Origin of the sequence: Streptomyces sp. NBC_00252 (assembly GCF_036187565.1) — a bacterium.
Taxonomy (GTDB): domain Bacteria; phylum Actinomycetota; class Actinomycetes; order Streptomycetales; family Streptomycetaceae; genus Streptomyces.
This window is the reverse complement of sequence record NZ_CP108087.1, coordinates 8519828-8575509: the sequence shown is the minus strand read 5'-3', so window position 1 is coordinate 8575509 and position 55682 is coordinate 8519828. Positions and strand designations below refer to the sequence as shown.

At 71.5% G+C, this 55682-nt stretch carries 55 protein-coding genes, 1 pseudogene and 1 riboswitch (2 of these 57 running past the window's edge); of the genes and pseudogenes, 32 read left to right on the top strand and 24 right to left on the bottom strand.

Annotated features, from left to right (window positions below; genetic code table 11):
* Nucleotides 1–63, top strand: the 3' portion of a protein-coding gene (locus OHT77_RS38040; RefSeq protein ID WP_328832890.1) for a lysophospholipid acyltransferase family protein. Its footprint begins 657 nt before the window's first position; only the last 63 of its 720 coding nucleotides appear in the window; its start codon lies beyond the left edge, outside the window; it ends in the stop codon at nt 61–63.
* A gap of 108 nt (nt 64–171) precedes the next feature.
* On the opposite strand, the gene OHT77_RS38035 is transcribed toward OHT77_RS38040, so the two are convergent.
* The 8 genes from OHT77_RS38035 to OHT77_RS38000 form a co-directional block, all read right to left on the bottom strand.
* Complete coding sequence (locus OHT77_RS38035; protein ID WP_328834448.1) at nt 172–1749, bottom strand: alpha/beta hydrolase; 1578 nt, start codon at nt 1747–1749, stop codon at nt 172–174.
* A gap of 164 nt (nt 1750–1913) precedes the next feature.
* Nucleotides 1914–2681: an urease accessory protein UreD gene (locus tag OHT77_RS38030; RefSeq protein WP_328832889.1), complete on the bottom strand. Its 768-nt coding sequence runs from the start codon at nt 2679–2681 to the stop codon at nt 1914–1916.
* The gene (gene ureG, locus OHT77_RS38025; protein WP_266766677.1) at nt 2669–3346 is read right to left on the bottom strand and encodes an urease accessory protein UreG; all 678 of its coding nucleotides are present in this window, start codon (nt 3344–3346) and stop codon (nt 2669–2671) included. The genes OHT77_RS38030 and ureG overlap by 13 nt, the downstream gene beginning before the upstream one ends.
* A 193-nt stretch (nt 3347–3539) precedes the next feature.
* Nucleotides 3540–4214: an urease accessory protein UreF gene (locus OHT77_RS38020; RefSeq protein WP_328832888.1), complete on the bottom strand. Its 675-nt coding sequence runs from the start codon at nt 4212–4214 to the stop codon at nt 3540–3542.
* Nucleotides 4214–5935, bottom strand: coding sequence for an urease subunit alpha (locus tag OHT77_RS38015; RefSeq protein ID WP_328832887.1), 1722 nt, complete (start codon nt 5933–5935; stop codon nt 4214–4216). The genes OHT77_RS38020 and OHT77_RS38015 overlap by 1 nt, the downstream gene beginning before the upstream one ends.
* The gene (locus OHT77_RS38010) at nt 5928–6239 is read right to left on the bottom strand and encodes an urease subunit beta (RefSeq protein ID WP_328832886.1); all 312 of its coding nucleotides are present in this window, start codon (nt 6237–6239) and stop codon (nt 5928–5930) included. Before OHT77_RS38010 ends, OHT77_RS38015 begins: the two co-directional genes overlap by 8 nt.
* A 9-nt stretch (nt 6240–6248) precedes the next feature.
* A complete protein-coding gene (locus tag OHT77_RS38005) occupies nt 6249–6551 on the bottom strand; it encodes an urease subunit gamma (RefSeq protein ID WP_266766681.1) in 303 nt (100 codons plus the stop codon).
* 203 nt (nt 6552–6754) lie between these two features.
* A complete protein-coding gene (locus OHT77_RS38000; RefSeq protein ID WP_266766682.1) occupies nt 6755–7033 on the bottom strand; it encodes a type II toxin-antitoxin system Phd/YefM family antitoxin in 279 nt (92 codons plus the stop codon).
* An 82-nt stretch (nt 7034–7115) separates the two neighbouring features.
* Here OHT77_RS38000 and OHT77_RS37995 point away from each other — a divergent pair, with 82 nt between their 5' ends.
* The 3 genes from OHT77_RS37995 (at nt 7116) to OHT77_RS37985 (ending at nt 9063) form a co-directional block, all read left to right on the top strand.
* Entirely contained in the window at nt 7116–7751 is a 636-nt protein-coding gene (locus tag OHT77_RS37995; RefSeq protein ID WP_328832885.1) for an ATP-dependent Clp protease proteolytic subunit, read from the top strand.
* 7 nt (nt 7752–7758) lie between these two features.
* The gene (locus tag OHT77_RS37990) at nt 7759–8067 is read left to right on the top strand and encodes a hypothetical protein (protein ID WP_266766684.1); all 309 of its coding nucleotides are present in this window, start codon (nt 7759–7761) and stop codon (nt 8065–8067) included.
* 339 nt (nt 8068–8406) lie between these two features.
* Nucleotides 8407–8586, top strand: a riboswitch (cyclic di-AMP (ydaO/yuaA leader).
* 3 nt (nt 8587–8589) lie between these two features.
* The gene (locus OHT77_RS37985; protein WP_033278230.1) at nt 8590–9063 is read left to right on the top strand and encodes a C40 family peptidase; all 474 of its coding nucleotides are present in this window, start codon (nt 8590–8592) and stop codon (nt 9061–9063) included.
* Between the two features lie 85 nt (nt 9064–9148).
* Here OHT77_RS37985 and OHT77_RS37980 read toward each other — a convergent pair whose 3' ends face one another.
* Nucleotides 9149–9607 carry an ATP-binding protein gene (locus tag OHT77_RS37980; RefSeq protein ID WP_328832884.1) on the bottom strand — a complete coding sequence of 153 codons (459 nt, stop codon included), beginning with the start codon at nt 9605–9607 and terminating at the stop codon, nt 9149–9151.
* 212 nt (nt 9608–9819) lie between these two features.
* Between OHT77_RS37980 and OHT77_RS37975 the strand changes: the two genes are divergently transcribed.
* The gene (locus OHT77_RS37975) at nt 9820–10689 is read left to right on the top strand and encodes a helix-turn-helix domain-containing protein (protein ID WP_328832883.1); all 870 of its coding nucleotides are present in this window, start codon (nt 9820–9822) and stop codon (nt 10687–10689) included.
* 9 nt (nt 10690–10698) lie between these two features.
* Entirely contained in the window at nt 10699–10923 is a 225-nt protein-coding gene (locus OHT77_RS37970) for a DUF397 domain-containing protein (protein ID WP_328832882.1), read from the top strand.
* A 41-nt stretch (nt 10924–10964) separates the two neighbouring features.
* Here the strand turns inward: OHT77_RS37970 and OHT77_RS37965 are convergent, their stop codons facing one another.
* A complete protein-coding gene (locus tag OHT77_RS37965; RefSeq protein WP_328832881.1) occupies nt 10965–12092 on the bottom strand; it encodes an 8-amino-7-oxononanoate synthase in 1128 nt (375 codons plus the stop codon).
* Between the two features lie 147 nt (nt 12093–12239).
* Here OHT77_RS37965 and bioB point away from each other — a divergent pair, with 147 nt between their 5' ends.
* From bioB to bioD, 3 genes are read left to right on the top strand one after another with little or no spacing between them, the layout of a single operon-like run.
* A complete protein-coding gene (bioB, locus tag OHT77_RS37960; RefSeq protein WP_328832880.1) occupies nt 12240–13454 on the top strand; it encodes a biotin synthase BioB in 1215 nt (404 codons plus the stop codon).
* Complete coding sequence (locus OHT77_RS37955) at nt 13447–14739, top strand: adenosylmethionine--8-amino-7-oxononanoate transaminase (protein WP_328832879.1); 1293 nt, start codon at nt 13447–13449, stop codon at nt 14737–14739. The genes bioB and OHT77_RS37955 overlap by 8 nt, the downstream gene beginning before the upstream one ends.
* 1 nt (nt 14740) lies before the next feature.
* Nucleotides 14741–15490 carry a dethiobiotin synthase gene (gene bioD, locus OHT77_RS37950; protein WP_328832878.1) on the top strand — a complete coding sequence of 250 codons (750 nt, stop codon included), beginning with the start codon at nt 14741–14743 and terminating at the stop codon, nt 15488–15490.
* On the opposite strand, the gene OHT77_RS37945 is transcribed toward bioD, so the two are convergent.
* Nucleotides 15487–17763 (bottom strand): helix-turn-helix transcriptional regulator, encoded by a 2277-nt coding sequence (locus OHT77_RS37945; RefSeq protein ID WP_328832877.1) that lies wholly within the window; start codon nt 17761–17763, stop codon nt 15487–15489. The genes bioD and OHT77_RS37945 overlap by 4 nt on opposite strands.
* Nucleotides 17764–17878: 115 nt before the next feature.
* Here OHT77_RS37945 and OHT77_RS37940 point away from each other — a divergent pair, with 115 nt between their 5' ends.
* Entirely contained in the window at nt 17879–18565 is a 687-nt protein-coding gene (locus tag OHT77_RS37940; protein WP_328832876.1) for an esterase/lipase family protein, read from the top strand.
* A 129-nt stretch (nt 18566–18694) separates the two neighbouring features.
* Nucleotides 18695–19381, top strand: coding sequence for a class I SAM-dependent methyltransferase (locus tag OHT77_RS37935; protein WP_328832875.1), 687 nt, complete (start codon nt 18695–18697; stop codon nt 19379–19381).
* Here the strand turns inward: OHT77_RS37935 and OHT77_RS37930 are convergent, their stop codons facing one another.
* Both OHT77_RS37930 and OHT77_RS37925 read right to left on the bottom strand, forming a co-directional pair.
* Nucleotides 19382–19756 (bottom strand): fic family toxin-antitoxin system, toxin component, encoded by a 375-nt coding sequence (locus tag OHT77_RS37930; protein ID WP_328832874.1) that lies wholly within the window; start codon nt 19754–19756, stop codon nt 19382–19384.
* A gap of 4 nt (nt 19757–19760) precedes the next feature.
* Nucleotides 19761–20000 carry a toxin-antitoxin system HicB family antitoxin gene (locus OHT77_RS37925; protein ID WP_328832873.1) on the bottom strand — a complete coding sequence of 80 codons (240 nt, stop codon included), beginning with the start codon at nt 19998–20000 and terminating at the stop codon, nt 19761–19763.
* A gap of 210 nt (nt 20001–20210) precedes the next feature.
* Between OHT77_RS37925 and OHT77_RS37920 the strand changes: the two genes are divergently transcribed.
* The 7 genes from OHT77_RS37920 to OHT77_RS37890 all read left to right on the top strand — a co-directional run bounded on the left by OHT77_RS37920 (nt 20211) and on the right by OHT77_RS37890 (nt 28558).
* Nucleotides 20211–21089 (top strand): ABC transporter ATP-binding protein, encoded by an 879-nt coding sequence (locus tag OHT77_RS37920; RefSeq protein WP_328832872.1) that lies wholly within the window; start codon nt 20211–20213, stop codon nt 21087–21089.
* Between the two features lie 4 nt (nt 21090–21093).
* Nucleotides 21094–23664: an ABC transporter permease gene (locus tag OHT77_RS37915; protein WP_328832871.1), complete on the top strand. Its 2571-nt coding sequence runs from the start codon at nt 21094–21096 to the stop codon at nt 23662–23664.
* 92 nt (nt 23665–23756) lie between these two features.
* Nucleotides 23757–24668 (top strand): LLM class F420-dependent oxidoreductase, encoded by a 912-nt coding sequence (locus OHT77_RS37910; RefSeq protein ID WP_328832870.1) that lies wholly within the window; start codon nt 23757–23759, stop codon nt 24666–24668.
* Nucleotides 24661–25086 (top strand): GNAT family N-acetyltransferase, encoded by a 426-nt coding sequence (locus OHT77_RS37905; protein ID WP_328832869.1) that lies wholly within the window; start codon nt 24661–24663, stop codon nt 25084–25086. The genes OHT77_RS37910 and OHT77_RS37905 overlap by 8 nt, the downstream gene beginning before the upstream one ends.
* Before the next feature lie 156 nt (nt 25087–25242).
* Complete coding sequence (locus tag OHT77_RS37900) at nt 25243–26655, top strand: hemolysin family protein (protein ID WP_328832868.1); 1413 nt, start codon at nt 25243–25245, stop codon at nt 26653–26655.
* Nucleotides 26652–27665 (top strand): hemolysin family protein, encoded by a 1014-nt coding sequence (locus OHT77_RS37895; protein ID WP_328832867.1) that lies wholly within the window; start codon nt 26652–26654, stop codon nt 27663–27665. Before OHT77_RS37900 ends, OHT77_RS37895 begins: the two co-directional genes overlap by 4 nt.
* A gap of 110 nt (nt 27666–27775) precedes the next feature.
* Nucleotides 27776–28558, top strand: coding sequence for an SGNH/GDSL hydrolase family protein (locus OHT77_RS37890; RefSeq protein WP_328832866.1), 783 nt, complete (start codon nt 27776–27778; stop codon nt 28556–28558).
* 229 nt (nt 28559–28787) lie between these two features.
* On the opposite strand, the gene OHT77_RS37885 is transcribed toward OHT77_RS37890, so the two are convergent.
* Together OHT77_RS37885 and OHT77_RS37880 are read right to left on the bottom strand one after the other, a co-directional pair.
* Nucleotides 28788–29018, bottom strand: a complete 231-nt coding sequence (locus tag OHT77_RS37885; RefSeq protein ID WP_328832865.1) for a hypothetical protein — start codon at nt 29016–29018, stop codon at nt 28788–28790.
* A gap of 144 nt (nt 29019–29162) precedes the next feature.
* Complete coding sequence (locus tag OHT77_RS37880) at nt 29163–29444, bottom strand: hypothetical protein (RefSeq protein WP_328832864.1); 282 nt, start codon at nt 29442–29444, stop codon at nt 29163–29165.
* Between the two features lie 631 nt (nt 29445–30075).
* Between OHT77_RS37880 and purB the strand changes: the two genes are divergently transcribed.
* The gene (purB, locus tag OHT77_RS37875) at nt 30076–31518 is read left to right on the top strand and encodes an adenylosuccinate lyase (protein ID WP_328832863.1); all 1443 of its coding nucleotides are present in this window, start codon (nt 30076–30078) and stop codon (nt 31516–31518) included.
* Nucleotides 31515–32060, top strand: coding sequence for a G/U mismatch-specific DNA glycosylase (gene mug / locus OHT77_RS37870; protein WP_328834447.1), 546 nt, complete (start codon nt 31515–31517; stop codon nt 32058–32060). Before purB ends, mug begins: the two co-directional genes overlap by 4 nt.
* Nucleotides 32061–32210: 150 nt before the next feature.
* On the opposite strand, the gene OHT77_RS37865 is transcribed toward mug, so the two are convergent.
* Together OHT77_RS37865 and OHT77_RS37860 are read right to left on the bottom strand one after the other, a co-directional pair.
* Nucleotides 32211–32933: an ABC transporter permease gene (locus tag OHT77_RS37865; protein WP_328832862.1), complete on the bottom strand. Its 723-nt coding sequence runs from the start codon at nt 32931–32933 to the stop codon at nt 32211–32213.
* Nucleotides 32934–32935: 2 nt separating this feature from the next.
* Nucleotides 32936–33856, bottom strand: a complete 921-nt coding sequence (locus OHT77_RS37860; RefSeq protein ID WP_328832861.1) for an ABC transporter ATP-binding protein — start codon at nt 33854–33856, stop codon at nt 32936–32938.
* A gap of 108 nt (nt 33857–33964) precedes the next feature.
* On the opposite strand from OHT77_RS37860, the gene OHT77_RS37855 reads away from it, so the two are divergent.
* From OHT77_RS37855 to OHT77_RS37845, 3 genes are all read left to right on the top strand, one after another.
* On the top strand, nt 33965–35119 hold the full coding sequence (locus OHT77_RS37855; RefSeq protein WP_328832860.1) for a sensor histidine kinase: 1155 nt from the start codon (nt 33965–33967) through the stop codon (nt 35117–35119).
* A 14-nt stretch (nt 35120–35133) separates the two neighbouring features.
* Complete coding sequence (locus OHT77_RS37850) at nt 35134–35796, top strand: response regulator transcription factor (RefSeq protein ID WP_328832859.1); 663 nt, start codon at nt 35134–35136, stop codon at nt 35794–35796.
* Between the two features lie 99 nt (nt 35797–35895).
* Complete coding sequence (locus tag OHT77_RS37845; RefSeq protein ID WP_266766712.1) at nt 35896–37050, top strand: ROK family transcriptional regulator; 1155 nt, start codon at nt 35896–35898, stop codon at nt 37048–37050.
* Between the two features lie 241 nt (nt 37051–37291).
* Here the strand turns inward: OHT77_RS37845 and OHT77_RS37840 are convergent, their stop codons facing one another.
* Nucleotides 37292–38053: a GntR family transcriptional regulator gene (locus OHT77_RS37840; protein WP_328832858.1), complete on the bottom strand. Its 762-nt coding sequence runs from the start codon at nt 38051–38053 to the stop codon at nt 37292–37294.
* Between the two features lie 240 nt (nt 38054–38293).
* Nucleotides 38294–39178 (bottom strand): RNA polymerase sigma-70 factor, encoded by an 885-nt coding sequence (locus OHT77_RS37835; protein WP_328832857.1) that lies wholly within the window; start codon nt 39176–39178, stop codon nt 38294–38296.
* 167 nt (nt 39179–39345) lie between these two features.
* Between OHT77_RS37835 and OHT77_RS37830 the strand changes: the two genes are divergently transcribed.
* A complete protein-coding gene (locus tag OHT77_RS37830) occupies nt 39346–40176 on the top strand; it encodes an alpha/beta fold hydrolase (RefSeq protein WP_328832856.1) in 831 nt (276 codons plus the stop codon).
* 477 nt (nt 40177–40653) lie between these two features.
* On the opposite strand, the pseudogene OHT77_RS45100 reads toward OHT77_RS37830, so the two are convergent.
* Nucleotides 40654–41058 (bottom strand): annotated as a pseudogene (locus OHT77_RS45100) (EamA family transporter); the annotation flags it as partial.
* A gap of 47 nt (nt 41059–41105) precedes the next feature.
* Between OHT77_RS45100 and pdxR the strand changes: the two are divergent.
* The 5 genes from pdxR to OHT77_RS37800 all read left to right on the top strand — a co-directional run bounded on the left by pdxR (nt 41106) and on the right by OHT77_RS37800 (nt 50214).
* A complete protein-coding gene (pdxR, locus tag OHT77_RS37820; protein ID WP_328832855.1) occupies nt 41106–42626 on the top strand; it encodes a MocR-like pyridoxine biosynthesis transcription factor PdxR in 1521 nt (506 codons plus the stop codon).
* Nucleotides 42627–42763: 137 nt separating this feature from the next.
* Nucleotides 42764–44347, top strand: coding sequence for an alkaline phosphatase D family protein (locus OHT77_RS37815; protein ID WP_328832854.1), 1584 nt, complete (start codon nt 42764–42766; stop codon nt 44345–44347).
* A 141-nt stretch (nt 44348–44488) separates the two neighbouring features.
* Nucleotides 44489–45916, top strand: coding sequence for an SWIM zinc finger domain-containing protein (locus OHT77_RS37810; protein ID WP_328832853.1), 1428 nt, complete (start codon nt 44489–44491; stop codon nt 45914–45916).
* Nucleotides 45913–48576 (top strand): DUF7824 domain-containing protein, encoded by a 2664-nt coding sequence (locus tag OHT77_RS37805; protein WP_328832852.1) that lies wholly within the window; start codon nt 45913–45915, stop codon nt 48574–48576. Before OHT77_RS37810 ends, OHT77_RS37805 begins: the two co-directional genes overlap by 4 nt.
* Nucleotides 48577–48720: 144 nt before the next feature.
* Nucleotides 48721–50214 carry a GNAT family N-acetyltransferase gene (locus OHT77_RS37800; protein ID WP_328832851.1) on the top strand — a complete coding sequence of 498 codons (1494 nt, stop codon included), beginning with the start codon at nt 48721–48723 and terminating at the stop codon, nt 50212–50214.
* Here OHT77_RS37800 and OHT77_RS37795 read toward each other — a convergent pair.
* Nucleotides 50201–51439, bottom strand: a complete 1239-nt coding sequence (locus tag OHT77_RS37795) for a trans-sulfuration enzyme family protein (protein WP_328832850.1) — start codon at nt 51437–51439, stop codon at nt 50201–50203. The genes OHT77_RS37800 and OHT77_RS37795 overlap by 14 nt on opposite strands.
* Before the next feature lie 60 nt (nt 51440–51499).
* Here OHT77_RS37795 and OHT77_RS37790 point away from each other — a divergent pair, with 60 nt between their 5' ends.
* A complete protein-coding gene (locus OHT77_RS37790) occupies nt 51500–51994 on the top strand; it encodes an Lrp/AsnC family transcriptional regulator (RefSeq protein WP_266766722.1) in 495 nt (164 codons plus the stop codon).
* 33 nt (nt 51995–52027) lie between these two features.
* On the top strand, nt 52028–53719 hold the full coding sequence (locus tag OHT77_RS37785; RefSeq protein WP_328832849.1) for a DUF885 domain-containing protein: 1692 nt from the start codon (nt 52028–52030) through the stop codon (nt 53717–53719).
* A 75-nt stretch (nt 53720–53794) separates the two neighbouring features.
* Here OHT77_RS37785 and OHT77_RS37780 read toward each other — a convergent pair whose 3' ends face one another.
* Both OHT77_RS37780 and OHT77_RS37775 read right to left on the bottom strand, forming a co-directional pair.
* Nucleotides 53795–54313 (bottom strand): immunity 21 family protein, encoded by a 519-nt coding sequence (locus OHT77_RS37780; RefSeq protein ID WP_328832848.1) that lies wholly within the window; start codon nt 54311–54313, stop codon nt 53795–53797.
* A 116-nt stretch (nt 54314–54429) separates the two neighbouring features.
* Nucleotides 54430–54909, bottom strand: coding sequence for a rhodanese-like domain-containing protein (locus OHT77_RS37775; protein ID WP_328832847.1), 480 nt, complete (start codon nt 54907–54909; stop codon nt 54430–54432).
* Nucleotides 54910–55088: 179 nt separating this feature from the next.
* Between OHT77_RS37775 and OHT77_RS37770 the strand changes: the two genes are divergently transcribed.
* Nucleotides 55089–55544 carry an Lrp/AsnC family transcriptional regulator gene (locus OHT77_RS37770; protein WP_266766726.1) on the top strand — a complete coding sequence of 152 codons (456 nt, stop codon included), beginning with the start codon at nt 55089–55091 and terminating at the stop codon, nt 55542–55544.
* Nucleotides 55545–55573: 29 nt separating this feature from the next.
* Here the strand turns inward: OHT77_RS37770 and OHT77_RS37765 are convergent, their stop codons facing one another.
* On the bottom strand, nt 55574–55682 hold the final stretch of the coding sequence (locus OHT77_RS37765; protein WP_328832846.1) for an SMC family ATPase. The gene runs 2882 nt beyond the window's last position; the window shows 109 of its 2991 coding nt (coding positions 2883–2991); its start codon lies off the right edge, out of view; it ends in the stop codon at nt 55574–55576.

Sequence of the window (55682 nt, the reverse complement as noted above, 5' to 3'; positions counted from 1 at the left end):
GCCAAGGCGGAGGAGGCGGCAGCGGCGAAGGAGCGCAAGTTCCCGCGCCTGCCGCTGAGTTGAGGCCACGTCAGTCCTGAGCGGACAGGAACGAGGGGCGGCCGGTTCAGAACCGGCCGCCCCTCGTCACGTACAACTACCGCCTACGACTGACTACTTACGACGTGCTGCTCACGGCTGCGGCGTCGCGTGCGGGGTGCACGTGAAGTCGGCCGAGTCGAGCTTGCCGGTCAACAGGTAGGCGTCGACACGGGAGTTGATGCACGGGTTGACCAGACCGGTCACACCGTGCGAACCCGCGTCCTTCTCGGTGATGAGACGGGAGCCCTTGAAACGCTTGTGCAGGTCGACGGCGCCGGCGTACGGGGTGGCGGCGTCACGCTGCGACTGGACGATGAGGACGGGCGGCAGACCCTTGCCGGTCTTCACCTCGACCGGGGACTGCTGCTTGACCGGCCACGTCGCGCACGGCAGGTTCATCCACGCGTTGGACCAGGTCAGGAACGGGTACTTCTTGTTGAGCGCCGTGTTGTCCTTGTCCCACTTCGCCCAGCTGGTGGGCCACTTGGCGTCGGTGCACTCGACGGCCGTGTAGACGGCGTTGCCGTTCTCCGAGGAGATGTTGCCCGCGGTGTCCGACAGGTCCGGCGAGGCCGCGTCGATGAGCGGCTGGGGGTCACCGGCGAAGTACTTGCTGAACGCGGTGGCGACCGGCACCCACGAGGAGTCGTAGTACGGAGCGCCCTGGAAGAAGCCGAGCAGCTCGGCCGGACCGACGACCCCGCCGAGCGGGTTCTTCTTGGCGGTGGCGCGCAGTTCGAGCCACTTGGCCTGGACGGCGGCGCGGGTGGTGCCGACGTGGAAGGCCGCGTCGTTCTTGGCGACCCAGTCCTCCCAGTCCTTCCAGCGGCCCTCGAAGGCGATGTCCTGGCCCAGGTTGGCCTCGTACCAGATGTTGTCGCGCGCCGGGTTGACGACGCTGTCGACGATCATGCGGCGGAGGTGGGACGGGAACAGCGTGCCGTAGACCGCGCCGAGGTAGGTGCCGTAGGAGACGCCCAGGTAGTTGAGCTTCTTCTCACCGAGGGCGGCCCGGATGACGTCGAGGTCGCGCGCGGTGTTCGGCGTGGTCATCTGCGCGAGCATGGTGCGGCCGGTGCGCTTGGCGCAGCCGTCCGCGTACTCACGGGCGAGCTTGCGCTGCGCGTTCTTGTCGGCGGTGCTGTCCGGTACCGGGTCCGCCTTGGGCGCCTTCACGAACTCCTGCGGGTCGATGCAGGAGATGGGCGCCGAGTGGCCGACACCGCGCGGGTCGAAGCCCACGAAGTCGTACGCCTTGGAGGTGTTGACCCACAGCGGGTTCTTGGTGGTGACCCGGAGCGGGAAGCGCAGCCCCGAGCCGCCGGGACCGCCGGGGTTGTAGACGAGCGCGCCCTGGCGCTCCGCCTTCGTCCCGGTGCTGACGGCGCGGTCGACGGCGAGCTTGATCTTCTTGCCGTTGGGCTTGGTGTAGTCGACCGGCACGGTGACCCACCCGCACTGGACCGGCTTCGCCAGCGCCCAATCGGCGGGGCAGTCCTGCCAGTTGATCCCGGCCTTGGCGGCGCGGGCGGCGGCGAGCTCGGCGCCCCGGGCCGCGCTGTCCTGCCGGTGCGCTGCCGCCTGGTTGGTCTGCGCGGTCGCCGTGGGTGCCACCACGGCGCCGGCTATGAGCGCCGCCGCCGCGAATCCGGCCGAACCGAACGCCATCACCCGGCTCTTCGGTCTGTTGTGCCTCAAGTGGGCCCCTCCCCGTACATTGTTGCGACAAGGTCTCGGTGGATCCTCGCGGCTGTGAGCCACCTGAGAACAGAGTCCGTTGACCTTCTTTACCAATCCGATAAGCGGAAACAGACGTACCGCTCAGCGGATAGTCAGGCCAGCGACGCCAACGCCTCGTCCAGCACCCGTCGCAACCGCAGCCCGTCCGCCGCGACGGCCGTCACCAGCGCGGCGGGCCCGGCGAGCGGCACCAGGGCCGCGGACTCCCCCAGCATGCGCGCCACGACCGGCTCCCGGCCGAACTCCGGCCGTACAACAAGGAGTTGACCCACCGCACGATGCCCCGCGAGAACGGCGGGCCCGTCCCAGCCCCCCGGCGCCCCGGGCCCACAGGCCAACGCCTGATCCAGCACGACCCGCCCGCCAACCCGCAGCGCAAGCCGACTGGTGAGCCGCCCGGGCTCCTCCCCCACCCTCCCCAGCACCTGCTCCTCACGCAGCACGAGCCGGCCGGAGGCGGCGACCTCGACCCGGGTCACCACACGCAGATCACTACCGCACACGGAGATCAACTGCTCGGGCAACCACTGCAGTTCACCGTCTTCCGCCACATTGATCCGCACGTCGTACCGCGACTCGCCCTTGGCCTGCCCCGGCAGCGCGATGGTGGCGGCGGCGGACCCGACCCGCAACCGCGCCCCCCGCTCGACATCCGCCTCCACGGCGAAGTGATCCCCTCCGAGGGGCCCACTCATCGCCCCGACGAGCATGACCCGCGCCTCGGCACCACTGGCCCGCGTCCGCCGCAGCGCGAGCGGCCCCTCCCCCTCCAGCACGGGCAGCGCGGTACCGCCCCGCCCGTCCTCCCGGGCCACGATCCGCGCGGTGGCCCGGACCCCGGTGGCGATCACACCGTCCACGCGGCGAGCCGCTCCCGTACCCAGGCGGCGACGTCGGTGACCCCGGCCTCGGTCCGCAACGACTGGAAGACGACCGGCAGTTCGGCTCGCTGCGCCTTCGCGTCGGCGGCCATCCGCCCCAGATCCGACCCGACATACGGCGCGAGGTCGGTCTTGTTGACGACCAGCAGATCGGCGGTGGTGACACCGGGCCCGCCCTTGCGCGGAATGTCGTCCCCGCCCGCCACATCGATCACGAAGATCTGCGCGTCGACGAGCCCCTTGGAGAAGGTGGCGGTCAAATTATCCCCACCGGACTCCACCAGGATCAGATCCAACGGCCCGACCGCGTCCTCAAGATCCTCCACCGCTTCGAGGTTGGCGGAGATGTCGTCCCGGATAGCGGTGTGCGGACAGGCCCCGGTCTCGACGGCAGCGATCCGCTCGGGCGGCAACACGGCCTCCCTGAGCAGGAATTCGGCGTCCTCGCGGGTGTAGATGTCGTTGGTGACGACAGCGAGGGACAACTCGTCGCGCAACGCCCGGCAGAGCGCGGCGACGGTGGCGGTCTTACCCGAACCGACGGGCCCGCCGAGCCCGATCCGCAGGGCACGGTGGGTCCCGTCGGGACGGTGAGCGTCCGCGCTGACGGCGGCGGGGCCGTCGTGGGTGTGGTCGAGATGCATGAGAGCGGCTCCTTCTTTTTCTACGACGCCTTTTCTGATCCTTCTGGTCTCTACGGCGCCTTGCTGCTGCGGGGCCTCGTCAGCCCAGGCCGACACAGATCAGCCCGTCCGGCGTTTGAGGACGAGGCCCCTTCAGGGCCGATCGGGGGTCTGGGGGCGGAGCTCCCGGCAACGGCGAGCACCACCCTCCACGTCATGAGGCGAACAGCCGGACAGCCCAAGCCGCATGCGCCTCCGCCCCGATCTCCAACAACGGCGCCGACGCACAAGGCAGTTCGTCAACTCCCCCGGCGACAACCCCCCGCCCCGCCTCCACCGCCCGATCGGCAACAAGGTCCAACTCCGGCGCCAACCGAGCCAGCACAGCCGTAGCTTCAAACGGGTCAAGACTCAGCAACCGCACCGTCGCCGACGCAGCCCCACTCACACTCTCGTAGGCCGCGCAGTACGCCGCGTCCTCCGCACCGAGCCCGGCCGCCCGAGCCACCACCCCCAACACCACAGGCTGATGCGCCCCCTTGGGGAACTCCCCCGCGAGGGCGTTGAGTTCGCCGGAAGGCCACGCGGCCCGAGCAGCCCGCATCAGTTGCCGCCCCAGCTTCCGCGAGGCGAGCCGCAACGCGGGCGACGGCGTCCGCGCGTCGACGGCACGGTCCAACTCCCCCGGATCCGCCCCGAGTACGGCGGCCGCGGCCACCGCGGCGGACACCAGCCCGGCCGTGTGCAACCGCCCCCGGCAGAACGCACCGAGACTCGAAGCCCCGGTGATCCGCCCGGCCTTGACGGCGGCCTCCGCCCCGCCGGAGTGCGCATGCCCCCCGGCGGGAAACCGCCCGTCGGCCAGAACCAGCAACGCTCCCCTGGACATCAGAAGAGGAAGTACCGCTGGGCCATGGGCAGTTCGGCCGCGGGAGTGGCCTCGACCAGCTCGCCGTCGATGTGCACGGCGAAGCTGTCGGGATCGACCTGAACACGGGGCCGCGCGTCGTTCTCCCGCATGTCCGCCTTCGTGACCCCCCGCGTGGACTCGATGGCGACGAACTTCTTCCCGAGGTCGAGCCGCTCGGGCAGCCCGTCCTCGATCGCCAACGGGGCGACGAAGGTGAAGGAGTTGGCGGCCGGCGCCCGTCCGATCGCCCCGAACATCGGCCGCGGCAGGATGGGTTGAGGCGTCGGGATGGACGCGTTGGCGTCGCCCATCTGCGCGTAGGCGATCTGGCCGCCCTTGATGACGAGGTGCGGCTTGACGCCGAAGAACGGCGGTTCCCACAGCACGAGGTCGGCGAGCTTGCCGGTCTCGACGGACCCGATCTCGCGGGCGAGCCCCTGCGCGAGGGCGGGGTTGATCGTGTACTTGGCGACATAGCGCCGTACCCGGTGGTTGTCCGCGCGCCCGTCCCCGGGCAGCGCCCCCCGTCGCCGCTTCATCACGTGCGCCGTCTGCCAGGTCCGCAGGATCACCTCGCCCACGCGCCCCATCGCCTGCGAGTCGGAGGAGATGATCGAGATCGCGCCGAGGTCGTGGAGGATGTCCTCCGCGCCGATCGTCGAGGGGCGGATGCGGGACTCGGCGAAGGCCAGGTCCTCGGGGACCGCCGCGTTGAGGTGGTGGCAGACCATCAGCATGTCGAGGTGTTCCTCGGCGGTGTTGACGGTGTAGGGCCGGGTCGGGTTGGTGGAGCTGGGCAGCACGTGCGGCTCGGAGACCACGGTCATGATGTCCGGCGCGTGCCCGCCGCCCGCACCCTCGGTGTGGTAGGCGTGGATGCCGCGTCCGGCGATGGCGGCGAGGGTGTCGCCGACGAACCCGGCCTCGTTCAACGTGTCGGTGTGGATGGCGACTTGGACCCCGGTGCGGTCGGCGACGGTGAGCGAGGCGTCGATGACGGCCGGGGTCGAGCCCCAGTCCTCGTGCAGTTTGAGGCCCAGCGCGCCGCCGCGGATCTGGGACATCATCGCGTCGTGCGAGACGGTGTTGCCCTTGCCGAGGAAACCGATGTTCAGCGGGTACTGCTCCATCGCCGCCATCATCCGGGCCAGATGCCAGGGACCCGGTGTCACGGTGGTCGCCTTGGAGCCCTCGGCGGGTCCGGTGCCGCCGCCGACCAGGGTGGTGATCCCGGCGGAGAGGGCCTCGTCGGCGATCTGCGGGCAGATGAAGTGGACGTGCGCGTCGACGGCACCGGCCGTGAGAATGCGTCCGTTGCCGGCGATGATCTCGGTCTCGGGGCCGATCACCAGGTCGGGGTGGACGCCGTCCATGGTGTCGGGGTTGCCGGCCTTGCCGATGCCGGTGATCCGGCCGTCGCGGATGCCGACGTCGGCCTTGACGACGCCCCAGTGGTCGACGATCACGGCACCGGTGATGACGGTGTCGGGGGTGCCCTCCGCGCGGGTGGCACGGGACTGGCCCATGGACTCGCGGATGACCTTGCCGCCGCCGAACACGGCCTCGTCGCCGGCGAGTCCGGGACCGCCGGAACGGTCCTCCTCGATCTCGATCAGCAGATCGGTGTCGGCGAGCCGGATGCGGTCACCGGTGGTCGGCCCGAACAGGTCCGCGTACGCGCCACGCGAGATCTCAGGCATCGAGGGCACCTCCGGTCTCCCCGCGCAGTCCGGGCACGACACGGGCGCCGGCCAGCGGGACGAGTTCGACGTCGACGGGGATTCCCGGCTCGAAGCGCACGGCCGTACCGGCGGCGATGTTGAGCCGCTTGCCGCGGGCGGCGGCGCGGTCGAACTCGAGCCCGGGGTTGGCCTCGGCGAAGTGGTAGTGGGAGCCGACCTGGACGGGCCGGTCGGCGGCGTTGAGGACGGTCATCGAGGTGACCTCGCGGCCCGCGTTGTAGACGATCGGGTCGTCCGCGAACAGGATCTCGCCGGGAATCATCGAGGCCTCCTACACGATCGGGTCGTGGACGGTGACGAGCTTGGTGCCGTCCGGGAAGGTCGCCTCGACCTGTACGTCGTGGATCATCTCGGGGATGCCCACCATGACGTCGTCCCTGGTGAGCAACTTGCGTCCGGAGGCCATCAGTTCGGCGACGGTGCGGCCGTCACGGGCGCCTTCGAGGATGTGCGACGTGATGAGGGCGACCGCCTCGGGGTGGTTCAGCTTCACACCGCGGGCCCGGCGCTTCTCGGCCACGTCGGCCGCCACATGGATCAGCAGCCTCTCTTGCTCGTGCGGGGTCAGTTGCACGCTCCCACCTCACAGTCCTCGCTCCGGACCGTGCGGGGTCCGGTTGCCGCAGCCCCGGGCAACGTCCCTGGTGGCGTGGATCGGCAGGCTAGTTGGACCGGGTTTCAAGCAAGTTAACCGAGCTGTGATCAGGACAATGAGATCTACGCCCGTAGAGCGGGCGTGTACACCGCCTCGGGCACGCCCCCGCGCGCGACCTGCCGCTACGAGGGATTCGGCCCCCGGTGTTCGGCCGCGATGCCGAACCGCTGGTGTTCGCGGGGAGCGGACGCGACCTCGCGCACGGCGGAGACGGCGCTGATCACGCGCTCCTCGCCGGCCCGGTCGAGTTCGTCGAGTCGTTCCAGGTCGGCGGCGGAGACGAGGGCGACGAGCGGCTTCCCGTGCCGTGTCACGACGACGCGCTCGCCGCCGTACACCACCCGGTTGATCAGGTCGGCGAGTTCAGCCCTGGCTTGCGTCACCGGAATCTCGTAGGCCATGGGCCCATCATACGTTCCATACGTCCTGTACATTTTGTACAGAGCCCGCCAGGGAGTGCGCCCGCCAGAGAGAGGTCACGCCATGACCCGACCGTCCGCCCGCCATGTCCTGCCCGAGTTCACGGAGCGCACCAGCTCGGGCCACCGGACCCTCGACCCGTACTCGAAGCTGCTGGAGGAGCGGATCGTCTTCCTCGGGACACCGATCGACGACATCTCGGCGAACGACGTGATGGCCCAGTTCATGCGCCTCGAGTACCAGGCGCCCGACCGGGACATCTCGCTGTACATCAACTCGCCCGGCGGATCGTTCACCGCGATGTCCGCGATCTACGACACCTTGCGGTTCGTCAGCTGTGACGTGGAGACGGTCTGCCTGGGGCAGGCCGGCTCGTCCGCTGCGGTGCTGCTGGCGGCGGGCACGCCGGGCAAGCGGTCGGCGCTGGCGGGTGCGCGAGTGGTGATCCACCAGCCCTCGCTGCCGGAGCCGATCCAGGGTCAGGCGAGTGATCTCGCCATCCAGGCCGAGGAGTTGGCGCGCACCCGGTCCCAACTCGAGTCCCTGCTCGCCCTGCACACGGGCCGGACGGTGGAGCAGGTGAGCGCGGACATCGAGCGCGACCGCATCCTGGATGCCCAACAGGCCCTGGAATACGGGCTGGTGGACCGGATCGTGACGACCCGCAAGACCTCGCTCGCCGAGCCGGGCGGGGAGTGAGCCGACGATGCTGCCGCCGGAACTGCCGCCGTTGCCCGCACTGACGCGCGCCGAGGGCGAGTTGATCGACCGTTATCTGGATGTGGCCGACCTGCTGGGCCGTATCAACCCGGCGCACGACGGTGACACGTACCGTGGTCTGAGGGCCGCTCAGGCGCTCGTGGCGAAGGCCGCCGAGCTGCGGGACGCGCTGGCGCTGATGCACCAGCGGGGCGAGACCGAGCTGCACGCCCCCACCCTGGCGCGTGCGCTGCGCGTGCTGGACGGGGAGCGCCGCACGGCGCGGGTCACCATCCCCGCGCCCTCCGACAGTTGAGGGACCGGGAGCCGTCCCGGGCGGAGGCGAAACGAGCCGAACGGCGTACCCCCGATCGGCGTAGTCGTTCCTCCGTCCGCGAGGCGTCCCGGGTTGCGCAACACGCGTAGTCCGGAGGGCTCCTGAGGTGTTCCGGTGCTGGTCCGAGGGGTGCACCCGCGTCGACACCCGCTCGAACACGGGGGTGTCCACCCGAACGGGTGAGTGGTGAGTAACCCCACAAATCCCCGGTTCCGTTGGGATTTTCGGACATGCATAGGTGAAGATCCCTGTCTGACGACAAGACCCCGCCGCAGCGGCGGGGCGATCCGGGCGGACGCCGAGTCCTGCCGCCACCCGGATGACAGGTCGACAGGATTGCATCGGCAGGAGTGGAGGACCCAAGCACGACGGGTCGCCGGGACGGTCACGCCATGACCGGGTCGAGCAGCCCTTGGGGTGAAGCCGCGTCAGCGGCCGGGCAACTTCGCCAGCCCGAATCCGACAGGTCATCCTTCACAGGCGGCTGACGAAGGGTTGCGCATGACTGCGCTCAATCGTGTCCCGTCGCTGATGGTCAGGGCCGGTACGGCCTCGGCCTTCGCCATCGCCGCCGTGGGCGGCTCCGTCGTGATACCGGGCGTCGCATCCGACGCCGCGGCCGCGACACCCGCGACGAAGGCACTCCAGGTCGCGGCGTCCAAGAAGGGCGCTCCGTACAGGTACGGGGCCACCGGACCGGGCCGCTTCGACTGCTCCGGGCTCACGTTGTACTCGTACAAGAAGGCGGGCAAGAAGCTGCCTCGTACGGCTGCCCAGCAGTACAACAAGACCCACCACATCTCGGCCAAGAGCCGCAAGGCCGGGGATCTCGTGTTCTTCCACTCGGGCTCCAGCGTCTACCACGTCGGCATCTACGCCGGGAAGGGAAAGATCTGGCACGCCCCGAAGACCGGGGACGTGGTGCGGCTGCAGAAGATCTGGACCAAGAGCGTCTGGTACGGCCGGGTCAGCTGACCCGCGCTGAATCTCCCGAGGGGGTGGCGGCCACCTGACGGGCCGCCACCCCCTCGGGTGTCCGGAGGCCCTTCAGGAAGCCGTTCTACGGCTCCTGCTGGCCCGCGGCGGTCACCGGCCGGGCCGGGACGGTCCAGGGCACCTCGACGGAGACGGTCTTGCCGCCCTCGCGGGTGGGCCGGACCCTGAGTTTGCCGCCGCACTCCGCGGTCAGCCAGCGGATGATCACCATGCCCCGGCCGTTGTCCTGCTGGACGGCGGCCGGCAGGCGTTTGGGGAAGCGGGGGTGGCTGTCGGTGACCCCGATGCGCAGGTGTTCGTCACGCTCCAGCTCGATGTCCACCGTGAAGGTGGGTGACTGGCCGAAGGTGTGCTGTACGGCGTTGGTGGCGAGTTCCGACACGATGAGACGGATGGTGTCGGCGGCCTCCGTGTCCGCCGGGAGGCCCCATTCGACCAGGGTTCCGACGACATAGGTGCGGGCGGCGGACACCGAGGCCGGATCGCTCGGCAGAGTGACGGATGCTTCCAGATGGTCTGCCATGGCGCGGTCGTCCCTTTCCCGCGGGACCGGTGTCCGTCACGGCGCGGATGGTTCGAGTACGGTCCCGGACTGGTGCTTCTTCGCCAGACTGCCATTAGCTCGGCGGTAACGGTGCCGATCCACCAAGATATGCATATATCTGTCGCTCGAAGCGGTGAACTCTGCGACCTCAGACCGTATTTGGGCGGCTCGGAAGGAGTAAGGAGAAACCCATGCAGTACGGTCCCGCGGTGCGCCGCCGGAAACTGGGCGCCGAACTCCGCGCGTTGCGTGCGGAGGCGGGGCTCACCAGCGGAGAGGCGGCCCGGCTCGTGGGCTGGCACCAGTCGAAGGTGAGCCGGATCGAGACCGGGGCGAGTGGCGTGAAACCACCTGACGTCCGGTTACTTCTGGACGCCTATCAGGTCGGTGACCCACAACTTCGGGACATGCTCCTGGTGCTCGCGGGCTCCGACGACGTCGGCGGCCGGCACCACTGGTGGCACGCCTATCGCGGTGTACTCCCGCCCGCCTACCGGGACTTCATCAGTCTGGAGTCACAGGCCAGCACGCTCCGCACCCTGGAGACCTCGGTGGTCCCCGGTCTGCTGCAGACGCCGGAGTACGCACGGGCGGTGACCCGGGCGGCCGTGGGAGGCCCCGACAACGACGGGCCCGAGCGGCTCGACGCGCTGGTGCAGGTGCGGATGGCCAGGCAGGACGTGCTGCGCGCCGATCCGCCGCTGGCGCTGAGCGTGGTCCTCGACGAGGCGGTGCTGCGCCGCGAGGTGGGCGGTCCCGGTGTGATGGCCCGTCAGCTGGACCGGCTGGTGGAGGCGGCACGGCTGCCCCAAGTCCGGCTCCAGGTACTGCCGTTCGCCGCTGGGGCGCACATCGGCATCACCGGGCCTTTCGTTATTTTCTCCTTTCCGAGCACTTCTGATCTGGACGTGGTTGTTCTCGACCACTTGACGAGTAGCCTCTACCTCGAACGGAAAGAAGACCTAGAGGCCTACAGCGAGGCCTTCAGCACCCTTCAGTTCCACGCCCTTTCGCCCGAGGATTCGTCGGATTACATCGCCGGGATAGGTGACGGCGCGTAAGGAGGCACCATGTCTGCACTGCCTCGGAACGTACCTTCCAGTTCTGAACTGTCCGGTGTGCGGTGGCTGCGCAGCAGCTACAGCACGGGAGCGAACAACTGCGTCGAGGCGGCTCGTCCGCGCTCAGGCCCCCGCGCGGGGCTGCTCGCCGTACGCGACTCGAAGGACCCGCAAGGACCCGCCCTGCTGTTCTCCCCCGAGAGCTGGACGGGGTTCCTCACCGCGTTCCACTGATCTGTCCGCCCGTCAGCGACGCACGGCCGTGTCACGCCGACTCATGGTCGCGTCTCGCCGATCACACGTACAGCGCGTTCGATCTCGGCCCCGGAGAGGTCCGCTCGGGCGGTCAGCCTGAGCCGTGAGATGCCGTCGGGCACGGAAGGAGGACGGAAGCAGCCCACGGCCAGCCCTGCCGTACGGCAGTCGGCCGCCCACTGCACGGCCGCCTCCGGGGACGGCGCACGCACCGAGACCACGGCGGCGTCCGGACGTACCGCTTCCAGACCCGCCGCGGTCAGCCGCGTGTGCAGATCACCCGCCACGGCGCGCGCCCGGGCAGCCCGCTCGGGCTCGCGCCGCAGCAGGGTGAGCGCCGCGAGTGCCGCACCGGCCGCGGCGGGCGCGAGCCCTGTGTCGAAGATGAACGTCCGCGCCGCGTTGACCAGATGGTCGATGACCCGCGCCGGCCCGAGCACGGCACCGCCCTGGCTCCCCAGCGACTTGGACAGCGTGACCGTCACGACCACGTCCTCGTCGCCCGCGAGCCCCGCCGCGTACGGCGCCCCGCGCCCGCCGTCGCCCAGTACCCCGAGCCCGTGCGCGTCGTCGAGCAGCAGCCCCGCGCCGAACTCCCGGCACACCTCGGCGAACGCGCCCACCGGTGCCGCGTCGCCGTCCACGGAGAACACCGAGTCGGACACGACGACGGCCTGCCCGTCGTGCGTCCGCAGCGCCTTGCACACCCCGTCCGGATCGGCGTGGCCTACGACCTGGGTGGCGCCCCGCGCCAGCCGGCAGCCGTCGATGAGGGAGGCGTGGTTGCCCGCGTCGGAGACGATCAGCGAGCCGTGCGGCGCGAGCGTGGTGACCGCGGCGAGGTTGGCCGCGTAGCCGGAGGAGAAGACGAGGGCTGCCTCGAAGCCGGTGAACTCGGCCAGTTCTCGCTCCAGTTGAGCATGCAGTTCGGTCGTCCCGGTGACGAGCCGCGACCCGGTCGACCCGCCTCCCCAGGTCCGCGCCGCGTCGGCGGCCCCCTCGACGACCTCGGGGTGATGGGCCAGGCCCAGGTAGTCGTTGCTCGCGAGATCGAGGAGCGGTGAGTCGGCGGGACGGGGCCGCAGGGTCCGTACGAGCCCGGCGCGGCGGCGCTGCTCCGCCTGCTCGTCGATCCAGCCGAACGCCATGGTTCCTCCGGGGCTTTTGTAGGCAGTGCACAGACACTAATCGGACGACCGGCCGCCCATGGTGTGGTGATACCCACACCCCCAGCTCCATGTCTTGTGCATTCTCTCCTTGGCCGCGGGCGGTCCCGTAGGACAGGATCGGGCCTCATGGACCTGCTGAACACGCTCGTGGACAAGGGGCTTCGGCGCGAGCTGCCGACCCGCGCGGAAGCTCTCGCCGTCCTCTCCACCTCGGACGACGACCTGCTGGATGTCGTGGCCGCGGCCGGAAAGGTGCGCCGGCACTGGTTCGGCCGACGGGTGAAGCTCAACTATCTCGTCAACCTCAAGTCCGGCCTGTGCCCCGAGGACTGCTCGTACTGCTCGCAGCGGCTCGGCTCGAAGGCCGACATCCTGAAGTACACCTGGCTGAAACCCGACGACGCCTCGAAGGCGGCGGCGGCCGGTGTGGCGGGTGGCGCCAAGCGGGTCTGCCTGGTGGCCTCCGGCCGGGGTCCGACCGACCGGGACGTGGACCGGGTCGCGGGCACCATCAAGGCGATCAAGGACCAGAACGAGGGCGTCGAGGTGTGCGCCTGTCTCGGTCTGCTCTCCGACGGCCAGGCCGACCGGCTGCGCGAGGCCGGCGCGGACGCCTACAACCACAACCTCAACACGTCCGAGTCGACGTACGGGGACATCACCACCACCCACACGTACGCCGACCGCGTCGACACCGTGCAGAAGGCGCACGCGGCGGGCCTGTCCGCCTGCTCCGGCCTCATCGCCGGCATGGGCGAGACGGACGAGGACCTGGTCGACGTCGTCTTCTCCCTCCGCGACCTGGACCCCGACTCGGTGCCGGTGAACTTCCTGATCCCGATGGAGGGCACCCCGCTCGAGGCCGACTGGCACCTCACCCCGCAGCGCTGTCTGCGCATCCTCGCGATGGTCCGCTTCGTCTGCCCGGACGTCGAGGTCCGCATCGCGGGCGGCCGTGAGGTCCACCTGCGCACGATGCAGCCCCTCGCCCTGAACCTCGCCAACTCGATCTTCCTCGGCGACTACCTCACCAGCGAGGGCCAGGCCGGCCACGCCGACCTGGAGATGATCGCGGACGCGGGCTTCGAGGTGGAGGGCGCGGGCGAGGTGACCCTGCCGCAGCACCGGGCGACGGCGGGCGGCTGCGGGTCTCACGAGGGCGCCGGCTGCGGATCGCACGAAGGTGCCGGCTGCGGCGGGCACGAGGGCGCCGGAGTCTGCGGTTCCGCTCCCGCTGCCGCTGCTGCGGCCGCCCCCGCGCCGCAGGTCGACGAGCTGCGCCGCGACCTGGTCTCCGTACGCCGTCGAGGTGCCGGAACGGACATCGCGCCCAATGCCTGACCCGATCGGCCGTCTGCCCGTCCCGGAGCTGCTGGAGCTGGACCGGCGGCACGTCTGGCATCCCTACGGTCCGATGCCGGGCCGGCAGGAACCGCTCGTCGTGGAGTCGGCGAGCGGGGTGCGGCTCCGACTGGCGGGCGGCGGGGGCGAGTTGGTCGACGGGATGTCGTCCTGGTGGTCGGCGATCCACGGCTACAACCACCCCGTGCTCAACGAAGCCGCGCGCGAGCAGCTCGGCCGGATGAGTCATGTGATGTTCGGCGGGCTCACCCACGAGCCCGCCGTACGGCTGGCGAAGCTCCTTGTCGACATGTCTCCGGACGGCCTGGAGCACGTCTTCCTCGCCGACTCGGGTTCCGTGTCGGTCGAGGTCGCGGTGAAGATGTGCCTGCAGTACTGGCGCTCGCTCGGCCGCCCGGCCAAGCAGCGCCTGCTGACCTGGCGCGGCGGCTACCACGGCGACACCTGGCAGCCGATGTCGGTGTGCGACCCCGAGGGCGGGATGCACGAGCTGTGGTCGGGGGTGCTCCCGAGCCAGGTGTTCGCGGACGCGCCACCGGCCGAGTACGAGGAGTCGTACGCCGACCATGTGCGCGAGCTGATCGGGCGGCACGCGCACGAACTGGCCGCCGTGATCGTGGAGCCGGTGGTGCAGGGCGCGGGCGGGATGCGGTTCCACTCCCCCGCGTATCTGCGGGTGCTGCGCGAGGCGTGCGACGCGCATGACGTGCTGCTGGTGTTCGACGAGATCGCGACGGGTTTCGGCCGCACGGGCGCGCTGTTCGCGGCGGAGCACGCGGCGGTGACGCCGGACGTGATGTGCGTGGGCAAGGCGCTGACCGGCGGCTACATGACGATGGCGGCGACGCTGTGCACGTCACGCGTGGCCGAGGGCATCTCGCGGGGCGACGTACCGGTCCTGGCCCACGGCCCGACCTTCATGGGCAATCCGCTCGCGGCGGCCGTGGCCTGCGCCTCGCTCGAACTCCTCCTGAACCAGGACTGGTTGGCGGAGGTCAAGCGCATCGAGTCGGGCCTGCGAGAGGGGCTCGAACCGGCGCGGGAGATCCCCGGCGTCCAGGACGTCCGCGTCCTCGGCGCCATCGGCGTGGTCCAGCTCGACCACGCCGTCGACATGGAGGCCGCGACGGACGCGGCCGTCCGCGAGGGCGTGTGGCTGCGGCCGTTCCGCGACCTCGTCTACACGATGCCGCCGTACGTCACGGGCGACGCCGACCTCGCGCGGATCACCCGCGCGGTGTGCGCGGCGGCACGGGAGGGATGACATGCCGGTACTGGTGATCACAGGGACGGGCACGGAGGTCGGCAAGACGATCACCACGGCCGCGGTCGCCGCGGCGGCGCTCGCGTCCGGCCGCACGGTGGCCGTCCTGAAGGCCGCCCAGACGGGTGTACGGCCGGACGAGCGCGGGGACGCCGACGAGGTCGCGCGGCTCGCGGGCGTGGCGACGGCGGCCGAACTCGCCCGGTATCCCGAGCCGTTGGCCCCCGGCACGGCGGCGCGCAGGGCCGGCCTCGCGCCGGTACGCCCGCACGAAATCGCCGAGGCCGCCCAGAAGTTGGCCACCGAGCACGATCTGGTGCTGGTCGAGGGCGCGGGCGGGCTGCTCGTACGGTTCGACGCGGAGGGCGGCACGCTGGCGGACGCGGCGCGGCTGCTGGACGCCCCGGTCCTGGTGGTGGCGTCGGCGGGCCTGGGCACCCTGAACACGACGGAACTGACGGCCCGTGAACTCCGCACCCGGGGGCTCGACCTGCTGGGCGTGGTGATCGGCAGCTGGCCCGACAGACCTGACCTGGCGTCCCGTTGCAATGTGGCGGACCTGCCTGAGGTGTCGGGGGCGCCGCTGCTCGGGGCGCTGCCGGAGGGGGCGGGGACTCTGACCCCGGCCGACTTCCGTGCGGCGGCGCCGAGTTGGCTGGCGCCACTACTCGACGGGACGTGGGATGCGGACGGGTTCGGGGACCGGGAGGCACCGCCGTCCTGGAGCGCCGACCCGACCCCGGCCGTCTAGGAGGCCTCCCCTTCGGCCAGCAGCCGCACCAGTTCGATACGCGAGCGGATGCCCAACCGGCTGAAGACACCGCGCAGATGGTGGTCGATCGTGCGCGGGCTGAGGGCGAGGCGGACGGCGATCTCCCGGTTGGTGGCGCCCTCGGCTGCCATGCGGGCGACCATCAGTTGCTGGGCGGTCAGGCGGGTGGTCGGGGCGAGGTCCCCGGATGCGGGCAGGGCGGTCGCGGCCACCGGTGTGCCCAGGGCGCGGAGTTCGGCGCGGGCCTGGGCGGCGCAGTGCGGGGCGCCGAAGGACTCGAAGGCCTCCAGCGAGGTGTGCAGGCGGTCGCGGGCCTCGGTCCGTCGGCGCAGTCGGCGCAGCGCACCGCCCAACAGCAGCTCGGTGCGGGCCCGTTCGAAGTCACGGGTGCCGCGTGCGTGCAGGTCGAGGGCGATGCGGTAGTGCTCGACGGCTTCGGCGCCGGGTACGAGCAGGGCGCGGCAACGGGCGCTCAGGGCGAGGTCGTCGGGGCTGCGGACGGCGCGTGCCCAGCGGTCGTAGTCGGCGTGCGCGACCCGGGCGATCCGGGTGTCGCCGCTGCGGGCGGCGGCCTCGACGTAGTGCGGGGTGGCCAAGTGCCGTATCGCCCGGTGGCCGTGGCCCGGCCCGAACCCGGCGAGCGCGCGCAGCCGGGCCGCGGCGGCGGCGAACCGGCCGCTGCTCAGGTCGAGATAGGCGAGGGCCCACTGGGCGAGGGCTGCGGGCAGCCCGAGCCCCCGTCCCAGGGCGAACGCGCGGGCGGCGGCGGCCCGTTCGCGGCACACGTCCGCGTCGCCGGTGAGCGCGGCGAACATGGCGAGCGCGGCCTGCAGATGGCAGGCGCCGTTGTCCTGGCCGGTGGCGTGGGCCTGCCACAGGGCGTCCGCCGCGGCCGTCTCGGCGGCCCGTGGACGCCCGGTCCAGAACTCGGCGTACGCCCGGAACTCCATCGCCTGCGCCACGATCACGGTCGTACCCCGCGCCCGCGCCGAGGCCGCCGCGCGCACGGTCGCGGTGGTGGCACGGGTGTGGTCGCCGAGCATCAGCGCGGCGATCCCGGCGTGGATGAGGAGGGTGGGGTCACCCCCGGGCCCGCACCGGCCGGCGGCGGCCTTGAGCAGATCCCGCGCGTCCTCGTACCGCCCCTCGCACGCGGCGGCCAGTCCCCCGAGCGTGCCGTGCGGCACGATCCCCACCCGAGCGGCGACAGCCGCCGCCTCCCGGCACCGTCTCAGGTCCCCGGTGTAGACGGCGGCTTCGGTGGCGCGGGCGAGGAGGTGAACGGCGAGGTCGGGGGCGGGAGTTCGGGGGGTGGCGGTCAGGCGGGGTACCTCTGTCACCGGGGACGTCGGTCTCAAGTCGGCGTCGGATTGCGCCAGTTCACGCCGCATCACCGCCGTCACCAACGCGTCGAACGCCTCCGCCGCGTTCCCCGACCGCAACGCGAACACCCCGTTCAGCGCGTCGCTGTCCGTCGCGGCCGCGAGTCTTCGGGCGCGGTCGCCCTCGCCGGACTGCCAGGCGTCGGCGGCGGCGCGGTTGAGGAGGCGGGCGTGTTCGTGGGGGTCTCGGGTGAGGGTGGCGGCGCGTTCGACGAGGGCGCGGGCGAGGGTGTGTTCGCCGGCGGCGCGTGCGCGGTGGGCGGCTGTGCGGAGTTCCGCGGTGAGCCGGACGCTGGGGCCGAGCGCGCCCGCGCCCCGGTGCCAGGAACGTCGCGGGGTCTCCCCGTCCGCGCGCAACACCCGTGTCAGCAACCGGTGTACGTCCCTACGGTCGGCCGCCGACCCGGTCTCGTACGCGGCGATCCGCGTCCACGCGTCGCGGAACACCACGCCACCGGCCGTCCCTTGAGCGATCCCGGCCGTCTCGGCGGCGTCCAGACACCTGGTGTCGAGCCGCCCGGCGGCGACGGCCCGGAGGAACGCGTGGGTGGCGACCGGGTACTGGTCCGCCGCCGCGAGCAGCAGAAGCAGCCGGGTGTCGTCGGGCAACGCACGGATCTCCCGGCGGCGCCGGGCCAGCAACTCCGGTGCCAGGGAAGCGGGTTCGGTCGGCAGGGGGTCGAGGCCCGCGGTCTGGCGTGGGGTCAGCCGCGGGAGGAGTTCGGCGACGGCGCGCGGATCGCCGTAGACCGCGCGCTGTACTCGGATACGGACCCCTTCGGGGAGCGGGGGGTCGAGGGGCCGCCCTGTGTCGGTGCGGCGCGGTGGCGAAGTGCGGTCTGGGGAAGTGGGGTTCACCGGAGTCAGCACACAACTGACGTTACTGGCGAGTTAATTCACCCGTAAAGACCGGCGATTTCACCGATGCGGCGCGCGTAGAACGGCGCTGACACTCCTGACAACCCCACCCGTATCAGGAGGCATCATGCAGCGCCACAAGCGTCGCATCGCCACGGCCCTGTCGGCCGTGACCACCTCGCTCCTTCTGTCACTCTCCCTGGCCTCGACGCCCGCTCACGCGGCGAGCCACAACCCGATCGTGTTCGTCCACGGTCTGAGCAGCGACTCCACCACCTGGGACGACTGGATCGCGGACTTCGAGGCGGACGGTTACTCGTCCTCCGAGCTGTACGCGATCTCCTACGACTGGACGAAGTCGAACGTCACGACTGCTTCGACGCTGTCGACGTACATCCAGTCCGTCCTCGCCAGGACCGGCGCCTCGAAGGTCGACCTGGTGGTCCACTCCATGGGCGCGCTCAACAGCCGCTACTACCTCAAGAACCTGGGCGGGACCTCGTACGTCGACGACTTCGTGTCGGTCGCCGGGGTGAACCACGGGACGAGCATCGCCTCGCTCTGCGGCTGGCTGTACACGTCCTGCAAGGAGATGCAGACGGGGAGTTCGTTCCTCACGGCGCTCAACTCCGGTGACGAGACGCCCGGCAGCGTGTCGTACGCGGCCTACTGGTCGGACTGCGACGCGGCGATCGACCCGGACACCTCGGCCGAGCTGAGCGGCGCGACCAACGTGGACGTCGGGTGCATCTCGCACACCGACATGAACAACGACCACGGCGTCTACGAGCAGGTCCGGAACTTCATCTCCTGATCCGGGATCCGGGCCCCGATCCTCCGATCCCGGCCCCTTCCCCCGGCGGCAGCGGGGGTGGTCAAGGGCGGCAGGGGGGACAATCCCGGTAGGGACCGGTTTCGGCCCGGTCCGGTCCGGGAGGTCGCCATGCCGCTACGGTCCGCAGGCTCCGGCACGGTGCCGCGCGACGCCGTCCACCACCCGCTGTTCGCCCGTTACTACGCCCGTTTCAGCGTGAGCGCCGAGTCGCGGCTCGGGCTGGCCGGGATGCGGGACCGGCTGCTCGCCGGGCTCTCCGGGCGGGTGATCGAGATCGGCGCCGGGAACGGCCTGAACTTCGCGCACTATCCGGGCACCGTCTCGGAGGTCGTCGCGATCGAGCCCGAACGGAACCTGCGCCGGCTCGCCGTCGAGTCCGCGCTCCGCTCCGAGGTCCCCGTCGACGTGGTGCCGGGCGCGGCCGAGAAGCTCCCCGTCAAGAGCGAGGCCTACGACGCGGTCGTGCTGTCGCTGGTGCTGTGCAGCGTGCGCGACGTGCCGCGCGCCCTCGCGGAGGTACGGCGGGTGCTGCGCCCCGGTGGGGTCGTGCGGTTCTTCGAGCACGGCCGGGGCGGCGGACCGGCGATGGCGTTCACCCAGCGCGCCCTGGACCGCACGCTGTGGCCACCGCTGAACGGCGGCTGCCATCTGGCCCGCGACCCGGTCGCCGCGCTGCGCGACGCGGGGTTCGAACTCGGGCCGTACCGCAGGGTGTTGATCCCGGAGAAGGGTCCGACGCTGCCGACCTCGTACTGCGTCCTGGGCACCGCATGGCGCCCCGAGGCGGCCGACTGATCACAGGCTCCACTGGCGCAGCTCGCGCGCGATCTCGTCGACCGACGCCTCGCCGCTCTTGACCAACCGGGCCAGTTCACGGACCTGTTCGGGCGAGGTGACGACCTTCAGGCCGGAGGCGACGAGGTAGGCGTACGCGACGGCGGAGGCGAAGAGGGCGTTCGAGCGCGCCAACGCCGGGACGTGGATGAGGAGTTGCAGGAGGGCGGCGGCGCGTGCGTGCGGGCTGTCGTAGACGGGGACGTCGAATATCTCGGCCTGGTGGCGCGCCACGGCGGCGACGAGCGCGCCCCAGTCGGTGACCTCGGGGTCACCCGGTGTCTTCTGTTCGGCGAGCATCAGCAGCCAGGCGAGGTCGATCCTGAGATTGCTCAACGGATCAGCGGCGACCTTCGCGCGGGCGCTCCCCGTCGGCGCCGAACTCGTCGGCGAAGACGGACTCGTACTGCTTCATGAAATCGGCCGCGGCCTCCACGAACGTGTGGCCGACCTCGCCGGTGTCCTGTCGGACCAGTTCCTCTATGTACCGGTTGACGCTCATGCCGCGCGCCAGGGCACGTTCACGCGCCGCGCGGGCGGTGCCCTCGTCCACGCGTACGTTCAGCTGGGTCTTCGCCATACCTAGACGCTAGCGCCGAATCGCTAGCACCGGCAAGGGCTCGGCCCACCCGGGGAAGGTGGGTGGAGAGTGCCCCTTACACCGGTGTCGGGGGCCCGACCTGGGGTGGAGACCGCATCGGTCGCACGGGGGATATCGGGTGTGCGGCGCGTCACACTAGGCTCGGCCGGGACCAGGGAGTCGGGCACGTCCACACACGAGGGGGCGGCCTTGTCCACACCTGCTGCGGAGCACGCCCCGGGTCAGGCCCCCGCCGGCCCGAACGCGGCCCGCGCCCACGGTCTGACCAAGGCGTACGGCTCGGGCGAGACGACCGTGCTCGCGCTGGACTCGGTGGACGTGGAGATCGCGCGCGGCCGTTTCACCGCGGTGATGGGCCCATCGGGGTCCGGGAAGTCCACGCTGATGCACTGCCTGGCGGGGCTCGACACCGTCTCGGCCGGACAGGTCTGGCTCGGCGACACGGAGATCACCGGGCTGAAGGACCGCGAGCTGACCCGGCTGCGCCGCGACCGGATCGGGTTCATGTTCCAGTCGTTCAACCTCATCCCGACCCTGAACGCGGCCGAGAACATCACCCTGCCGATGGACATCGCCGGCAAGAAGCCGGACCAGAAGTGGGTGGACCAGGTCATCGACACCCTCGGGCTGCGTGACCGGCTCAAGCACCGGCCGGCCCAGCTGTCCGGCGGCCAGCAGCAGCGCGTGGCCTGCGCGCGGGCGCTCGCCTCCCGCCCCGAGCTGATCTTCGCCGACGAGCCGACCGGCAACCTCGACTCACGCGCGGGCCTCGAAGTGCTCGGCTTCCTGCGTGACGCGGTGGACGAACTCGGCCAGACCGTGGTCATGGTCACCCACGACCCGGGCGCCGCCGCCCACTCCGACCTGGTGCTCTTCCTCGGCGACGGCCGAATCGTGGACGAGATGGAGCGGCCCACGGCGGAGGGGGTGCTGGAGCGGATGAAGCGGTTCGATCTGGCGAGAGGCCAGTTCGAGGGACCCGATCCTGGTCCCGGTTCAGGACCCGGTATCCGCCCGGGGCCCGGTTCCTCGGAGGACGCGCCCGACGTGACCCTCGACAAGGACTGAGCCCGTGCTGAAGGCGACCCTCCGGAGTTTCCTCGCGCACAAGGGGCGGCTGCTGCTCTCGGCGCTCGCGGTCGTGCTGTCGGTGGCGTTCGTGGCCGGCAGCCTGATCTTCTCCGACACGGTGACCCGTACCTTCGACCGGCTCTTCGCCTCCACGTCCGCCGATGTGACCGTCGAGCCGAAGCAGGACCTCAAGTCCTCGGTGCCCACCGGCGCGACCGAGACCGTGCCCGCCTCGCTCGCGGCGCAGGCGGCGAAGGTGCCCGGGGTCGCGGCGACCCACGCCGACGTGTCCGTCGAGAACATCGTGGTCGTCGACAGCCGGAACAAGTCCGTCGGCCCGACCACCGGCGCCCCCACCATCGCCACCGACTGGCACCTCACCGACCGCAGCCCGGTGAAACTGACCTCGGGCCACGCCCCGCAGGGCGCCGACCAGGCACTCCTCGACGCGGACACCGCCGACGACAAGCACGTGAAGATCGGCGACACCCTGACGGTCCAGGCGCAGCCGGGCACCTTCCACGTCAAGATCGTCGGCATCGCGACCTTCACCACCACCAACCCCGGTGCCGCCCTGGTCTTCCTGGACCCCGCGACCGCGAAGTCCCAGCTCCTGGGCGCGTCCGACCGTGCCACGAGCATCTCGGTGGACGCGGTGAAGGGGGTCGACGACGCCGTACTCAAGCAGCGGGTGACGGCAGCGATCGACGCGTCCGGTATCTACGACATCAAGACGGCGAGTGAGCAGGCGAAGTCGGCAGCGGCCGATCTGGGCGGCTTCCTCGACGTCATCAAGTACGTGATGCTGGGCTTCGCCGGCATCGCGGTCCTCGTCGGGATCTTCCTGATCGTCAACACGTTCTCGATGCTGATCGCCCAACGCACCCGCGAGCTGGGCCTGTTGCGTGCCCTCGGCGCCGACCGCAAGCAGGTCCGGCGGTCGGTGCTCACCGAGGCACTGCTGCTCGGCCTGATCGGTTCGACTCTGGGCCTTGCGGCGGGAATCGGGCTCGCGGCGGGGCTGATCAAGTTGATGACCGCGTTCGGGATGAACCTCAAGACCACGGAGATGGTGGTCGGTTGGCCAACTCCCGTCGCCTCCTATGTGGTTGGCGTCGGTGTCACCTTCGTCGCCGCGTATCTCCCGGCCCGCCGCGCGGCCGGTGTCTCGCCGATGGCGGCGCTCGCGGACGCCGAAGTGGCGGGCGTGGGACGGCCGTTGAAGGTGCGGGCGATCGTGGGCACGGTCGTCGGGGTGATCGGTGCGGCCGCGCTCGCGGGCTGCGCCGCCGCGACGAGTACGGCCTCGTCCTCCTCCCTCCTGGGTCTCGGCATCGTCCTGACCCTGATCGCGACCGTGATCGCGGGCCCGCTCCTGGTCCGCCCGATGATCCGGGTGCTGGGCGGCGCGTTCCCCGCCCTGTTCGGCTCGGTCGGCCGGATGAGCCAGCGCAACGCCCTGCGCAACCCGCGCCGTACGGGTGCCACGGCGGCGGCCCTGATGGTGGGGCTCGCCCTGGTCGGCGGAATGTCGGTGGCGAGCGCCTCCATGTCCAAGTCCTTCGACCAGCAGATCGACAAGACCCTCGGCGCCGACTTCGTGATCCAGAACGGCAACTTCCTGCCGTTCTCCAAGGAGGTCACGGACCGGGTGCGCGCCACCGAGGGCGTCGGTCTCGTCGTACGGGCCCGCTTCGCACCCCTCGCGGTCCACCTGCCGGACGGCAGACGGGTGGAGACGACGGCGGCCGGTTACGACACCCCGCTCGACGACGTCGCCCACATCAAGTACGCGCAGGGCGGCACGAGTTCGGCACTCGCCGCCGGACACCTCGCCATGGAGGTCGACTTCGCGAAGAAGCACGGCGTACGGATCGGCAGCGTGCTCCCCGTCGAGTTCCCGGGCGGACGGACCACGAAGCTGACGGTGGGCGCCCTGAGCGATCAGGGTTCCTCGGGCGGTTTCGGAACGCAGGGCGGGCTGTTCTTCGGGATCGCCACGGTCGAGAAGTACGTCCCGAACGGCCAGGACTCCTCGCTGTACGTGAACGCCGCGTCCGGCACCGGGGCCGACCAGCTCCGCAAGTCCCTCGAGACGACGCTGAAGCCGTATCCGCAGGTCCAGGTCCGCGACCAGGCCGACTACAAGAAGCTGGTCCACGATCAGATCGCCGTACTCCTGTATCTGGTGTACGCGCTGCTCGGCCTGGCGATCGTCATCGCGGTGCTCGGGGTGGTCAACACCCTTGCCCTGTCGGTCGTCGAGCGCACCCGCGAGATCGGCCTGCTCCGCGCGATCGGACTCGGCCGGCGGCAACTCCGGCGCATGATCCGGCTGGAGTCGGTGGTGATCGCGGTGTTCGGCGCGGTGCTGGGCCTCGGGCTGGGCCTGGTCTGGGGCGTGTGCGCGCAACAGGTCCTGGCGCTCCAGGGCATGAAGGCGCTCGCGGTGCCGTGGACCACGATCGTCGCGGTGGTGATCGGCTCGGCGGTGGTGGGCATCGTGGCGGCCCTGCTGCCGGCCTTGCGGGCGTCGCGGATGAACGTGCTGGCGGCCATCGCGCACGAGTGACGGGGTGCGCGGCGGGGGAGGCACGTCGTAGGCCGCTTCCGGGCACGACGTGCCTCCCGGACCGTCAAGTCCCGTACTCGTGAGGAGAGTTCATGACGCGCCCCTTCCGCTTTGGAGTCAATCTGCTCATCCCCGCACCGGCCGACGCGTGGCAGGCGAGGTGCCGACGGGCCGAGGAGCTCGGCTACGACGTCCTTCTGGTCCCCGATCATCTGGGCATGGTCGCGCCGTTCCCCGCACTGGTCGCCGCGGCGGAGGCGACCGAGCGACCACGGGTGGGCACGTTCGTGCTCAACGCGGGCTTCTGGAACCCGACTTTGCTGGCCCGCGAGGTGACGACCACCGACGATCTGACCGGCGGCCGTCTCGAACTCGGGCTGGGTACCGGCTACATCCAGGCGGAGCACGACACGGCAGGGCTGCCCTTCGGCTCACCGGGAGAGCGCGTCGACCATCTGCGGCGCACGGTGGAGGAGTTGGAGCGCATCCTGGGCGCCGAGAACCGCCGCGTCCCGCTGCTCCTCGGCGGCAACGGCGACCGCATGCTGCGTCTGACCGCCGAGCACGCGGACATCGCGGCGTTCACGGGCGCGAGCCTGGAGCCGGGCAGTACGACGGGCAGGCTGGCGCCGGTCGACGCCGCCGGGTTCGGCCAACGGGTCGCCCGCTACCGGGAGTTCGCGGCCGACCGGGCGGAACCCGCGGAACTCAACCTGCTGCTCCAGCTGGTGGCGGTGACCGACGATCCGGCGAGCGCGCTCCGGCCGCTGCTGGAGCGCCGACCGGACCTGACCGTGGAGCAGGTCCTCGACCTGCCCGTCATGCTGGTCGGCACCCTGGACCAGGTCACCGCGAAACTGCGCGCGCTGCGCGACCGGCACGGGTTCTCGTATCTCAGCGTGCTGGAGCCGCACATGGAGGCGTTCGCGCCGGTCATGGCGGAGCTGCGCCGAAACCCGCTCGCCCCGCACGGCCGGCCTCTGCTTGGCTCGCCCCATGAGTGATCTCCACATCCGCGGTGCCGCCCTCTCCGACGTGGACGCCGTGCTGGCGTTCTGGGCCGAGGCCGCCGAGGGCACGAGCATCAGCGACGACCGCGACGGGGTGACCCGGCTCATCACCAGGGACCCGGACGCGCTGCTCCTCGCGGAGCGCGACGGGCGGCTCGTCGGCTCGGTGATCGCCGGTTTCGACGGCTGGCGCTGCCACCTGTACCGGCTGGCCGTGCACCCGGAGCGGCGGCGGCAGGGCATCGGCTCGGCGCTGCTCACGGCGGCCGAGGAACGCTTCGTGGCGCTGGGCGGGCGGCGCGGCGACGCGATGGTGCTGGAGCGCAACGAGACCGGTCAGCATGCGTGGCGCGCGGCGGGGTACGCACCCGAGGAGCAGTGGCGGCGCTGGGTGAAGCACCTCACCACCTGAACGCTTTGCCCATCCTTTACTATTGGCGGACCACTCCGAACTTCTGATTCTTTTCGAAAGGTGTGAGCGTCCGCCCATGGGCGAGCCTCCCAGTCCCGGCGCGCGACATCGCGCGAACCTCCCTGCCCTGTCCGATCATGGGACGGAGGTGAACCGATGACCGAAGTGCTTCTGCTGCTGGTGGCGATCCTGCTGTCGCTCGCCTGTGGTGCCTTCGTCGCGGCCGAGTTCTCGCTGACCACCGTCGAGCGCAGCGAGCTGGAGCGCGCGGTCGAGCGCGGCGAGCGGGGTGCCTCCGGCGCCCTGAAGGCCGTACGGAATCTGACGTTCCAGCTGTCCGGGGCGCAGCTCGGCATCACCGTCACCAATCTGGTCGTCGGCATGCTCTCCGAGCCGTCGATCGCCGCGCTGATCGCGGGCCCGCTGGAATCGCTGGGCATCTCGCACTCCGCGTCGAGGTCCGTCGCGCTGGTGCTGGGCACTGCGCTGTCGACCGTGTTCCTGATGGTCGTGGGCGAGCTGGTGCCGAAGAACTGGGCGATCTCGTCGCCGCTGAGCGTGGCGAAGCGGGTGGGGAACGCGCAGCGGTGGTTCAGTGCCGCGTTCCGCCCCTTCATCAGCCACCTGAACAACACGGCCAACCACGTGGTGCGCGCCTTCGGGCTGGAGCCCGCCGAGGAGCTGGCCTCCGCGCGCGGACCGCAGGAGCTGGCCGCGCTGGCCCGGCACTCCGCCAAGGAAGGTGCCCTGGAGCCGGACACGGCCGAGCTGTTCGTCCGGACCCTCAACCTCGCCGACCTCACCGCGGAGAACGTGATGACCCCGCGCGTCCAGGTCGTCGCCCTCGACGCCCAGGCGACCTGCGAGGACGTGGCCAACGCGACCCGGGCGACCGGGCTGTCCCGGTTCCCGGTCTTCCGCGACAGCCTCGACGAGGTCGTCGGCACCGTGCACATCAAGGACGTCCTGGCCGTGCCGGCCGACCGGCGGGCCCGCGTCCCCCTCTCCGAGGTGATGCGCGAACCCCTCCTCGTCCCCGAGTCCCTCACCGTCGACCGCCTCCTGGACCGGCTGTCCGGCAAGCGCACGATGGCCGTCGTCATCGACGAGTACGGCGGTACGGCGGGGGTCGCGACCCTGGAGGACATCGTCGAGGAGGTCGTCGGCGAGGTGCGGGACGAGCACGACCCGCACGAGACGCCCGACCTGGCCCCGGCCGGGACGGACGACGAGGGCCGCGCGCTGTACTCCGCGGACGGCGCCGCCCGGATGGACCAGCTGGCCCGCGTGGGTCTGCGCGCGCCGGAGGGACCCTACGAGACGCTGGCCGGGCTTGTCGCGAATGAACTGGGGCGGATTCCCGAGGTCGGGGACGGGGTCGAGGTCGCCGGGTGGCGGATCGACGTGGTGGACGCGTCGGGGCGGCGGGCGGCGAGGCTGCTGCTGCACGTGCCGCTGGGTGATGCCGGTTCGGGCACGGATTCCGACTCCGGTTCCGGTTCCGGCTCGGGTTCGGGTTCGGGCTCTGCTTCCGATTCCGGTTCCGACTCCGCGAAGGGGGAGCTGTGACCGCCGTACAACTGCTGATCGGGTTGGCGACGCTGGTCGTCAACGCCTTCTTCGTGGCCGCCGAGTTCGCGTTGATCTCGGTGCGCCGCAGCCAGATCGAGCCGCACGCCGAGCAGGGCGACCGGCGGGCCAAGAGTGTGCTGTGGGGGTTGCAGCACGTGTCGGCGCTGATGGCGGCGGCCCAGCTCGGGATCACGCTGTGCACGCTGGTGCTCGGCATCGTCGCGGAACCGGCGATCGCGCATCTGCTGGAGCCGGTGTTCCACGCGGTCGGCGTGCCGGAGGGCGCGGGGCACGCGGTGTCGTTCGTGATCGCGCTGGCCGCGGCGACGTACCTGCACATGCTGCTCGGTGAGATGGTCCCGAAGAACATCGCCCTGGCCGAGCCGGTCCGCAGCGCGCTGCTCCTCGGACCGCCGCTGGTGACGTTGTCCCGGGCGCTGCGCCCGGTGATCTTCACGATCAACGCGTTCGCCAACACCCTGCTCAAGCTGCTCCGCGTCGAGGTCAAGGACGAGGTCACGGCCTCCTTCTCCGATGCCGAACTCGCGCGCATCGTCCGGGACTCCGGCGAGGCGGGCCTCATCGACGAACGCGCCCTGGAGCGTCTGAACGACGCCCTGGAACTGGGCAGACGCCCCGTCCGGGACGTCGTCCTCCCCTTGGAACGCGTCGACTACGTGGTCGCGGGCATCACCCCGGCGGAGTTGGAAGTCCTCTCGGCCGAGTCCGGCTTCTCCCGCTTCCCGGTGGTGGACGCCGAACGCCGCATCATCGGCTACCTCCACGTCAAGGACGCGCTGGACGCGTCCCCACGCGACGAGCCCTTCAAGGTCGAGGACATGCGCTCCATCGCCAACGTGACGGAGACGACCCCGATGGACGACGTCCTCACCGCGATGCGGAGCAGCCGGACGCATCTGGCGGCGGTGCTGGATGAGGAGGGGCGGTTGACGGGGCTGGTGACCATGGAGGACGTGCTGCGGGAGTTGTTCGGGCAGCGGGCGTAGGTCGGCGTACGCGCGAGCCGGGCTCTGGTGGCGCCACCAGAGCCCGGTGAAGGCGGGGGCCCGGGCCCACCGACCGGCGGGTATGGACGCGGGATATCATCTTCGTCGCCATGCAGACGAATCCCACGTACACCAGCCTGGTCGCGATCGGCGACTCCTTCACCGAGGGCATGTCGGACCTGCTCCCGGACGGTACCTACCGGGGCTGGGCCGACCTCCTCGCCGGCCGGATGGCCGCGCGGACTCCCGGCTTCCGTTACGCCAACCTCGCCGTACGCGGCAAGCTGATCGCGCAGATCGTCGAGGAGCAGGTCGGCCCGGCCGCCGCCATGCAGCCCGATGTGATCACGCTGGTGGGCGGCCTGAACGACACCCTGCGCCCCAAGTGCGACATGGGCCGGGTGCGCGCCCTGCTGGAGGAGGCCGTCGAGCGGCTCACTCCCGCCTGCAAGCAGCTGGTGCTGATGCGCAGCCCCGGCCGCGAGGGCCCGGTCCAGCAGCGCTTCCGGCCGCGCATGGAGGAACTCTTCGCCTGCGTCGACGACCTCGCCGATCGGCACGGCGCCCTGGTCGTCGATCTGTACGGCGCCCCTTCGCTCGCCGACCAGCGCGCCTGGGACGTCGACCGGCTCCACCTCACGGCCGAGGGCCACCGCCGCGTCGCCGAGGCGGTGTGGCAGACCCTGGGCTACGAGGCCGAGGACACGGAGTGGCGTACGCCGATGCCGCCGACCCCGCCCCTGAACTGGACCGCCCGCCGCGTGGCCGACGTCCGTTTCACCCGCCAGTACCTCCTCCCCTGGATCGGCCGCCGCCTCACGGGCCGCTCCTCAGGAGACGGCCTCTCCCCCAAACACCCGGACCTGGCCCCGTACCAGGGCCCCACGGCGTAACTCCCCAGGGTGCCGACCTGTTGGTGTGCGGCGTTGCCTGTCACGCGGGTGTGTTGGCCGAGCTTGCCGATGGTGACGGCAATGCTGACGGTGGGGAGGGCGGGGCTTGATGTGCACCCCCTGGCCGGAGATCCCGACCGTGGCATGAGCCACGGGGCACGGGTTGTGACGACGGCCCCGCCCCGGAATCACCCAGGAACAGGGCCTGTCGCCCCCGACCCGCTGTGCCTCACTCGCCTTGGACGGAGACGTCCGTGATCTCCGCGGACACCTCGGTGCCCGCGGAAGCCGTACTGATCATCGACGACGTGTAGTTGAGGCTCGTCTGGTCCGACAACTCGGCCGTCTCGATGACCGGGCCGGACTCGTCGCCGTGGATCTCGTAGGTGATCTCGTAGACGGCGTCCGGGTCGACCTCCACCACATCACCCAGAAACGTCAGGTCCGGCTCGACCGTCACGTTGCACACCCCGCAGACCCGAATTGTTCGGTGGCATGGGCGGGATCGGTGGGATTGGCGGCACGCTGCTCTCGGTCATGGTCCCCCTGACGTGGTCGTTCCGTTGCTGTTCGGGCGCGAACGCCCCCGTGCCGGCGGAACCGGCTACGACCAGCCCCCGGTGAAGTTACTGCTCAGCTGCGCGTCGCAGATGTTGTAGCCGCCGGACGCGTGGCCCTTCTTCGTCTTCCCGTCCGCGGTGACCGAGCAGTTGATGTCTCCGGAGCCCTGGAGCTGCGCGTTCACGGTGTAGTACATGGCGCCCTTGTCGAGGGTCAGCGTCGCCTCGAACCTGCCGTCCTTGAACGTCCCCTTGCGCGTGTCCGAGTCGGAGCCGTACCCGATGTCGAGACCGCCGAGGGCGCCCGCGGGGGCGGTGCCCCACACCTTGAAGACGACCTTGCCGTCGGTGGCGTCCTTCGTGGTGTCGCTCTTCCCCGTACCGGCGCCTTGTCGGAGCTCTTGCCTGCGGGTGCCGCGCTCTTCGAGTTCCCGCTGCCGCCGGAGTCGTTCTTACTGCCGCCTCCGATGGCCGCGACGGCGATCACGATGACGACGAACAACCCGATGATGCCGAGACAGCCGAGGCCGACGACCTTTCCGACGGAGCGCTTCTTCGGGGGTTCCGGCTGGAACGGGGGCTGTCCGTACGGCGGTTGCCCATTGCCCCATCCGGGCTGCTGTGGCGGGTAGGGCGGCTGGTTGCTCATGTGTCCCCCTGGGGTCTTCGCTGGCAAATGCGAGATGTGTGACTTGTAAACACAGCGTGTGGTTGCCGGCTACTGGGGGTATTCACCCCATCGTGTTATAGGCGGATGTTTGGGTCTTCATTGCCGTCCAGCCGTCGAAAAGGGCGGGAGGCCAAGTCCGGCGACGTACACGCGCTGCTACGGCCGACGTCCCACACGCGCATCTCACGGTCCGCCGCGGCTTCCCCTCTGGAGAGTCCTTGACCTGGGATCTCATGCCTGAACGGACGGTCCGGACCTCGCGAGGACGCCGGGTAAACTCCGTACACGTGACTTCCGCTCCCGCCAAGCCCCGCATCCCGAACGTCCTCGCCGGACGTTACGCATCCACCGAGCTCGCCACGCTCTGGTCGCCCGAGCAGAAGGTGAAGCTGGAGCGGCAACTCTGGCTCGCCGTGCTGCGGGCCCAGAAGGACCTCGGGATCGAGGTGCCGGACGGCGCGATCGCGGACTACGAGCGCGTGCTCGACCAGGTCGACCTGGGCTCGATCGCAGAGCGCGAGAAGGTCACGCGGCACGATGTGAAGGCGCGGATCGAGGAGTTCAACGACCTCGCCGGGCACGAGCAGGTGCACAAGGGCATGACGTCCCGCGACCTGACGGAGAACGTCGAGCAGCTGCAGATCCGGCTCTCACTGGAGCTGATGCGCGACCGTACGGTGGCCGTCCTCGCGCGGCTCGGCAAGCTGGCCGGTGAGTACGGCGAGCTGGTCATGGCCGGCCGCTCGCACAACGTGGCCGCGCAGGCCACCACCCTCGGCAAGCGGTTCGCGACCGCCGCCGACGAGCTGCTCGTGGCCTACGGCCGGGTCGAGGAGCTGCTCGGCCGCTACCCGCTGCGTGGCATCAAGGGCCCGGTCGGCACGGCGCAGGACATGCTGGACCTGCTCGGCGGCGACGCGGCGAAGCTCGCGGAGCTGGAGCAGCGGATCGCCTCCCACCTGGGCTTCTCGCAGGCGTTCACCTCGGTCGGCCAGGTGTACCCGCGCTCGCTGGACTACGAGGTCGTGACCGCGCTGGTGCAGGTCGCGGCGGCGCCATCCTCCCTGGCGAAGACGATCCGGCTGATGGCCGGGCACGAGCTGGTCACCGAGGGCTTCAAGCCGGGCCAAGTCGGTTCCTCCGCGATGCCGCACAAGATGAACACCCGCTCCTGCGAGCGCGTCAACGGCCTCATGGTCATCCTGCGCGGCTACGCGTCGATGACCGGCGAGCTGGCGGGCGACCAGTGGAACGAGGGCGACGTCTCGTGCTCGGTGGTGCGCCGGGTGGCCCTCCCCGACGCGTTCTTCGCGCTCGACGGGCTGCTCGAGACGTTCCTGACCGTGCTCGACGAGTTCGGCGCGTTCCCGGCCGTAGTCGCGCGTGAGCTGGACCGCTATCTGCCGTTCCTCGCGACGACCAAGGTCCTGATGGCCTCGGTCCGTGCGGGTGTCGGCCGTGAGGTCGCGCACGAGGCCATCAAGGAGAACGCCGTCGCCTCCGCGCTGGCCATGCGCGAGCAGGGCGCCGAGCGCAACGAACTCCTCGACAAGCTCGCCGCCGACGAGCGCATCCCGCTCGACCGCGCCCAGTTGGACGCCCTGATGGCCGACAAGCTGTCCTTCACGGGCGCCGCGGCCGACCAGGTCGCCGTCATCGTGGCCCGCGTCGAGGAACTCGCGAAGCAGCACCCGGAGGCCGCGGGTTACACCCCGGGGGCGATCCTCTGACCCGCTTCACCCAGGCCGAGCTGGAGGCCGCCCGCGACCGTCTCGTACCGGACGTCGTCGCGGACGGCCTCGCCGTGCTCTTCTGCGGTATCAACCCCGGCTTGATGACGGCGGCCACGGGCCACCACTTCGCCCGCCCCGGCAACCGCTTCTGGCCGGTGCTGCACCTCTCCGGCTTCACCCCGAGGCTCATGAAGCCGTCGGAGCAGGGCGAGTTGCTGTCGTACGGGCTCGGCATCACGAACGTGGTGGCACGGGCGACGGCCCGCGCCGACGAGCTGAGCCCGGAGGAGTACCGCGAGGGCGGCCGACTCCTCGCCTCGAAGCTGACAGGCTGGAAGCCCCGGTGGCTGGCCGTACTCGGGGTGACCGCGTACCGGGCCGCGTTCGACGACAAGAAGGCCCAAGTCGGCCCGCAGGAGCGGACGTTCGGCGACACGCGGGTGTGGGTGCTGCCCAACCCGAGCGGGCTCAACGCGCATTGGACGGCGGCGACGATGGCCGAGGAGTTCGGACGACTGAGGACGGCGGCGCGGGACTAGGGCGTCGCCGTGGCCCCAACTCTTCGACCCCGGCGAGGAGTTGGAGCTCATCCCGACCGAACCGGCTCCGGACAATTGACGGAGCGTCAGCGCTCGCACGGGGTAAACGCTCCGTCACTCCCACGGTCAGGCATCCCGGCACTCCCTCGGTCATGCGTCCCGGCGCCTGACCCTCCACGCCCCAGCCGCCAACGCGGCTGCCGCCCAGGCCGCCGTCACCGCGAGCCCGGTCCACGGGCCCATCGAGCCGTCCCAGGTCCCGTGCAGCGCCACCTGTCCGGCCCGGTCGGGCAGCAGGTCCGCGATGTCGCTCGACGCGTCGCCGACCACGAAGGACACGATGAGCAGGAACGGGATGAGGATGCTCAGCGTCGCCACCCCGCCCCGCAGCACCGCCGTGAGACCGGCCGCGAGCAGCGCCATCAGCGTGAGGTAGACGGCGCAGCCGACCACCCCGCGCACCTGCTCGCCCGCGCCGAGCCCGTCGGCCTCGGTGCCGAGCACCGCCTTGCCGACCAGCAGCGTCACCACGCCGGTGACCAGGCCCACGGCGAACACCGGCACCGCGATCGCCGCCGTCTTGGCCGCGAACCAGCGCCCCCGGTGCGGCACCGCGGCCAGCGACAGTCGTAGCGCTCCGCCCTGGTACTCGGAGGAGACGGCGGTCGTGCCGAAGGCGATGGCCGCGATCTGGCCGAAGGCCACGCCGAAGAAGACCGCGAAGAGGGGATCGAAGCCGTCGCCTCCCGTGTCGGACGCGGCGATAGCGGAGAAGAGCACGGTCACCACGAGGATCAGGGCCAGGACCGCGATCTGTGAGCGCAGGGTGCGGATCTTGATCCACTCGGAGTGGAACACGGGCGCGAAAGTCATGGTCAGGCCTCCTGGCGTGGTGCGGTGAACTCGGTCTCGCCGGCCGTCAGATCGAGGTAAGCCTGCTCCAACGTGCCTTCGGTGGCGGCCAGTTCGAGGATCGGTACCCCGGCCGCGGACAACAGGGCGCCGATGTCCTCCACGCGTGCGTGCGTCACGGTCCAGTGCCCTTCCTCGTGCTCCACGGCGTCGAGACCGTGTCCGGCGAGCGCGCTCTTGAGGGCGCCGGGGTCCGTCGTACGGATGCGCACGTGGGGCTGCACGCGCGCGTCGATGAAGTCCCCCATCGGGGTGTCGGCGAGGAGGCGGCCGCGGCCGAGGACGACGAGGTGGTCGGCGAAGGACGCGGTCTCGTTCATCAGATGGCTGGAGACCAGCACCGTGCGACCCTCCGCCGCCAGCCGGCGCAGCAACTCCCGTATCCAGACGATGCCTTCGGGGTCGAGGCCGTTCGACGGCTCATCCAGAAGGACCACTTCGGGATCACCCAGGAGGGCAGCAGCGATGCCCAGCCGCTGGCGCATGCCCAGGGAGTACGTCTTCACCCGGTGTCGCGCGACCGACGCGAGTCCCGTCTCCTCCAGCATCGCGTCGACCCGGGTGACCGGGATGCGGTTGCTCGCCGCCAGGGCGCGCAGATGGTCGCGGGCGGTACGGGCGCCGTGGGCGGCCTGCGCGTCGAGCAACGCGCCCACGTGGCGCAGCGGTTCGGCGAGCGCGGCGTAGGGGTGGCCGCCGATGGTGGCGGTTCCCGAGGTGGGCCGGTCGAGGCCGAGAACGAGGCGCATGGTGGTGGACTTTCCGGCGCCGTTGGGGCCGAGGAAGCCGGTTACCTTGCCGGGGCGGACGTCGAAGGTGACGTGGTCCACGGCCCGCCGGGTGCCGTACTCCTTGGTGAGGTCTCGTACGTCGATGCTGGTCATGGCCAACAGCCTGGCCGTTCAAGGGGGTTGGGGCCTCCCCCGCCGGTGGAGATCGTCTCCCCCGCCCGGGGGAGGCCGATTGTCAGTACCGGCTGTCACGATGTCGGAATGGCCCGCTTCCTGCGCCCGCTGCTCCGGGGGACGACCTACACGCGTGTGCTGCACCTCTGGGTGCCGATGCTGATCACCAGCGTGTGGATCTTCGTCAGTCCGTCGACTCCGTACGCACCCGCGCTCGCGCTGATTCCGGTCGCGCTGATCCCGGCCGTGCGGATCGGTGAGGGCGTACAGGCACAGCTGCTGCTGACGCCGGGCGAGCAGGACTCGGGGATCTCCGTAGCGCCGTCGGTGACTTGGCGGGACCGGGGCCGCACCATGCTGTGGCTGGAAGCCCGGATGGTTCTGGGCTGGGTGACCTCGGCCCTCTGCGTCTGGCTGCCGGTCATCGCCTTCGAACTGATCGAGACCGCACGCGGACGCGTCCCCGACGACGTATGGGTTCTCAAGGAGGCGGCACCGCACGGGTGGTACGCCTTGCTGGCGCCCCTCCCACTGATCGCTCTGTACGCCGCCGTCGTCGGCCTCGGCGAGCTGGCCACGCTGCTGGCCAGGAAGCTGCTCGGCCCCTCACGCGCGGAACAGCTCGCCGCCCTGGAGGAGCGCACCGAGCAGCTGCTGGAACGCACGCGTATCGCGCGAGAGTTGCACGACTCCATCGGTCACGCGCTGACCGTGGCGGTGGTGCAGGCGGGTGCGGCCCGCGCGGCGGGTGACCCGGAGTTCACCGAGCGCGCGTTGGGCGCAATCGAGGAGACCGGCCGGGCCGCGCTGGAGGACCTGGAGCGGGTGTTGGGCGTCCTGCGGGAGACGGAGCGGCCGGTGAGCAGTCGGCCGACACTCGTGGACGCCGACCGGCTGCTGGAGTCTGCGCGGGCCTCCGGGGCGAAGGTCGACGCGGAGGTCACAGGCCCCTTGGAGAGGGTGCCAGGGCCGGTCTCCCGGGAGGGCTACCGGATCCTTCAGGAGTCGCTGACCAATGTGCTGCGGCACGCGGGCTCCGTGCCCGTGCGGGTCCGCATCCAGGTCGCCGACAACACCCTCGACCTGGAGATCCGCAATCCCCTGACGGCCCCGATACCCGGCCCGGGCCGCGGCAGTGGTCTGCGTGGCATACGCGAGCGTGCCGCGCTGCTCGGCGGGCGGGCGTACACCGGGCCGGACGAGGGCGACTGGCAGGTGCACGCCGAGTTGCCGCTGGGCTGATCTACGCTGGCCGGATGCCGGTCACCGTTCTCCTGGTCGATGACGAACCCCTCGTACGCGCGGGTCTGCGGGCCGTGCTGGAGGCGCAGCCGGACATCGAGGTGGTCGGGGAGGCCGCCGACGGGGCCGCGGTGATCCCGCTGGTGCGGCAGCTGCGGCCCGACGTGGTCGCCATGGACGTACGGATGCCACTCCTTGACGGCATCGAGGCCACGCGCGCGGTGCTGCGCACGGTCGACGATCCGCCGAAGATCCTGGTCATCACGACCTTCGAGAACGACGAGTACGTCTACGAGGCTTTGCGCGCCGGTGCCGACGGGTTCCTGCTGAAGCGGGCCCGGCCGGCCGAGATCGTGCACGCGGTACGCCTGGTGGCCGAGGGCGAGTCGCTGCTCTTCCCCGCCTCCGTACGGCAGTTGGCCGCCGAGTACGGCGACGGCGGCGGGAACCGGGCGGCCCGCGCGGTGATGGAGCGGGCCCGGCTGACCGAGCGTGAGGCCGAGGTGCTGCGGCTGATGGCGCGGGGTCTGTCGAACGCGGAGATCGCCGCGCGGCTGGTCGTCGGGACCGAGACGGTGAAGTCGCATGTGAGCGCCGTACTGGCGAAGCTGGGGGCCCGGGACCGTACGCAGGCGGTGATCGCGGCGTACGAGTCGGGGTTCGTGGCGCCGGGGTGACACGGTGGGCCGGACGGGTCGGGGGCGCCCGGCACTCGCCGGGGTCCGCCGCGCCGAGTACGATCCGCCCAACACGCGCACGAGCTGGGAGGACAGACCTTGGCGGGGCTGACCGGCGGGGACCCCTCGCTGCTGCGGAGGATCAACTCCGCGGTGGTGTTGCACGCGTTGCGTGCCACGGACTGCGCCACGCTGACGGAGATCACCCGGGTGACGGGCCTGTCCCGGCCGACCGTCGAGGGCGTCGTCGAGGGGCTGATCGAAGCCGGGCTCGTCGTCGAGAAAGCGGCCGACGAGAGCGTTGTACGGCGGCAGGGGCGGCCCGCGCGGCGGTTCAGGTTCCGGGCTGAGGCCGGGCACCTGCTGGGCCTTGAGATCGGCGCACACCGCGTCGCCGTGCTCCTCGCCGACCTGGACGGCCGGGTGCTGGGCGCGATCGCCAAGGACGTCGACGAGACGGCCTCGGCGGACGAACGCCTGGAGCGGCTGCGCACCGCGGTCGCCGAACTGCTGCGCCGTGCCGGGGTCGCACGCGGCTCGCTGCGCGCGGTGGGTGTCGCGACGCCGGGCATCGTCGAGGCGGACGGCACGGTCCGGCTGGGCACGGCGCTGCCCCAGTGGACCGGGTTGCACCTGGGCGAGCGGTTGAGCCGCTCCTTCAAGTGCCCGGTGCTGGTGGAGAACGACGCGAACGCGGCGGCGGTCGCCGAGCACTGGAAGGGTGCGGCTACCGAGTCCGACGACATGGTGATGGTGCTGGCCGGGTTGAGTCCTGGCGCCGGGTCGCTGATCGGGGGGCGGCTGCACCGGGGGTATCGCGGGGCGGCCGGGGAGATCGGGGCGCTGCATCTGCTGGGGCGGGACGTGACCCCGGAGACGCTGCTCTCGACCACGGACGAGCCGTTGCATCCGCTGGACGAGCAGGCGGTCGCGAAGGTGTTCGCGCTGGCGCGGGACGGTGACCAGCGCGCGCGTGCGGCCGTCGACCGGTTCATCCAGCGGCTTGTGCATGACGTCGCCGCGCTGGTGCTGGCGCTTGATCCGGAGCTGGTCGTCGTGGGTGGGTGGGCGGCCGGGCTGGACGGTGTACTCGAGCCGTTGCGGCGGGAGTTGGCGCGGTATTGCCTGCGGCCGCCGAAGGTCGCGCTGTCGTTGCTCGGGGAGGCGGCTGCGGCAACGGGCGCGTTGCGGTTGGCACTTGACCATGTCGAGGAGCAGTTGTTCGCGGTCGAGGGCACGGTGACGCGGCGCTAGCTTGGCGGTGGGGTTCGTTTCTGGGTGCCGGTCCGTTGTGGCTGGGCTCGGTGGTTGGTTTTTCGTGCGGCGGTGTTGGGGCTGGGCACGCGGTGGTTGTCTGTTGGGTGCGGCGGCGGCGTCGTGGCTGGGCGCGCCGTTCCCCGCGCCCCTTTGGGGCGCCTTCCGCAGCCGGAGAAACCTGGAGAAAAACGTCGCGCCCCGGAGTGGTTCCGGGGCGCGGCGGTTCAGCTGGGGCCGGTCAGGAGGCCTGGCGTTCTGGGCCGTGGTGTATTTCCACGCCTCCGGAGTCGGCGAAGGTCAGGCGGCAGGTGTCCGCGCGGTAGGTCGCGATGGAGACCGCGGCCGTGCGGCCCTCGGTGAAGAAGCGGGTGGTGACGACGAGGACCGGGGCGCCGGGGAGGCGGTCCAGTTCCTTGGCGTCGTCCGCGCGGGCCGAGCCGAGTTCCACGGCACGGTCCTGACCCTCCAGTTCGAGGCGCTGCAGCTCGCGCAGCACGGCACGCGCGCGTGCCGTCGCCGAGGGAGTGTCTATGGCGGAGAGGTCGGGCACCGACGACTCCGGGATGTAGAGCAGCTCGGCGGCGACCGGCTGGCCGTGACTCACCCGGGAGCGCCGTACGGTGTGCACCAGTTCCTCGGAACCGGTTTCCAGGGCCTCCGCGACGGCCGCCGGCGGAGCCGCCAGCACACAGTCGACGGGCTGCCAGGCGTCCTCCCCCGCGCCCGGCCAGGCGTGCTGCTCGGTGCCGACGGCGACCCCCACGCGCGGCGGCGCGACGGTCGTGCCGACTCCGCGACGGCGCTGCAGCCGGCCTTCCAGTTCGAGTTGTTCCAGAGCCTGCCGGAGCGTGGCCCGGGCGACGCCGAAGCGGGCCGCCAGGTCTCGCTCGTTGGGCAGGATCTCGCCCACGGAGAACTCGGAGTCCAGTGCCTCACTCAGCACTGTCTTGAGATGCCAGTACTTCGGCTCCGGCACCGATTCCAACTGCGTGGTCCCCACCCTGTCCTCCGCAATCGCCGTGGTCCGGCGGCGTTTTAGCGCCCTTGTTTATTAAAGGTTGTTTCACTTATCAGCGACCATAGGACGCCCCCCACCCTTGGTCAAGACCAATCCTCCATGTCATATGCAACCCACAGAGCCCGCGCCGCGGAGCGTTCACAGGCCGTTCGTACTGGGGGTTCTTCGTGACATCGCGGCAAAGCCCCCGTCGCGAAACGGGGGCTCTGTCCGGGGGTACGGCTAAACGGAAGCCAGTGATCGAAGCTTGTCCGGGTTGCGGAGGACGTAGACGGAATTGATGCGTCCGGCGGATACGTCCACCTGGAAGACGCTGTCGGGCGTGTCACCCGAAAGGACCAGTACCGCGGGTCCTCCGTTGAGCTCGAGGAAGCGGAACGACATCTCCGGGACGCTCTTCCCGCCCACGGCGGCCAAGAAGCGGCCCACGTTGTCGGCGCTCTCCAGGACGCGCAGCGGTGCCTGGGCCTTGCCGCCGCTGTCGCCGACCAGACGGACGTCCGGGGCGAGCAGGTCCATGAGGCCCGCGAGGTCGCCCTCGGCCGCGGCGACGAGGAACCGCTCGGTGAGATCGCGGCGCTGGGCGGGGTCGACGTCGTAGCGCGGGCGTCGTTCGTCGACGTGTCTGCGGGCCCGTCCGGCGAGTTGGCGCACCGCCGGTTCGCCGCGGTCGAGCATGGTGGCGATCTCGGCGTACGGGTAGCCGAACGCCTCTCTGAGGACGAACACGGCGCGTTCCAGCGGCGACAGCGACTCCAGGACGACGAGGACGGCGAGGGAGACGGAGTCGGCGAGGACGGCGCGCTCCTCGGTGTCAGGCACGGTGTCCCCGAAGTCGGTGACGTAGGGCTCGGGCAGCCAGGGGCCCACGTAGGCCTCGCCGCGCGCCTTGACCTGGCGGAGCCGGTCGATGGCGAGGCGGGTGGTGATGCGCACCAGGTAGGCGGGCGGTTCGCGGACCTCGGCCCGGTCGGCGGCGGTCCAGCGCAGCCAGGCCTCCTGGACGACGTCCTCTGCGTCGGCGATCCGGCCGAGCATGCGGTAGGCGACTCCCATGAGGACGGGGCGGTGCTCTTCGAAGACTGCGGTTTCGGCGTCGGTGGTCACCTCGCCATCCCATGCGACGCGTCCGCCCGTGTCCAGGACCCTGTTCCGGAACCCCGGCCACATCGAGTCCCCGACCCCTGGGGCTACCGGTGAGTAGCAGTTGCTGACAAGCTGTCTACACAGCCTGTACGGCGTCCGTCGGCGCGTCCCAGACAAGGAGCACCCCCATGTCCGCCACCGTCTCCTTCCCGGTCCCCACTCCCCAGGGCCCGAAGACCGTGACCGTGTCCTACGCGCGCGTGGGCCGCGGCGAACCGCTGCTCCTGCTGCACGGCATAGGTCACCACCGCCAGGCCTGGGACCCGGTGGTGGACATCCTCGCGACCGAGCGCGACGTGATCGCCGTGGACCTGCCCGGGTTCGGCGCCTCGCCCGCGCTCCCGGAGGGGCTGTCGTACGACCTCCCCACGACGGCCGCCGTGTTCGGGGCCTTCTGCGAGGCGCTGGAACTCGACCGTCCGCATGTGGCGGGCAACTCGCTGGGCGGCCTGATGGCGCTGGAGCTGGCCCGCGAGAAGCTCGTACGGTCCGTCACGGCCCTCTCCCCCGCCGGGTTCTGGTCGCAGGCCGAGCGCCGCTACGCCTTCGGTGTGCTGCTCACCATGCGGCAGATCGCCCGCCGGATGCCGCTCCCGCTGGTCGAGAAACTGGCGCGCACGGCGGCCGGCCGCACCGCGCTCACCAGCACCATCTACGCCCGCCCGGGCCGCCGTTCACCCGAGGCCGTGGTCGCCGAGACGCTCGCGCTGGTCAACGCGCCCGGGTTCGACGACACGCTGCGGGCCGGTACGAGCGTCCGGTTCACCGACGACCTCCCCGGCATCCCGGTGACCGTGGCCTGGGGCACGCAGGACCGGCTGCTGCTGCGCCGACAGGGCGTCCGCGCCAAGCGGTTGATGCCCCGCTCCCGGCTGGTGCGGCTGCCCGGCTGCGGGCACTGCCCGATGAACGACGACCCGGCCCTGGTCGCGCGCGTCATCCTCGACGGCAGCCGCTGACGCTCGCGGGAGCAGCCCCAACGCGCCCGACCCCAGGGCGACTCCTGCGCCGACGAGGGCGCTGCCTGCGGCCTGGACGGCCCCGTAGGAGCCCGTTCCGACGAGCGGCGCCGTGGCGGCCGCGGCGACCGGGATGAGGCCGGAGAAGAGCGTGGCGCGCTCCGCGCCGATCCGCTGCATGCCCATGTACCAGCACACGAAGCCGACGACCGTGACGACCGCCGCCTGCCACAGCAGCGCGGCGGCCTCGGTGCCGTCGGGGCGCCGCAGCCAGCCGGTCCCGTCGACGACGAGCCCGACCGCCGCCGCCTCGACCGCGGCGACACCGCACACGGTGGCCGACAGCAACCGCGGTCCCAGGGGCCGCAGTACAGGCACCGCGAGCACCGCGAAACCCACCTCGCCCGCGAGCGCGCACCCGGAGAAGGCGATTCCGGCGCCGTCCGTACGACCCCACCCCTGGACCGTGAACGCGCCGACGGCGACGAGTGACGCCCCGTAGAGCACGATCCGGCGCGGACGGCGTCCCTCCAGGAGGGGGACGATGATCGCGACCGCCACGGGGGCGCAGCCCACGAAGACGCCGGGGACGGCGGGTTCGGCGCTGCGTTCGGCGGCGATGACGGCCAGGTTGAAGCCGACCATGCCGACGGCCGCGAGCAGGGCGAGACGGGCCCATTGGCGTGCCGTGAGCGCCCGCAGCCGGGCCCTCGCGTCCCTGCCGGTGAACGGGACGAGCAGCAGGCAGGCGAGGCCGTAGCGCAGGAACTGGCCGCCCGCGTACGGGTAGTCGCCCAGGACGCTGTTCGCGGTGAAGGACGCGCCGACGAGGACGCAGGCGAAGGCGGCGAGCGGGGCGCCGCGGACGGTGGTGGCGTTCATGGCAGCGACGCTAGGGAGCACGGCGGTCCGGTTTAAGGTCCACTTCCATGACGTCATCGCGGACCAATCCGGAGGAGCGGGCCGATCCGGAGGGACGGATTGATCCGGAGGGACGGATTGATCCGGAAGGGCGGACTGATCCGGAAGGACCGGCCGGTCCGGGAGGTCTGGCGGGTTCCGCCGCCTGGGAGTTGCTGCTGCCCGCCGTCGCGGCGCCGGCACGCGCGCGTGGGCGCTCGCTTCAGGCGGCGCTGCGGGAGGCGGTGCGGTCGGGGCGGCTGGCGCCGGACACGCGGCTGCCGTCGAGCCGCGACCTGGCGGCCGACCTCGGGGTGTCCCGGGGCCTGGTCACGGAGGCGTACGAGCAGTTGACGGCGGAGGGGTATCTTCGCAGCGGCCGAGGTGCGGGCACCTGGGTGGGTGGTGCCGTACGGGCGGCGCGGCCACGCGCGCGTGACCTCGCGCCGCGTTCCCCGGGCGCCCGGGCCGACTTCGTGCCCGGCACGCCCGACCTGTCGCTGTTCCCTCGTGCGGCCTGGGCGGCGGCGCAGCGCGGTGTGCTGGCGGAGCTGCCGCACGAGGTGCTGGGCTATCCCGATCCGCGCGGGCTGCCCCGGCTGCGCACGGCGCTCGCGGAACTCCTGGCACGCCGCCGGGGTGTGGTCGCCGACCCGGAACGGCTGATCGTGGTCTCCGGAGTGGCGCAGGCGATGGCACTGCTCGGCTTCGTGCTCCACGCGCGCGGGACGCGCACCGTCGGCGTCGAGGACCCGGGCAGCCCCCAGCACGACACCCTGTACGCCGCGGCGGGCGTCGGCACCGTACCGCTGCCCCTGGACGCGGAGGGCCTGGCGATCGGGCCTCTGCGGGCGTCGGGCGTACGGGCCGTGGTGACGACACCCGCCCATCAGTTCCCCACGGGCATCGCCTACTCCGCCGAGCGGCGCGCCCAACTCCTCGACTGGGCAAGGTCGGTGGACGGTCTCCTCTTCGAGGACGACTACGACGGCGACTTCCGCTACGACCGCGCCCCGGTGGGCGCGCTCCAGGGCCTCGACCCGGAGCACGTCGCCTACACGGGCTCGGTCAGCAAATCCCTGGCTCCGGGGCTGCGGCTCGGCTGGCTGCTGGTGCCCGAGTCGGTGACCGACGAGGTCGTCGAACGCAAGCGCACCATGGACCTCGGCCACCCGACCCTCGACCAGGCACTCTTCGCCCGCTTCCTGGAACGCGGCGACTACGACCGCCAGTTGCGCCGCTGCCAGCGCGCCTACCGGCAGCGGCGAGACACCCTGGTCGTCGCCCTGGAGGAGCACTTCCCGGGTGCAAGGGTGACCGGGATCGCGGCGGGCCTGCACGTCATCGCGGAACTGCCGGCGAAGTACGGCCCCCAGGAGGACTTCCTGGAACGCGCCACCCGGGCGGGGGTCGCGGTACGCCCGCTCACGGACTACAGCCACGCGCGCGTGGACGACGCGGTCGTACGGCTGGTCCTGGGGTACGCGCATCTGTCCCCCGGACGGATTCGCGCCGGCATACGTCTGATGGCCGACGCTGTGCGTCCCTAGGGCTTCCGACGTCGCCGCGCGTGGGCCCCCATGTCGTGGCGTTCCGTTGTTCACCCGTGGTTTCCGTGTGCGCTGTGGCGCACCAGTAGTTGTGGCAGTGCACCCTGACCGCATCCCGTCCGTGGAGGCGCAACCCCATGTCGCATCGTCCGTTCCCCGCCCGCCGCAGCGTCCTGCGCGGCACCCTGGCCGCGTCGGCGGCCCTGACCGTGCCCGTCACCCTCGGCGCGGCGCCCGCCCTCGCGCTGTCCGGGCGCCCCAAGGCGGGCTGGGGTGTGCAGGCCGGGGACGTGACCTCCGACTCCGGCCTGGTGTGGGTGCGTTCGGACCGCCCCGCGCGGATGATCGTGGAGACCTCGGCGACCGAGTCGTTCCGCAACCCGCACCGGTGGCACGGTCCGCTGCTCGGCGCGGACACGGACTTCACCGGCACCACCCGGCTGCGCGGGCTGCCCTCGGGGCGGCAGGTCCACTACCGGGTCCTGCTCGCCGACCCCGACGACCCGCGCCGTACGGGCGAGCCGGTGACCGGCACGTTCCGCACGGTGCCGGCCGGGCGGCGCGACGTGCGCTTCCTGTGGTCGGGCGACCTCGCGGGCCAGGGCTGGGGCATCAACCCGGACCTCGGCGGCTACCGGATCTACGACGCCATGGGCAGGCTCGACCCGGACTTCTTCCTGTGCAGCGGCGACAACATCTACGCCGACGGTCCCATCACGGCGACCCAGGCACTGCCCGACGGCAGCCTGTACCGGAACGTCACCACGGAGGAGAAGTCCAAGGTCGCCGAGACCCTGGCCGAGTTCCGCGGCAACTTCCGCTACAACCTGCTCGACGAGAACCTCAGGCGGTTCAACGCCCAGGTCCCCTCGATCATCCAGTGGGACGACCACGAGGTGCGCAACAACTGGTACCCGGGCGAGGTGATCGCCGCCTCCGACACCCGCTACACGGAGAAGAGCGTCGACGTCATGGCGGTCCGCGCCCGGCGTGCGTTCAGCGAGTACTTCCCGATCTCGACACTGCGGCCGGGCGCCAGGGAGGGCCGCGTCCAGCGTGTGATGCGGCACGGCCCGCTGCTCGACGTGTTCGTCCTGGACATGCGGACCTACCGCAACGCCAACTCGCCCGACAAGCAGACCGTGGACCCGCAGGGCATCCTCGGCCGGGAGCAACTGGAGTGGCTCAAGCGGGAGTTGTCGCGCTCGCGTGCCGTGTGGAAGGTGATCGCCGCCGACATGCCGCTCGGCCTGGTCGTGCCCGACGCCACGGAGGGCAAGCCGAACATCGAGGCCGTCGCGCAGGGCGACCCGGGCGCGCCGCTCGGGCGTGAGCTGCAGATCGCGGAGCTGCTGCGGTACATCAAGCACCGGCGGATCACCGGCACCGTCTGGCTGACGGCCGACGTGCACCACACGTCCGCCCAGCACTACCAGCCCTCGCGGGCCGCGTTCACCGACTTCGAGCCGTTCTGGGAGTTCGTCTCGGGTCCGCTGAACGCGGGCGCCTTCCCGGCCAGCGAGCTCGACAACACCTTCGGCCCCGAGCGGGTGTTCGTGAAGGCGCCGACCGCGCAGAACGTGTCGCCGGCCGAGGGCTACCAGTTCTTCGGCGAGGTCGACATCGACGGCCACAGCGGAGAGTTGACGGTCCGTCTGCGGGAGCAGGACGGCACCGTGCTGTTCACCAAGACCCTTCAGCCGGGACGGGTCGGCCAGTAACTCCACTACCCTCTTACCTGAGCCGCGCACCGGCGTCATCCCCCGGTGCGCGGCGCGGTGCGCAGCGTGCCGACTCCCCGCCCGCAGACCGCGTTTCCGCAGGTCAGGCCGATTGTCAGTGCCGGCCTCTACGGTTTTTCCATGACGCGATCTTTGCAGGACGTGACCTATCGCCGACCCTCCGTGCTGGAGTCCGCGGCGGACGGCCGGCGCCTCGGGCTGGAGACCTCACGCGGGGCCACTCCCTCGGGTGTCACCGACCATCCCCGGTTCTTCGCTGGCTTCCTGACGTCTCCTCAGGTGGCGTCGGCGGCGCTGCTGGCGGTGGCCGACGTGGCGGCCACGCGGTACTACCAGCGCCAACTGGCCGCCTCCTTGGACCCGGTGGTCACGGCGGGCGGCGACCGGCTGCGCTTCGAGTCCTTCTCGGGCTGCGGCGGGGTGTACGCGCGACTGGACGTCCTCGCCCCCGGACTCGACGGCGACGAGGTGGGACACGGCACCACGAACGTCGACGTCAACAACCCCCTGCGCGAGGCCCTCTCCCGGATCGGCACGGACGATCCGCTCCATCTCCGGGTCGGCCCCGAGGAGTTGGCGGTCACCACGCTGGACGGACCGGTCGTGGAGAAGAAGGTGCCGCTCCCGGACCGCTGGCTGCGCGGCTTCGCGGAGGCCCAAGTGATAGCGGCCGGCTTCGACCTGCGCGCCGAACTGCCCGCGGCCGAGGCGGTCCGCTTCCTGCGCTCGCTCCCGAAGAGCGGGGCGCGCGGCACCACGAGCGGCCCGCGCTGGGTCGTCCCGGCCGGCCGCGGCCTGCGCCCGACCACCCGCCCCGTGCCGGGCGCGGTCTGCCTCCCCGGCCCGGAGCGCCTGATCGCCCTCCAGCGCGTCCTGCGCCACGCGACGGCCCTGCGGATCTACGGCCCGTCCGTCATCGGCGCCTCGGCGACGGCCGGCGCCTGGGAGGCCGTTCTGCCCGGCATGCGGCTCACCCTCACGCTGTCGCCCGACGCGTCACGCGGCTTCTCCGGCGAGGGCGGGGTCCTGGACGCGCTCGCGGCCGACGAGGCGGGCGAGGACGCGGAGTTGATCTCCGTGCTGCTGGCCTGGGAGCCCCGTATCGACGTCGCCGACATGGCCGCGTCCTCCGGCCTCACACCGGAGCGGGTCCGCGCGGCACTGACCCGGCTGGGCACCTCGGGACGCGTCGGCTACGACACGGCGGAGGCGGCCTACTTCCACCGTGAACTGCCCTACGACGCACAGCGCGTGGAGCGCCACAATCCGCGGCTGCGCTCGGCCCGCGCATTGGTGGCCGCCGGGGCGGTGACCTTGGAGGGCGCCCTCGGGACGGTGACCGCCGAGGACGGCCATGTGCACCGGGTGCGGGACGAGGCGGGGGTGCTGAGCTGCAGCTGCGTGTGGTGGGCGAAGTACCGGGGCGGGCGCGGCCCGTGCAAGCACGCGTTGGCGGTGCGGATGGTGCGGCGGGGTGCCGCGGCAGAGCAGAACACGAAGCAGGACACGACGCAGGACATGGTGCGGGTCGACGGGGGTGTGCGATGAGTTCGCTGATGGAAGCGGTGCGGGCGGGCCGGACGGCCGAGGCGGTGGGCCTGCTCGACGGGCTGACCGATGCCGAACGGCGGGCGTTTCTGCCTGAGTTGAAGGCGCTCCGCAAGGAGCTGCGCAAGGCACCCTGGGAGGAGCCGTCCCGCCGCGCCTACCCGGCTCTGCACGCGGCCGGAGCCGCCTGCGAGACCGGGGCCGCCGCCGCGGCGACCTGGATCGCGGCCTCCGACATGCGCTGGTCGCAGTCCTCCCCGGCGCTGCTCCTCCACATCCTGGGCGACCGCGACACCGCCTGGCTGGCCGACGTGACGCACCGGCTCGCCGGACGCCCGGCCTCGTCGAGCGTGCCGTACGAGCTGATGGCCGGTCTGGTGCGGCTCTCCGGTTGCCCGGTGCCGACGACGGACGCCTATGTGCGCGGCTGGGTCGAGCACACCGGGCATCTGTGGCAGCGCGGGGACACCCTGCTCGACCGGCTGCGCAAGGACCCGCATCTCGCCGAGCTGGTGGCCGCGGTCTTCGAGACGGAGGACATCGGCAGCCCCCTGGAGTGGACGTCGGCCGACGGGCCGAACGGCTGGGTCGACGCGCTCGCCCTGCTCACCACCGAAGGCGTCCTGGACCGGAAGCGCACGGTGGACGCGTGCGTGGCCCGCCTGCTGCGGGGCGGCACGACCCTCGACAACCGGGTGTTCCTGCGCGTGTTGAAGGCCCTCGCCCTGACCCGCGAGGAGGAGCGGGAGCGGATCGCCGACTGGCAGGCGCTGGCCTCGGACGCGGTGTCCATGGTGGCGGCGCATGCCCAGTCGGTGCTCGGATCTCTCGCCCTGGACGGCGAGTTGACACCCCGTCGGCTGGCGGAGATGTCGGACGCGGTGCTGTTCCGCCCCGAGAAGAAGCTCGTCCGGGCCCAACTCGTGCTGCTGGGCAAGGCGTTGGCGCGGGACGCGTCGGCGGCCGAGGAGGTGCTGCCCGCCCTCGCGCAGGCCTTCGCCCACGAGGACGCGGAGGTGCAGGAGCGCGCACTGAAGCTGGTCGAGCGCCACCTCAAGAAGGTCGACTCCCCCGACGTACGGGCCGAACTCGCCGGAGCAGCAGACCAGTTGGTCCCCGCCCTGCGCACCCGCGCGGTCGAGACCCTGGGCGCGGCGCCGGTGACGGCGGCCTCGCTGGTCCACGAGGAGATGCTCCCGCCGGCACCGGAGGCGGCCCGCCTCGCGCCGGCACCCGGGTCGGCGGTCGAACTCGCCGAGGAACTGGGGGCGTTGCTGGCGACCGAGGGCGACGTCGCGGCGTTCGAGCGCGTGCTGGACGGGCTCGTCCGCCACGCGTACCAGGACCGGGACGCCCTGCTGGAGGCGCTGGGCCCGGTGGTCGCGCGCCGCTGGTGGGCCGATGACGCCCCCGGGTATCCCCAGCGTCCGGACGACCACTTCAGCAGGTCGCACCACGCCTTCGGCAGCGCGGCCTACGCTCTCGACCTCCTGCTGGCCACCCTTCTGGACAGGGTGCGCACGGTCACGCTCCACAACGGCGCCCACCACGAGCACCGGGGCCGCGAGTGCGGGCACAGCGCACTGACGCGGGTCTTCGACACCCGGGTGTGGGAGGTGGCGTACCGACTCCGCGCGGAGCCGCTGCCGTTGCTGCTGGCGACGCCGAGCTGGAGCACGGGGCTGCTGGAGCCGGACGAGCTGGTGGACCGGCTGGACACGTACCGGCGCCTGGGCGCGCGGGTCTCGGACACCGACTTCGCGCAGGCGCTGCTGCGGGTACGCCGCGAGGACCGGGCGGCGGCGACGGCTGCCGCCGGGCGAGCGGAGGCGCTCGGCACACCGGAGGGCACCCGGCTCGCACGCTGGCTGACGTCCGAGAGCCCCACCCTGCCCCTGAGCAGACGCCGGACGGCCGGGCTGCGCATCGTGGTGGAGCTGGGTGAACTCCTCGATCTGCAGGAGGACTTCCCGGCGGAGTTCCGCGCGCTGGGCAAGCCGGTGACGGCCTACGGCGGCCACTGGTACTGCTACCACTGGGACCAGGACTTGCAGCGGCACTGGCTCGCGATACTCCCCGAGCGCCGCGAACTGGTGGCGGCGCGGCTGGTGCGGGACGTGTCGGCCGTCGCGCTGGACGACACCCGGGGCACGGCCGCCGTGCTCCCGCTGCTGGCCGAGTCCGAGGGGCTGGCGGGGCAGGCCACGCACCTGTGTCTGGCGTACGGACTCGGGGCGCGCCACCCCGAGGACCGGCTGGCCGCCGTGGACGCGTTGCTGGTGCTCGCGGCGCGTGGGCAGCTGGACGTGGACCGGCTGGGCGAGGATCTCGGAGAGCTGGTGCGGAGCGGGGCCGTGAAGCCGTCGCGGCTCGCCGACTCGGTGCGGACCGGGGCCGCGACCGGGGCGAACGCCACCATCTGGGGGATACTCCGGCACACCCTGGCCGCGCTGCTCGCCGACCTCGACGCCGACGCCAAGCCCGCTCACACACGGGGTCTCGGGGACCTCCTCGCCGTGGCCGCGGAGTGCGCTGAGCGGTCCGGGGCGCGGGGCGAACTGCCCCATCTGGCGCAGACGGCGGCCCGGAGCGGCTCGTCCCGACTGGTCACGCAGGCACGTCGGCTGCGCAGCACGCTGGCGGCGGAGGTGGCCGCATGACGTAGGGCACCAGGGCTGACCTCCGGTGCACCTCACTCACCAAAAGAACAGCAAAAGGTACAGAACCACGCTTTTACCGGTCGGTCACAGAGCGTTCGTGATCACGCAACACCGTTCCTTCACAGTGGGTGCATGAGTCGAGACATGTCTGATGTGACGCGCGCGAAGCACGGGCGTCCGGTGCACCACTGGCGGCGGGACCTGGTGGAGCTGGCCGCGCTGTTCACGGCGGTCGCGGTGGCGGACGTCGTGGCGGATCTGGTGGGGCACGGGCCCGACGGTCCCATGCTGCTGGCGATGTCCGCACTGGCCCTGATCGCCACGGCGGGGTTCCACACGTGGTGGTCACGCCGCCACGGTCATGCCCCGCCGACGGGCGATACCGGTGCCCGGCCGGCCGCACAGTCGCGGCGGACCGGGCCGACCGGATCACCCGAGTCGAAGCCGAAGTCCACGTCCGCCTCCGGGTCCGCGTCCACCGCCGGGTCCACGTCCGGGTCCGGGGAGTCGTCCGCGACCCCCGACCCCGTCGCCGAGGCGCCGACCCTGTGGCGGATGCGGACGACGGTGCAGGACGCGCCGGGATCGCTGGCGGCGTTGTGCACGGCGCTGGCGGGTTACCAGGTCGACATCCTGAGCCTGCAGACACACCCGCTGGCCGAGGGCACAGTCGACGAGTTCCTGCTGCGGGCGCCGGGCGAGGTCGCCGCGTCCGAGATCACCCGGGCGGTGTCGTCGGCCGGCGGCTCCGGCACGTGGATCGAGCGTGCCGACGCCCACGACCTGGTGGACGCACCGACCCGCGTCCTGGGCCTGGCTACCCGCACGGCCCTGGACGCGGCGGAACTCCCGCTGGCGCTACGGCAGTTGCTCGGCCGCTGCACCATCCGTTCGCTGCCCGCGACCACCGCTGGCAAGGCACGCGAGCCGGAATCGGTGCCGGTGGAGGGGGCGTTGGAGGACACCGTCATGCGGCTGCGGGCGCCGGAAGGCGGAGTGATCACCGTGGAGCGGGCGTATCTGCCGTTCACACCCACCGAGTTCGCCCGGGCACGCGCGCTGGTCGAGCTGGACGCCCGGCTCGGTCCGCGCATCCCCCGCAGCCAGGACGTACTGACACTGCCCGAGGGCAACGCGATCACCGTACGGCGCGCGGACACCGGCGACCTCGACGCGGCCCGGGAGATGCACGAGCGGTGCTCGGCGCGCACGCTCGGCATGCGGTACCACGGGCCGGTCGGTGACGCCGACCGCTATCTCAACCACCTGCTCTCCCCGCGCTTCGGGCGGACGCTCGCCGTGCAGACGGCGTCGGGGCGGATCGTCGGGCTCGGGCACCTTCTGTGGGACGGGGACGAGACGGAGGTCGCGCTGCTCGTCGAGGACGACTGGCAACGGCGGGGTATCGGGAGCGAGTTGCTGGGGCGGCTGGTGGGGATGGCTGTCGAGGCGGGGTGCGAGAGCGTGTATGCCGTGACGCAGGCGTCCAACACGGGGATGGTCGCGGCGATGCGGGGGCTTGATCTGCCGCTGGACTATCAGATCGAGGAGGGGACCTTGGTGGTCACGGCTCGGCTGGGGGCGGCCGTGGGTGAGGGCAAGGATGTCGCCGACGTTACGGAGTTCAGGAAGGCCTGAGCGCCGTCGTCGTAGCTGTGGCGCCGGCCTCTGACGGTTCGTTTCGGCTGAGCGCGCAGTTCCCCGCGCCCCTTTGAAGGGGCGCCAGCGCCCCATCCAAATCCGCCCACAGGTCGTCCAAGTCCTCCAGTCCCACCGACAGCCTCAGCAGGCTGTTCCTCACGCCCGAGCCCGTTCTGTCCTCCTCGGTCACCACCCGGTGGCTGATGGAGGCCGGGTGTTGGATCAGGGTGTCGACGCTGCCGAGGCTGACGGCGGGGGTGATGAGGCGGACGGCGGCGATGACCTCGTGGGGGTCGCCGTGGACCTCGAAGGCGATCATCGCGCCGCCGATGCGCGGGTAGTGGACGCGGGCCACGCGCGGGTCGGCGGTGAGGCGGCGGGCGAGTTCGGCGGCCGCCGCGGACGCGGCCCGTACCCGGACCGGCAGGGTCGCGAGACCGCGCAGCAGCAGATAACCGGCCAGCGGATGCAGTACGCCGCCGGTGGCGAACCGCACCTGGCGCAGTCGTCCGGCGAACTCCTCGTCGCAGGCCACCACGCCCGCCATCACATCGCCGTGTCCGCCCAGGTACTTGGTGGCACTGTGCAGGACGAGACGTGCGCCCTGTTCGGCGGGGCGTTGCAGGACCGGCGTCGCGAAGGTGTTGTCCGCGAGCAGGGGCACCGAGCCGCAGGCGTGGGCGACGGCGCGCAGGTCCAGTTCGGCCAGGGTCGGGTTGGCCGGGGACTCGACGACGACCAGGCCGGTGTCCGGGCGCAGCGCGTCGGCGATCCCGGCGGGGTCGGTCCACGTCACCTCGGAGCCCACCAGCCCGGCCGTGAGCAGGTGGTCGCTGCTGCCGTAGAGGGGCCGTACCGCCACCACATGGCGCAGGCCCATCGCGCCGCGTGCCAGCAGTACCGCGGTCAGGGCCGCCATGCCGCTGGCGAACGCGACCGCGCTCTCGGTGCCTTCGAGGCGGGCGAGGGCGGTCTCGAAGCGGGCGACGGTGGGGTTGCCGAGGCGGCCGTAGACGGGCGGGCCGTCCGGTTCGGCGCCGGTGGCGGCGAAGGCGTCGACGCGGGCGGCCTCACCGCGGCTGTCGTACGACGGGTAGGTGGTCGACAGGTCGATCGGCGCGGCGTGCAGACCCTGCCGGGCGAGGTCGTCGCGGCCGGCGTGCACGGCTTCGGTGGCCAGGGCCCGGGGGGCCGGGGCGGGGTGCGGGTTCGTTGCGTCCATGGACGTAAGGGTGAACAACCAACGGGATCAGTGGCCAATGATCCGTGTAGCGTTCGGCCCATGACAGAATCTGTCGTACTGGATCCGGTTGACCTGCATCTCCTGCGGTTGCTGCAGAACGACGCCCGGGCGACCTATCGCGAGCTCGCGGCGGAGGTCGGGGTCGCGCCGTCGACGTGTCTCGACCGGGTGGCGCGGCTGCGCCGGGCCGGAGTGATCCTCGGGCATCAACTGCGCGTCGATCCGGCGAAGTTGGGGCGCGGCCTCGAGGCGCTGCTGTCGGTGCAGGTGCGGCCGCACCGGCGGGAGCTGGTCGGGCCGTTCGTGGAGCGGATCCGGGCGCTGCCGGAGTCGCGGACGGTGTTCCATCTGACCGGGCCCGACGACTACGTCGTCCATGTGGCCGTCGCGGACATGACGGACCTGCAGCGGTTGGTTCTCGACGAGTTCACGTCACAACGCGAGGTGGCGCGGGTGGAGACCCGGTTGATCTTCCAGCAGTGGGACTGCGGCCCCCTGCTGCCGCTTGCCACGCCCACAGCTGAATCGGGGTGACGGGGACAAGTTCCGCGTATGAGGATGGTCCCCATGTCGCAGACCAACACTCCGCTGCCCCGGCAGGTCGCCGATGCCTACGTCGACGCCCTCATCGCCCTCGACCCGGTCACCGGTACGTATCTCGGCGTGAAGGAGAGTTCGAGCCGCCTGGCCGACCTCTCCCCCGCAGGTCAGGAACGACTCGCGGAGCTTCAGCGGGCGACCCTCGCGCAGCTCGACGAGGCCGAGCGCCGACCCGGCGCGGACAGTGACAGCGAGCGCCGGTGCGCGCGCCTGCTGCGCGAGCGGCTCAGCGCCGAACTCGCGGTGCACGACGCCGAGGAGAGTCTGCGCGCGGTCGGCAACATGTCCACCCCCGCGCACTCGGTGCGCGAGGTGTTCACGCTGACGCCGGCGGACACCGACGAGGACTGGGCGGCGATCGCCGAGCGGCTGCGCGCGGTGCCTACCGCGCTCGCGGGGTACCGCGAGTCCCTCCAACTGGGCCTGGACCGCAAGCTGTTCGCGGGCCCGCGCCCGACCGCCACGTTCATCGACCAGCTCACCGAGTGGTCGGACACGGACGGCCAGGGCCGCGGCTGGTTCGAGGACTTCGCCTCGGCGGGCCCCGCGGCGCTCCGCCCCGAACTGGACGAGGCCGCCCGCACGGCGACCGCGGCCCTGGTGGAGCTGCGCGACTGGATGCGCGACGTGTACGCGCCGGCCATCGAAGGCGCCCCGAACACGGTGGGCCGCGAGCGGTACGCGCGCTGGTCGCGCTACTTCAACGGCACGGACCTCGACCTCGACGAGGCGTACGCGTACGGCTGGTCCGAGTACCACCGGCTGCTCGCCGAGATGAAGCAGGAGGCCGAGAAGATCCTGCCCGGCGCCGAGACCCCGTGGGTGGCGCTCGCACACCTCGACGAACACGGCCGGCACATCGAGGGCGTCGAAGAGGTCCGCGTGTGGCTGCAGGACCTGATGGACAGGGCGATCGAGAACCTGGACGGCACACACTTCGAACTCGCCGAGCGGGTACGGAAGGTGGAGTCCTGCATCGCGCCTCCGGGAAGCGCGGCGGCGCCGTACTACACGTCCCCGTCGGAGGACTTCTCGCGTCCTGGCCGCACCTGGCTGCCGACGATGGGGCAGACCCGTTTCCCGGTCTACGACCTCGTCTCGACCTGGTACCACGAGGGCGTCCCCGGCCATCACCTCCAGCTCGCCCAGTGGACGCACGTCGCCGGGAACCTGTCCCGCTACCAGGCCTCGGTGGGCCAGGTCAGCGCCAACGCGGAGGGCTGGGCGCTCTACGCGGAGCGGCTGATGGACGAGCTGGGCTTCCTGGAGGACGCCGAGCAGCGGATCGGTTATCTCGACGCGCAGATGATGCGAGCGGCCCGGGTCATCGTCGACATCGGCATGCACCTGGAGCTGGAGATCCCGGCGGACTCCCCGTTCCACCCCGGTGAGCGGTGGACGCCTGAACTGGCCGAGGAGTTCTTCGGCGCGCACAGCAGCCGCCCGGCGGACTTCGTGGAGAGCGAACTGACCCGCTACCTCACGATCCCGGGCCAGGCCATCGGCTACAAGCTCGGCGAGCGGGCCTGGCTGCTGGGCCGCGAGAACGCACGGCGGCGGCACGGCGACGCCTTCGACCTGAAGGCCTGGCACATGACCGCGCTGTCACAGGGTTCGCTGGGGCTGGACGACCTGCTGGACGAGTTGTCCCAGCTCTGACCCAAGGTGTGACGTACCGGCGGCCGGGTCCTGGAGTTGAGGACCCGGCCGTCGGCAACTCCGCACGCCGCCAGGTCAGTCGGAAAGCTTCCGCAGCTGAACGAGCCCGAGCCACGTCTCCGGTCCGGGCTGCGCCTGCCCCGCGCGGACCGCGTACCGCCCCGGTTCCAGGTCGACCTTCAGATGCTCCGTGCCCTCCGACTCCCGCCCCGGCCACGCCGAGTCGAAGAGGACGACAGGGCCGGGTACGTCCCACCGCACCTCGGGCTCCCACAGCGCCCCGGCGAGCGCGGCGGGCACGCCGGCCAGCACCTCGTCCTCGGAGTTCGCCGCACGCCACCGTACGAACGTGCCGTGTTCCGGCAGGAAGGCGGTCGACGCGGGATCGTCGCCCAGGACCAGGGCCGCGCTGTCCCCCACGGGCAGCAGCCCGGCGTACTCGCCGACCTCGCACGCCCGGTCGTAGTCCGAGGCGAGTTCGTCGCCGTCGGCTCCCGTCCAGAACGGCAGCACCGTCTCCGGCACCGCTATGAGCGGCCCGCCGCCCGACTCCACCCACTGCACCGCCGTGCCCGGCTCCGCGTATCGCGCCATGGGCAGAACCTACACGCACAGCGATCCCACATGTCCGCAGACCGAGAACTCACGCGAGGCCGCCCGGCTCACGAACTCGCCTGCCAGCGGCCCGAGTTGAGAGCGTCGACCGGAATTCAGCAGCCGCAGTCACCCGCGTCCACCGGCGCCGTCAACGCATCGACCGCACCCCTTTCACGACCTTCCCACGTCTCGAACTCGAAGCCCTCACGCACCCAGTACTCGAACCCGCCGAGCATCTCCTTGACCTGGTACCCGAGTTGGGCGAGCGCGAGGGCGGCCCGGGCGGCGCCGTTGCAGCCCGGACCCCAGCAATACGTCACCACCGGCACGGACTTGTCGAGGAGACCCTCGGCCTGCTCGGCGATGAGCGCGGTGGGGAGATGAATCGCCCCGGGGACGTGCCCCTGCTCCCAGGACGCGGTGGACCGCGAGTCGAGGACGACGAAACCGGGGTCGCCACCGACGGCGAGCGCGGCGGCCACGTCGGAGACGTCGGCGTGGAAGGCGAGGCTCGCGCGGAAGTGGGCGGCCGCTTCGGCGGGCGGGGCGGGGGCGACCCGCAGGACGGGGTTGACGGTCGTGGCACTGCTCATGGTCCGGCCTTTCAGAGAGGTGTCTCCGTCGCGGTGTCTCCGCCCCGGTCCCTCCACCGAGGCGTTTCCACCGACGTGTCCCTACGGCCGAAAATCTACGGGCGTCGGCCACCCCGCTGAAGGGACGATCCCCGCCGTCCCTCTTGTTCGGCCGGGGATTCCCCTGCTATTCCTCAGGGATGACCGTGCAATCCACGTACTCCCCGGACGCCACCGACTGGCGCATCCTCGACGTCCTCCAGCGGGACGGCCGGGCCAGCTTCGCCGAGCTGGCCCGGGCCGTCTCCATGTCCGCGAGCGCGGTGACCGAGCGGGTGCGGCGGCTGGAGGAGGCCGGGGTGATCGAGGGGTACGCGGCGGTCGTGGACCCGGAGCGCCTGGGCCTGCCGATCCTGGCGTTCGTGCGGCTGCGCTACCCGAACGGCAACTACAAGCCCTTCCACGACCTGGTCGCGGTGACGCCGGAGATCCTGGAGGCGCACCACATCACGGGCGACGACTGCTTCATGATCAAGGTCGCGGCCCGTTCGATGCGCCACCTGGAGGAGGTCTCCGGCAAGATCGGCGCCCTCGGATCGGTCACGACGAGCGTCGTCTACTCGTCACCGCTCCCCCGCCGTCCCCTGGGCCACTGACCCCGAGGACCGCGCCGGACCCGCACCCGTCACTGCCCCCGCTGCCGTACGGCCGACCCGTCGCGCCCCTTCACGACCTCCAGCTGCGCGTGGATACGGCGGCGCAGATCGGCGACATGGCTGACGATGCCGACGCTG

Excerpts from the sequence above, each read along its gene's own strand:
- OHT77_RS37775 (WP_328832847.1), bottom strand. The coding sequence starts at position 54,909 with ATGAGCAGTGCCACGACCGTCAACCCCGTCCTGCGGGTCGCCCCCGCC.
- OHT77_RS37865 (WP_328832862.1), bottom strand. The coding sequence starts at position 32,933 with ATGACTTTCGCGCCCGTGTTCCACTCCGAGTGGATCAAGATCCGCACC.
- OHT77_RS37940 (WP_328832876.1), top strand. The coding sequence starts at position 17,879 with ATGCAGCGCCACAAGCGTCGCATCGCCACGGCCCTGTCGGCCGTGACC.
- OHT77_RS37970 (WP_328832882.1), top strand. The coding sequence starts at position 10,699 with ATGTCTGCACTGCCTCGGAACGTACCTTCCAGTTCTGAACTGTCCGGT.
- OHT77_RS38000 (WP_266766682.1), bottom strand. The coding sequence starts at position 7,033 with ATGGCCTACGAGATTCCGGTGACGCAAGCCAGGGCTGAACTCGCCGAC.
- OHT77_RS37855 (WP_328832860.1), top strand. The coding sequence starts at position 33,965 with ATGGCCCGCTTCCTGCGCCCGCTGCTCCGGGGGACGACCTACACGCGT.
- OHT77_RS37800 (WP_328832851.1), top strand. The coding sequence starts at position 48,721 with ATGTCTGATGTGACGCGCGCGAAGCACGGGCGTCCGGTGCACCACTGG.
- OHT77_RS37810 (WP_328832853.1), top strand. The coding sequence starts at position 44,489 with ATGACGCGATCTTTGCAGGACGTGACCTATCGCCGACCCTCCGTGCTG.
- OHT77_RS38015 (WP_328832887.1), bottom strand. The coding sequence starts at position 5,935 with ATGCCTGAGATCTCGCGTGGCGCGTACGCGGACCTGTTCGGGCCGACC.
- OHT77_RS38035 (WP_328834448.1), bottom strand. The coding sequence starts at position 1,749 with ATGGCGTTCGGTTCGGCCGGATTCGCGGCGGCGGCGCTCATAGCCGGC.
- OHT77_RS37990 (WP_266766684.1), top strand. The coding sequence starts at position 7,759 with ATGCTGCCGCCGGAACTGCCGCCGTTGCCCGCACTGACGCGCGCCGAG.
- OHT77_RS37910 (WP_328832870.1), top strand. The coding sequence starts at position 23,757 with ATGACGCGCCCCTTCCGCTTTGGAGTCAATCTGCTCATCCCCGCACCG.
- OHT77_RS37850 (WP_328832859.1), top strand. The coding sequence starts at position 35,134 with ATGCCGGTCACCGTTCTCCTGGTCGATGACGAACCCCTCGTACGCGCG.
- ureG (WP_266766677.1), bottom strand. The coding sequence starts at position 3,346 with ATGCATCTCGACCACACCCACGACGGCCCCGCCGCCGTCAGCGCGGAC.
- OHT77_RS37860 (WP_328832861.1), bottom strand. The coding sequence starts at position 33,856 with ATGACCAGCATCGACGTACGAGACCTCACCAAGGAGTACGGCACCCGG.
- OHT77_RS37935 (WP_328832875.1), top strand. The coding sequence starts at position 18,695 with ATGCCGCTACGGTCCGCAGGCTCCGGCACGGTGCCGCGCGACGCCGTC.
- pdxR (WP_328832855.1), top strand. The coding sequence starts at position 41,106 with ATGACGTCATCGCGGACCAATCCGGAGGAGCGGGCCGATCCGGAGGGA.
- OHT77_RS37965 (WP_328832881.1), bottom strand. The coding sequence starts at position 12,092 with ATGGCGTTCGGCTGGATCGACGAGCAGGCGGAGCAGCGCCGCCGCGCC.
- OHT77_RS38020 (WP_328832888.1), bottom strand. The coding sequence starts at position 4,214 with ATGTCCAGGGGAGCGTTGCTGGTTCTGGCCGACGGGCGGTTTCCCGCC.
- OHT77_RS37955 (WP_328832879.1), top strand. The coding sequence starts at position 13,447 with ATGCCTGACCCGATCGGCCGTCTGCCCGTCCCGGAGCTGCTGGAGCTG.
- OHT77_RS37985 (WP_033278230.1), top strand. The coding sequence starts at position 8,590 with ATGACTGCGCTCAATCGTGTCCCGTCGCTGATGGTCAGGGCCGGTACG.
- bioB (WP_328832880.1), top strand. The coding sequence starts at position 12,240 with ATGGACCTGCTGAACACGCTCGTGGACAAGGGGCTTCGGCGCGAGCTG.
- OHT77_RS37975 (WP_328832883.1), top strand. The coding sequence starts at position 9,820 with ATGCAGTACGGTCCCGCGGTGCGCCGCCGGAAACTGGGCGCCGAACTC.
- OHT77_RS37890 (WP_328832866.1), top strand. The coding sequence starts at position 27,776 with ATGCAGACGAATCCCACGTACACCAGCCTGGTCGCGATCGGCGACTCC.
- OHT77_RS37790 (WP_266766722.1), top strand. The coding sequence starts at position 51,500 with ATGACAGAATCTGTCGTACTGGATCCGGTTGACCTGCATCTCCTGCGG.
- OHT77_RS38010 (WP_328832886.1), bottom strand. The coding sequence starts at position 6,239 with ATGATTCCCGGCGAGATCCTGTTCGCGGACGACCCGATCGTCTACAAC.
- OHT77_RS37900 (WP_328832868.1), top strand. The coding sequence starts at position 25,243 with ATGACCGAAGTGCTTCTGCTGCTGGTGGCGATCCTGCTGTCGCTCGCC.
- OHT77_RS37805 (WP_328832852.1), top strand. The coding sequence starts at position 45,913 with ATGAGTTCGCTGATGGAAGCGGTGCGGGCGGGCCGGACGGCCGAGGCG.
- OHT77_RS37815 (WP_328832854.1), top strand. The coding sequence starts at position 42,764 with ATGTCGCATCGTCCGTTCCCCGCCCGCCGCAGCGTCCTGCGCGGCACC.
- OHT77_RS37905 (WP_328832869.1), top strand. The coding sequence starts at position 24,661 with ATGAGTGATCTCCACATCCGCGGTGCCGCCCTCTCCGACGTGGACGCC.
- OHT77_RS37785 (WP_328832849.1), top strand. The coding sequence starts at position 52,028 with ATGTCGCAGACCAACACTCCGCTGCCCCGGCAGGTCGCCGATGCCTAC.
- OHT77_RS37780 (WP_328832848.1), bottom strand. The coding sequence starts at position 54,313 with ATGGCGCGATACGCGGAGCCGGGCACGGCGGTGCAGTGGGTGGAGTCG.
- OHT77_RS37925 (WP_328832873.1), bottom strand. The coding sequence starts at position 20,000 with ATGGCGAAGACCCAGCTGAACGTACGCGTGGACGAGGGCACCGCCCGC.
- OHT77_RS37830 (WP_328832856.1), top strand. The coding sequence starts at position 39,346 with ATGTCCGCCACCGTCTCCTTCCCGGTCCCCACTCCCCAGGGCCCGAAG.
- OHT77_RS37770 (WP_266766726.1), top strand. The coding sequence starts at position 55,089 with ATGACCGTGCAATCCACGTACTCCCCGGACGCCACCGACTGGCGCATC.
- bioD (WP_328832878.1), top strand. The coding sequence starts at position 14,741 with ATGCCGGTACTGGTGATCACAGGGACGGGCACGGAGGTCGGCAAGACG.
- OHT77_RS37795 (WP_328832850.1), bottom strand. The coding sequence starts at position 51,439 with ATGGACGCAACGAACCCGCACCCCGCCCCGGCCCCCCGGGCCCTGGCC.
- OHT77_RS37980 (WP_328832884.1), bottom strand. The coding sequence starts at position 9,607 with ATGGCAGACCATCTGGAAGCATCCGTCACTCTGCCGAGCGATCCGGCC.
- OHT77_RS37995 (WP_328832885.1), top strand. The coding sequence starts at position 7,116 with ATGACCCGACCGTCCGCCCGCCATGTCCTGCCCGAGTTCACGGAGCGC.